The organism is Lacicoccus qingdaonensis (genome assembly GCF_900101075.1).
GTDB classification, from domain to species: domain Bacteria; phylum Bacillota; class Bacilli; order Staphylococcales; family Salinicoccaceae; genus Lacicoccus; species Lacicoccus qingdaonensis.
Genome location: NZ_FNFY01000006.1, coordinates 57672 through 110396 on the forward strand (window position 1 = coordinate 57672; position 52725 = coordinate 110396).

59 protein-coding genes and 1 riboswitch (1 of these 60 cut by a window edge) are annotated in these 52725 nt (G+C 43.6%); of the genes, 49 read left to right on the forward strand and 10 right to left on the reverse strand.

What is annotated here, in order from left to right; translation table 11 throughout:
* The 3 genes in view from BLR15_RS05330 to BLR15_RS05340 are tightly spaced (at most 46 nt apart) and all read left to right on the forward strand, a layout consistent with a single transcriptional unit that may run on beyond the window.
* Positions 1 to 29 carry the end of a hypothetical protein gene (locus tag BLR15_RS05330; RefSeq protein ID WP_092985426.1) on the forward strand. Its footprint begins 274 nt before the window's first position, so only the last 29 of its 303 coding nucleotides appear in the window; the start codon falls outside the window, past its left edge; the stop codon is at positions 27 to 29.
* Between the two features lie 46 nt (positions 30 to 75).
* Positions 76 to 417 carry a hypothetical protein gene (locus BLR15_RS05335; RefSeq protein ID WP_092985428.1) on the forward strand — a complete coding sequence of 114 codons (342 nt, stop codon included), beginning with the start codon at positions 76 to 78 and terminating at the stop codon, positions 415 to 417.
* Positions 418 to 447: 30 nt separating this feature from the next.
* Positions 448 to 1011, forward strand: coding sequence for a GNAT family N-acetyltransferase (locus tag BLR15_RS05340; RefSeq protein WP_092985430.1), 564 nt, complete (start codon positions 448 to 450; stop codon positions 1009 to 1011).
* Here BLR15_RS05340 and BLR15_RS05345 read toward each other — a convergent pair.
* Both BLR15_RS05345 and BLR15_RS05350 read right to left on the reverse strand, forming a co-directional pair.
* The gene (locus tag BLR15_RS05345; protein WP_092985432.1) at positions 1006 to 1608 is read right to left on the reverse strand and encodes an LOG family protein; all 603 of its coding nucleotides are present in this window, start codon (positions 1606 to 1608) and stop codon (positions 1006 to 1008) included. The two genes, BLR15_RS05340 and BLR15_RS05345, sit on opposite strands and share 6 nt — an antisense overlap.
* A gap of 25 nt (positions 1609 to 1633) precedes the next feature.
* On the reverse strand, positions 1634 to 2644 hold the full coding sequence (locus BLR15_RS05350) for a hypothetical protein (protein ID WP_092985434.1): 1011 nt from the start codon (positions 2642 to 2644) through the stop codon (positions 1634 to 1636).
* Between the two features lie 132 nt (positions 2645 to 2776).
* Between BLR15_RS05350 and BLR15_RS05355 the strand changes: the two genes are divergently transcribed.
* The gene (locus BLR15_RS05355; protein WP_092985436.1) at positions 2777 to 3487 is read left to right on the forward strand and encodes a DUF542 domain-containing protein; all 711 of its coding nucleotides are present in this window, start codon (positions 2777 to 2779) and stop codon (positions 3485 to 3487) included.
* Between the two features lie 50 nt (positions 3488 to 3537).
* Here BLR15_RS05355 and pnpS read toward each other — a convergent pair whose 3' ends face one another.
* Together pnpS and BLR15_RS05365 are read right to left on the reverse strand one after the other, a co-directional pair.
* Entirely contained in the window at positions 3538 to 5328 is a 1791-nt protein-coding gene (pnpS, locus tag BLR15_RS05360) for a two-component system histidine kinase PnpS (protein ID WP_245696618.1), read from the reverse strand.
* Positions 5325 to 6020 (reverse strand): response regulator transcription factor, encoded by a 696-nt coding sequence (locus BLR15_RS05365; RefSeq protein ID WP_092985438.1) that lies wholly within the window; start codon positions 6018 to 6020, stop codon positions 5325 to 5327. The genes pnpS and BLR15_RS05365 overlap by 4 nt, the downstream gene beginning before the upstream one ends.
* A gap of 194 nt (positions 6021 to 6214) precedes the next feature.
* Between BLR15_RS05365 and BLR15_RS05370 the strand changes: the two genes are divergently transcribed.
* The 11 genes from BLR15_RS05370 to BLR15_RS05420 all read left to right on the forward strand — a co-directional run bounded on the left by BLR15_RS05370 (position 6215) and on the right by BLR15_RS05420 (position 18188).
* On the forward strand, positions 6215 to 9886 hold the full coding sequence (locus BLR15_RS05370) for a nitrate reductase subunit alpha (RefSeq protein WP_092985440.1): 3672 nt from the start codon (positions 6215 to 6217) through the stop codon (positions 9884 to 9886).
* Complete coding sequence (narH, locus tag BLR15_RS05375) at positions 9876 to 11429, forward strand: nitrate reductase subunit beta (RefSeq protein ID WP_092985442.1); 1554 nt, start codon at positions 9876 to 9878, stop codon at positions 11427 to 11429. Before BLR15_RS05370 ends, narH begins: the two co-directional genes overlap by 11 nt.
* Positions 11422 to 12000: a nitrate reductase molybdenum cofactor assembly chaperone gene (narJ, locus tag BLR15_RS05380; protein WP_092985535.1), complete on the forward strand. Its 579-nt coding sequence runs from the start codon at positions 11422 to 11424 to the stop codon at positions 11998 to 12000. The genes narH and narJ overlap by 8 nt, the downstream gene beginning before the upstream one ends.
* Entirely contained in the window at positions 11993 to 12667 is a 675-nt protein-coding gene (gene narI / locus BLR15_RS05385) for a respiratory nitrate reductase subunit gamma (protein ID WP_092985444.1), read from the forward strand. The genes narJ and narI overlap by 8 nt, the downstream gene beginning before the upstream one ends.
* Positions 12668 to 12697: 30 nt before the next feature.
* Complete coding sequence (locus tag BLR15_RS05390) at positions 12698 to 13153, forward strand: GAF domain-containing protein (RefSeq protein WP_092985446.1); 456 nt, start codon at positions 12698 to 12700, stop codon at positions 13151 to 13153.
* Entirely contained in the window at positions 13150 to 14193 is a 1044-nt protein-coding gene (locus BLR15_RS05395; RefSeq protein WP_092985448.1) for a sensor histidine kinase, read from the forward strand. The genes BLR15_RS05390 and BLR15_RS05395 overlap by 4 nt, the downstream gene beginning before the upstream one ends.
* Positions 14190 to 14840 (forward strand): response regulator, encoded by a 651-nt coding sequence (locus tag BLR15_RS05400; RefSeq protein ID WP_092985450.1) that lies wholly within the window; start codon positions 14190 to 14192, stop codon positions 14838 to 14840. Before BLR15_RS05395 ends, BLR15_RS05400 begins: the two co-directional genes overlap by 4 nt.
* 19 nt (positions 14841 to 14859) lie before the next feature.
* Positions 14860 to 15390: a hemerythrin domain-containing protein gene (locus tag BLR15_RS05405; protein ID WP_092985452.1), complete on the forward strand. Its 531-nt coding sequence runs from the start codon at positions 14860 to 14862 to the stop codon at positions 15388 to 15390.
* Between the two features lie 106 nt (positions 15391 to 15496).
* Positions 15497 to 16654, forward strand: coding sequence for a nitrate/nitrite transporter (locus tag BLR15_RS05410; protein WP_092985537.1), 1158 nt, complete (start codon positions 15497 to 15499; stop codon positions 16652 to 16654).
* 12 nt (positions 16655 to 16666) lie between these two features.
* The gene (locus tag BLR15_RS05415; RefSeq protein ID WP_092985454.1) at positions 16667 to 17671 is read left to right on the forward strand and encodes a ThiF family adenylyltransferase; all 1005 of its coding nucleotides are present in this window, start codon (positions 16667 to 16669) and stop codon (positions 17669 to 17671) included.
* A 10-nt stretch (positions 17672 to 17681) separates the two neighbouring features.
* Positions 17682 to 18188, forward strand: coding sequence for a MogA/MoaB family molybdenum cofactor biosynthesis protein (locus BLR15_RS05420; RefSeq protein WP_092985456.1), 507 nt, complete (start codon positions 17682 to 17684; stop codon positions 18186 to 18188).
* A 227-nt stretch (positions 18189 to 18415) separates the two neighbouring features.
* Here BLR15_RS05420 and moaC read toward each other — a convergent pair whose 3' ends face one another.
* Positions 18416 to 18892 carry a cyclic pyranopterin monophosphate synthase MoaC gene (gene moaC, locus BLR15_RS05425; protein ID WP_092985458.1) on the reverse strand — a complete coding sequence of 159 codons (477 nt, stop codon included), beginning with the start codon at positions 18890 to 18892 and terminating at the stop codon, positions 18416 to 18418.
* A 63-nt stretch (positions 18893 to 18955) separates the two neighbouring features.
* Here moaC and BLR15_RS05430 point away from each other — a divergent pair, with 63 nt between their 5' ends.
* The 9 genes from BLR15_RS05430 to BLR15_RS05470 are packed head-to-tail and all read left to right on the forward strand — an operon-like array spanning position 18956 to position 27039.
* Positions 18956 to 20215 (forward strand): molybdopterin molybdotransferase MoeA, encoded by a 1260-nt coding sequence (locus tag BLR15_RS05430; RefSeq protein ID WP_092985460.1) that lies wholly within the window; start codon positions 18956 to 18958, stop codon positions 20213 to 20215.
* The gene (mobB, locus tag BLR15_RS05435; protein WP_092985462.1) at positions 20216 to 20671 is read left to right on the forward strand and encodes a molybdopterin-guanine dinucleotide biosynthesis protein B; all 456 of its coding nucleotides are present in this window, start codon (positions 20216 to 20218) and stop codon (positions 20669 to 20671) included.
* The gene (locus BLR15_RS05440; RefSeq protein ID WP_092985464.1) at positions 20668 to 21111 is read left to right on the forward strand and encodes a molybdenum cofactor biosynthesis protein MoaE; all 444 of its coding nucleotides are present in this window, start codon (positions 20668 to 20670) and stop codon (positions 21109 to 21111) included. The genes mobB and BLR15_RS05440 overlap by 4 nt, the downstream gene beginning before the upstream one ends.
* A gap of 2 nt (positions 21112 to 21113) precedes the next feature.
* Positions 21114 to 21347 (forward strand): MoaD/ThiS family protein, encoded by a 234-nt coding sequence (locus tag BLR15_RS05445; RefSeq protein WP_092985466.1) that lies wholly within the window; start codon positions 21114 to 21116, stop codon positions 21345 to 21347.
* Complete coding sequence (gene mobA / locus BLR15_RS05450; RefSeq protein ID WP_092985468.1) at positions 21347 to 21919, forward strand: molybdenum cofactor guanylyltransferase; 573 nt, start codon at positions 21347 to 21349, stop codon at positions 21917 to 21919. The genes BLR15_RS05445 and mobA overlap by 1 nt, the downstream gene beginning before the upstream one ends.
* Positions 21920 to 21930: 11 nt before the next feature.
* Complete coding sequence (gene moaA / locus BLR15_RS05455; RefSeq protein ID WP_092985470.1) at positions 21931 to 22956, forward strand: GTP 3',8-cyclase MoaA; 1026 nt, start codon at positions 21931 to 21933, stop codon at positions 22954 to 22956.
* Positions 22957 to 23009: 53 nt separating this feature from the next.
* Positions 23010 to 24578: an ATP-binding cassette domain-containing protein gene (locus BLR15_RS05460; protein WP_092985472.1), complete on the forward strand. Its 1569-nt coding sequence runs from the start codon at positions 23010 to 23012 to the stop codon at positions 24576 to 24578.
* Positions 24575 to 26134 carry an amino acid ABC transporter ATP-binding/permease protein gene (locus BLR15_RS05465; protein WP_092985474.1) on the forward strand — a complete coding sequence of 520 codons (1560 nt, stop codon included), beginning with the start codon at positions 24575 to 24577 and terminating at the stop codon, positions 26132 to 26134. The genes BLR15_RS05460 and BLR15_RS05465 overlap by 4 nt, the downstream gene beginning before the upstream one ends.
* Before the next feature lie 53 nt (positions 26135 to 26187).
* Complete coding sequence (locus BLR15_RS05470; RefSeq protein WP_092985476.1) at positions 26188 to 27039, forward strand: DegV family protein; 852 nt, start codon at positions 26188 to 26190, stop codon at positions 27037 to 27039.
* A 14-nt stretch (positions 27040 to 27053) separates the two neighbouring features.
* On the opposite strand, the gene BLR15_RS05475 is transcribed toward BLR15_RS05470, so the two are convergent.
* On the reverse strand, positions 27054 to 27500 hold the full coding sequence (locus BLR15_RS05475; protein WP_176754067.1) for a MarR family winged helix-turn-helix transcriptional regulator: 447 nt from the start codon (positions 27498 to 27500) through the stop codon (positions 27054 to 27056).
* A 309-nt stretch (positions 27501 to 27809) separates the two neighbouring features.
* Between BLR15_RS05475 and BLR15_RS05480 the strand changes: the two genes are divergently transcribed.
* The 3 genes from BLR15_RS05480 (at position 27810) to BLR15_RS05490 (ending at position 29997) form a co-directional block, all read left to right on the forward strand.
* Positions 27810 to 29153 carry a hemolysin family protein gene (locus tag BLR15_RS05480; protein ID WP_092985480.1) on the forward strand — a complete coding sequence of 448 codons (1344 nt, stop codon included), beginning with the start codon at positions 27810 to 27812 and terminating at the stop codon, positions 29151 to 29153.
* Between the two features lie 231 nt (positions 29154 to 29384).
* The gene (locus BLR15_RS05485) at positions 29385 to 29672 is read left to right on the forward strand and encodes a hypothetical protein (RefSeq protein WP_092985539.1); all 288 of its coding nucleotides are present in this window, start codon (positions 29385 to 29387) and stop codon (positions 29670 to 29672) included.
* A 10-nt stretch (positions 29673 to 29682) separates the two neighbouring features.
* Complete coding sequence (locus BLR15_RS05490) at positions 29683 to 29997, forward strand: hypothetical protein (protein WP_092985482.1); 315 nt, start codon at positions 29683 to 29685, stop codon at positions 29995 to 29997.
* A 31-nt stretch (positions 29998 to 30028) separates the two neighbouring features.
* On the opposite strand, the gene BLR15_RS05495 is transcribed toward BLR15_RS05490, so the two are convergent.
* The gene (locus tag BLR15_RS05495; RefSeq protein ID WP_092985484.1) at positions 30029 to 30286 is read right to left on the reverse strand and encodes a GlsB/YeaQ/YmgE family stress response membrane protein; all 258 of its coding nucleotides are present in this window, start codon (positions 30284 to 30286) and stop codon (positions 30029 to 30031) included.
* A 195-nt stretch (positions 30287 to 30481) separates the two neighbouring features.
* On the opposite strand from BLR15_RS05495, the gene BLR15_RS05500 reads away from it, so the two are divergent.
* The 6 genes from BLR15_RS05500 (at position 30482) to recQ (ending at position 36138) form a co-directional block, all read left to right on the forward strand.
* Positions 30482 to 31048, forward strand: coding sequence for an anthranilate synthase component II (locus BLR15_RS05500; RefSeq protein ID WP_176754068.1), 567 nt, complete (start codon positions 30482 to 30484; stop codon positions 31046 to 31048).
* Between the two features lie 2 nt (positions 31049 to 31050).
* Positions 31051 to 32751: an aminodeoxychorismate synthase component I gene (gene pabB, locus BLR15_RS05505; RefSeq protein WP_092985489.1), complete on the forward strand. Its 1701-nt coding sequence runs from the start codon at positions 31051 to 31053 to the stop codon at positions 32749 to 32751.
* Positions 32752 to 32755: 4 nt separating this feature from the next.
* Positions 32756 to 32965, forward strand: a complete 210-nt coding sequence (locus BLR15_RS05510) for a hypothetical protein (protein WP_092985491.1) — start codon at positions 32756 to 32758, stop codon at positions 32963 to 32965.
* A 17-nt stretch (positions 32966 to 32982) separates the two neighbouring features.
* On the forward strand, positions 32983 to 33240 hold the full coding sequence (locus BLR15_RS05515) for a hypothetical protein (RefSeq protein WP_092985493.1): 258 nt from the start codon (positions 32983 to 32985) through the stop codon (positions 33238 to 33240).
* Positions 33237 to 34178: a 5-oxoprolinase subunit C family protein gene (locus BLR15_RS05520; RefSeq protein ID WP_092985495.1), complete on the forward strand. Its 942-nt coding sequence runs from the start codon at positions 33237 to 33239 to the stop codon at positions 34176 to 34178. Before BLR15_RS05515 ends, BLR15_RS05520 begins: the two co-directional genes overlap by 4 nt.
* A 133-nt stretch (positions 34179 to 34311) precedes the next feature.
* Entirely contained in the window at positions 34312 to 36138 is a 1827-nt protein-coding gene (gene recQ, locus BLR15_RS05525) for a DNA helicase RecQ (RefSeq protein WP_245696620.1), read from the forward strand.
* Positions 36139 to 36188: 50 nt separating this feature from the next.
* Here recQ and BLR15_RS05530 read toward each other — a convergent pair whose 3' ends face one another.
* Positions 36189 to 37049, reverse strand: a complete 861-nt coding sequence (locus BLR15_RS05530) for a DMT family transporter (RefSeq protein ID WP_092985497.1) — start codon at positions 37047 to 37049, stop codon at positions 36189 to 36191.
* A gap of 381 nt (positions 37050 to 37430) precedes the next feature.
* Between BLR15_RS05530 and nrdI the strand changes: the two genes are divergently transcribed.
* From nrdI to BLR15_RS05595, 14 genes are all read left to right on the forward strand, one after another.
* Positions 37431 to 37838 carry a class Ib ribonucleoside-diphosphate reductase assembly flavoprotein NrdI gene (gene nrdI, locus BLR15_RS05535; protein ID WP_092985543.1) on the forward strand — a complete coding sequence of 136 codons (408 nt, stop codon included), beginning with the start codon at positions 37431 to 37433 and terminating at the stop codon, positions 37836 to 37838.
* Entirely contained in the window at positions 37801 to 39906 is a 2106-nt protein-coding gene (gene nrdE, locus BLR15_RS05540) for a class 1b ribonucleoside-diphosphate reductase subunit alpha (RefSeq protein WP_092985499.1), read from the forward strand. Before nrdI ends, nrdE begins: the two co-directional genes overlap by 38 nt.
* A 20-nt stretch (positions 39907 to 39926) precedes the next feature.
* On the forward strand, positions 39927 to 40895 hold the full coding sequence (gene nrdF, locus BLR15_RS05545) for a class 1b ribonucleoside-diphosphate reductase subunit beta (protein WP_092985501.1): 969 nt from the start codon (positions 39927 to 39929) through the stop codon (positions 40893 to 40895).
* Positions 40896 to 41053: 158 nt separating this feature from the next.
* Positions 41054 to 41182, forward strand: a riboswitch (FMN riboswitch).
* Between the two features lie 118 nt (positions 41183 to 41300).
* Positions 41301 to 42338, forward strand: a complete 1038-nt coding sequence (gene ribD, locus BLR15_RS05550; RefSeq protein WP_245696622.1) for a bifunctional diaminohydroxyphosphoribosylaminopyrimidine deaminase/5-amino-6-(5-phosphoribosylamino)uracil reductase RibD — start codon at positions 41301 to 41303, stop codon at positions 42336 to 42338.
* Positions 42339 to 42530: a hypothetical protein gene (locus BLR15_RS14235; RefSeq protein ID WP_245696624.1), complete on the forward strand. Its 192-nt coding sequence runs from the start codon at positions 42339 to 42341 to the stop codon at positions 42528 to 42530.
* A gap of 45 nt (positions 42531 to 42575) precedes the next feature.
* The gene (locus BLR15_RS14240) at positions 42576 to 42977 is read left to right on the forward strand and encodes a riboflavin synthase family protein (protein WP_245696625.1); all 402 of its coding nucleotides are present in this window, start codon (positions 42576 to 42578) and stop codon (positions 42975 to 42977) included.
* Positions 42970 to 44151: a 3,4-dihydroxy-2-butanone-4-phosphate synthase gene (gene ribB, locus BLR15_RS05560; RefSeq protein WP_092985503.1), complete on the forward strand. Its 1182-nt coding sequence runs from the start codon at positions 42970 to 42972 to the stop codon at positions 44149 to 44151. Before BLR15_RS14240 ends, ribB begins: the two co-directional genes overlap by 8 nt.
* A gap of 2 nt (positions 44152 to 44153) precedes the next feature.
* Positions 44154 to 44621: a 6,7-dimethyl-8-ribityllumazine synthase gene (gene ribH / locus BLR15_RS05565; protein WP_092985505.1), complete on the forward strand. Its 468-nt coding sequence runs from the start codon at positions 44154 to 44156 to the stop codon at positions 44619 to 44621.
* Between the two features lie 67 nt (positions 44622 to 44688).
* A complete protein-coding gene (locus tag BLR15_RS05570; RefSeq protein ID WP_092985507.1) occupies positions 44689 to 45093 on the forward strand; it encodes a FixH family protein in 405 nt (134 codons plus the stop codon).
* Between the two features lie 76 nt (positions 45094 to 45169).
* Positions 45170 to 45853, forward strand: a complete 684-nt coding sequence (locus BLR15_RS05575; RefSeq protein WP_092985509.1) for an SDR family NAD(P)-dependent oxidoreductase — start codon at positions 45170 to 45172, stop codon at positions 45851 to 45853.
* Positions 45854 to 45984: 131 nt separating this feature from the next.
* Positions 45985 to 46953 (forward strand): ABC transporter permease, encoded by a 969-nt coding sequence (locus BLR15_RS05580; RefSeq protein WP_092985511.1) that lies wholly within the window; start codon positions 45985 to 45987, stop codon positions 46951 to 46953.
* Complete coding sequence (locus BLR15_RS05585; protein WP_092985513.1) at positions 46946 to 47905, forward strand: iron chelate uptake ABC transporter family permease subunit; 960 nt, start codon at positions 46946 to 46948, stop codon at positions 47903 to 47905. The genes BLR15_RS05580 and BLR15_RS05585 overlap by 8 nt, the downstream gene beginning before the upstream one ends.
* Positions 47902 to 48711 carry an iron ABC transporter ATP-binding protein gene (locus BLR15_RS05590; RefSeq protein WP_092985515.1) on the forward strand — a complete coding sequence of 270 codons (810 nt, stop codon included), beginning with the start codon at positions 47902 to 47904 and terminating at the stop codon, positions 48709 to 48711. Before BLR15_RS05585 ends, BLR15_RS05590 begins: the two co-directional genes overlap by 4 nt.
* 107 nt (positions 48712 to 48818) lie before the next feature.
* Entirely contained in the window at positions 48819 to 49901 is a 1083-nt protein-coding gene (locus BLR15_RS05595; protein ID WP_092985517.1) for a siderophore ABC transporter substrate-binding protein, read from the forward strand.
* 58 nt (positions 49902 to 49959) lie between these two features.
* Here the strand turns inward: BLR15_RS05595 and murB are convergent, their stop codons facing one another.
* Positions 49960 to 50898 (reverse strand): UDP-N-acetylmuramate dehydrogenase, encoded by a 939-nt coding sequence (gene murB, locus BLR15_RS05600; RefSeq protein ID WP_407927584.1) that lies wholly within the window; start codon positions 50896 to 50898, stop codon positions 49960 to 49962.
* A gap of 164 nt (positions 50899 to 51062) precedes the next feature.
* On the opposite strand from murB, the gene BLR15_RS05605 reads away from it, so the two are divergent.
* Entirely contained in the window at positions 51063 to 51953 is an 891-nt protein-coding gene (locus BLR15_RS05605) for an EMYY motif lipoprotein (protein WP_245696629.1), read from the forward strand.
* Positions 51954 to 51962: 9 nt separating this feature from the next.
* Here the strand turns inward: BLR15_RS05605 and BLR15_RS05610 are convergent, their stop codons facing one another.
* Positions 51963 to 52202 (reverse strand): hypothetical protein, encoded by a 240-nt coding sequence (locus BLR15_RS05610; RefSeq protein WP_092985523.1) that lies wholly within the window; start codon positions 52200 to 52202, stop codon positions 51963 to 51965.
* A gap of 103 nt (positions 52203 to 52305) precedes the next feature.
* Here BLR15_RS05610 and ytxJ point away from each other — a divergent pair, with 103 nt between their 5' ends.
* Complete coding sequence (gene ytxJ / locus BLR15_RS05615) at positions 52306 to 52626, forward strand: bacillithiol system redox-active protein YtxJ (protein ID WP_092985525.1); 321 nt, start codon at positions 52306 to 52308, stop codon at positions 52624 to 52626.
* Positions 52627 to 52725 lie beyond the last annotated feature (99 nt).

Consider the following 52725-nt stretch of genomic DNA (forward strand, 5'->3'; position numbering starts at 1 on the left):
AAGAGGAACCATCAGAAGATGGGGAATGATGCATCCGTTGGATGAAATAATATATCAAGTAAGGAGATTGATAATATGCACGAGAAAAAATTTGCGTTAATAGAAGGAGAAACTTTTACGATAGATGAACTGGGCAGGGAAATAGAAGAAATTGTCGATTCCAAACTTGTTAATTTAACAGGTACGAAAGAAAGAGTCGTTGCTCAGAAGCCGAGCCCCGACCAGAATTTTGAAACATTTACCATCAAATTCAACCTGGATGATCTGCCTGATTTTGTAGACGTTGTTGCAACGACTGAGAAAAAAGAGAATTTCGAAGACTATGACTTTGACAAAGATAAACTGAAGGTCCGTCTGATCAGCTATATCAGACAGGAATCCCCTGAAAACAATGAAAGTGAACATGTGAGCGAATAGATGCAAAGTAATTAGTGATTGAGGGTCAATATGAAATATATTAAAACAAAGAGATTAATATTACGTGACTGGAAAGAAAGTGATATTCCCAAGTTCATCAGATTAAACGGTGATAAAGATGTCCGGCGCTACTTTCCCAATGTCGCCACGCCCGAAGAATCCAAAGAATTTGTATTGAGTGCCCAGAGCGACATCGACGCCAGAGGTTTTGGATTGTTTGCCGTCGAGCGCAGAGATACAAATGAATTCATCGGTTTTACCGGCATTCAGGTGTGGGAAGAGGAAGGGCCGTTGAAACTTCATTTTTTACCGACCATTGAAATAGGATGGCGCTTCGCCAAGCAGCACTGGAACCAGGGATTTGCAACGGAAGCGGCACTCGGAGTCGTGAAGTTTGTTGAGCGTAACACTGATATCAAAGAGATTTATGCCTATGCTTCAAGCATCAATTATCCCTCGATTAACATCATGTTGAAACTGGGGATGGAAAAAGTGCAGACTTTTGAACATCCTCTCATAATGGAGGGACATTCACTTAAAACCCAGGTGGTATATAAAACAGACGTTAAAAAAAGGCATCGCTTCAGATTATGAGCGATGCCCTTTTTGCAGGTCTTTATACGTTCTGACCTCTACAGGTTCAAAGTCTTTAAATTGATGTATGAGTGATGAAAAGTCCTCGCCCAGGAACAACTGCTTCATGTATTTATCATCCAGATATTCTTCGGAAATCATCTTATCGAACATGGCGAGCAGAGGATCAAAGTAATTTCTCGTATTGATAAGTCCGAGAGGCTTTTCATGGAGCCCGATCTGCCCCCATGTATACATTTCAAAAAATTCCTCGAGCGTGCCTGCACCGCCCGGCAGGGAAATGATTGCATCGCCCAATTCATTCATTATGGCTTTTCTTTCATGCATCGTTTCCACTATCTCCAGTTTATGAAGCCGCTGGTGGGCAAGTTCACGATCGACAAGGAACTGTGGTATGACACCAGTCACTTTGCCGCCGTAATCTACAGTGCCGTTTGCAACAGCACCCATCATACCGGCGGAACCGCCGCCGTATACCAGTTCATAACCGCCTTCTGCAATATTTCTGCCCAGCTGGTAGGCTGCTTCTTCAAATTCAGGCAGCCTTCCAGACGTGGCGCCGCAGAACACAGTAATACTTTTAAACTCCACTGACATTCACCCGCAATCTGCTCATTTCAACTTAAAACTGTTGGCGTTTTTTGTTGATTTTCTTTTCCAGCTTCTGTTGTTTCTTATTCTTCGTCATATTTTTTTCTATGCCTGATTTACGTCCGTGCTCGGCATAATACTGTTCAGCCTGTTCACGGTGCTTTTCAAACAAAGATTTTTCAGTATTGTCGTCACTTTCTTCAGGGGATCTCGTGTCCTCATTGTCATAATCGACAGTATAATCAAGCTTACTGTGGTGTTTTTTGAAAAGTTCCCCGGGTTCGAACCCTTCAATGTTTTCTTCGTGATTTTTGACTTTATCGAAATATAGCTGCTGTACATCCTGTGTCATGTTAATCTCCTCGTCATTTGATGGTATGGCATCCATTCTATCATTTTTTTCATCTTCAGTATATTCATCATCCTGAATATTCAGGCGGTCCTCGTCCTGTTCAGTCAATGAAACACGGCTCATTGACTGATCTTCTTCATAAAATCTTGCGACATCCTGGTTATCGACATTAGTATCGAGCGCCGCTTCTGTCTGAGGATCAATCCTGTTTACATCCATGATCAGACTGTCGCTCACGGTCATGCCCGCCATTTTTTCTTCGTTTGACATGCCTGGATTCGACTGCATGATTTTAGGTACTTTGGGTTTTGCCGTCTGTTCGCTCTCCAGTCTCTTCTCGCGGTGTTTCTCTTTGTCCTTTTCAAATTGCTCTAGCAGCTTGTCCTCTTTTTTTATGCTGCGTTTATAGGACTGCATATCTTTTTTATATGAGCGTTCCAGTCTTTTATCATTTATTTTACTGCCGACTGTATCGACGGCTGACTTGCTCGTCTGATAGACGTTCGAACTGGTCGCTTTTACAGACTGATAAGCCTCTTCGCCCTTATCTTTTACATTATGGTAAGTATTGCTTGAAAAACGGTTCAGTCTCTCAATATCCGGATGTTCTTTAATATGTTTTCTCTCTGTAAATAAAGGGATTAATATGATGGGCAGGACATTTAACAGTGTTTTAATATTTTTATTCATGAATAGACCTCCATGGCATTTATTAATAATTATATAATACCCTGAGTGAACTTTCATTAAACTGAGTGCATTACGTTTTAAAATTATAAATATGGTAATAATACTAATAACGAGACAAGGAGGCACCATTTTATGAAAACTATAACATCCGATATGACATTGAAGGACATTGTAAATGAAGCCCCGGGGGCAGGAAACATTTTCAGGGAGCTGAGAATAGATTTTATCCATAATGGCGACAGGACCCTGGACGAAGTCACTGCCGAGAAAAACTTGAGTCTTGAAAATCTTATTTATGAAATCAATGAACTGGAGCCTGTGAACGAAGACGGGATCGATTTGAAGTACATGGACGAAAAAAGTGTTCTGACTTATATACAGAGAAAATATCATGAAGATTTAAAGGATGAACTGCCGGTGCTTGAAGAATATCTGGAGCATGCGGTCAAACAGAATAAAAAACGTCAGCCGGAGCTGGAAGAAGTCGAAGAATTATTTAAAAATATAAAGACGACTTTCCTCGAGCATGTCAACAATGAGGATAATACAGTGTTTGATATGATCGACACTTATCTGGGTGCACCGAATTCCCATCATTTTGAGGCTGTGAAACCGCATATGACAAGTTTGAAATCTGAACATGAAAATCTGGCAAAAACCTTTTATGAATTAAGAGCGCTCACCGGCGATTACACATTAAACAGCGGTGCGACAGCTGAACTCAGACTGGTCTACCACAGGCTGGAAAAACTCGAAAAAGATGCATTCAACCATTTCTATCTGGAAAACAATAAGCTGTTCGACGGAATTTATGAAAAACAAAAAACAATATCCGATTTTTAATAAAAGAACCCCCGTCCGATGAAGATTGTCTTCATCGGACGGGGGTTTGTTCATGGCTGTCTGATAGGGAAAGTGACTGTGAATGTCGTCCCTTCGCCTTCGATGCTGTCGAGCTTGATATCACCCTGGTGAGAATCCACAAGGTGTTTGACTATCGCCAGGCCAAGACCTGTTCCGCCTGAGTTTCTGGAACGGGCTTTATCCACCCTGTAAAAACGTTCGAACACCCGCGGGACACTTTCTTCAGGGATGCCGATTCCGGTGTCTCTGATATATATATGCACATCAAATTCGGTCACTTCGACCGATATGTTGATACTTCCGCCCTCGCCTGTATAGTTAATCGAATTGGCGACAAGGTTCAACAGTATCTGGTTGAGCCTGTCGCTGTCCCCTTCGATGGTTACTTCATCGGTTGACGGCGGCAGGGTCACTGTCAATGATTTTTCCGAAATGGATTTGGAAAGTGTTTTTTCAATGCTGTGAATGAGAGAAATCAGGTCTACACTGCTTAAGTTGAGCGGCGTGACTTTATTTTCAATTCTTGAAAGGTGGAGCAGATCGCGTATCAGACGGTCAAGGCGCTCACTTTCATTATATATGATTTCAAGAAAAGTACGTGTCGTTGCTTCATCGTTCACTTCGCCGCCAAGCAGTGTTTCTGAAAAACCTTTGACGGATGTGACAGGCGTCTTCAGCTCATGAGATACGTTGGCGACGAAATCACTCCGCATTTTTTCCAGCCTTTTAAGATTGGTTATGTCATGAAGGACAATGATTACGCCACGCTGTTTCCAGCCATTGCCGTAAAATGGGCCGAAGTGGGCGTCGAATACATTTTGGGAAAGGCCTTCGGAAGTAATTTCATCATGTATTTTTTCATTATCTTCAAAAATGGCTGCAATGTATTTTCCAAGATTCAGGTTATCATCAAAATCTTTGTAATGCTGACCGACGATATGCTGGTTATGCTGTTCCAGAAACCGTTCCATTGCAGAGTTGATCATGATGATCTGGCCTTCCTGGTTGACGAGCATCACACCGCTCACCATATTGGATAATATCGTGGACAGCTGCTGTTCATTTTCATGAAGGGCACGCATCTGGTTCTGCAGATTCATCGCCAGTTCATTCACTGATTGGGAAAGTTCCCCGATTTCCCCGGTGACTTCCGTATGTACTCTGCTGCTGTAGTCTTTTTCACCTAGACGCCTGGTCACTTTGATGATGTCTGTGACAGGACGTGTAATACTGCGTGACAGAATACTCGCAGTAATGGCGGTAATTAAAAGAATGATGCCAAGAAAAACGGCAAGGCCGCGCCAGAATACGACCATCGTATCATTGATGCTGTTCAGCGGGAGCGAAGTTCTGATCACTCCGAGCAGCGACCCGTCGTCATCATAGATCGGGTTTGCGACGTACATCATGTCAATATCCTCAGTCACGCTGTATCTGACAGATTCACCGATGTCCTGGTCACGGTTCATGATATCCTGGACTTCAGGGCGGTCGATGTGGTTATCCATCGTTGCCGGATCAGATTCTGAATCGGCCAGTACCACACCTTCAGTATCGATGACGGTGAAGCGCATATTGACGGGCTCTCTGAAAAGTTCAATCCTCGACTGCAGGTCTTCCGTCCCGCTTTCCATATCACTCGCTTCGAGCAGCTGGGCAACCAGCTCCGCATTTTCATAAAGATGCTCGCTGGTCATCTCCTCAAATGCATTTTCACTGACATTGGCTACAAAGAACCATAGAAATATCAGCAGGGTCAATGTTAATAAAGAGAATGCCAGGGAGATCCTGAACCACAATCGATCGATCAGACGGGTCATTCAGCCGGTCCTTCAAATTTATAGCCGAATCCACGTATCGTCCGGATATATATCGGTTTCTTCGTATCCGATTCGATTTTTTCACGCAGATGGCTGATATGCACATCGACGATTCTTGTATCACCGTCATATTGGAAATCCCAGACACCGTTCAGCAGCTGATCCCTGCTCAGCACTTTGCCCCTGTGGTTGGCAAGATATAAAAGCAGTTCAAATTCTTTCGGAGTGAGAATGAGCTGCTCCCCTTTGAAATAGACATCATAACGCTCAAGGTGTATCTCCAGATCACCTATTTTTATCACTTGTTCGGACTGTTCCACATCTTCCACCTGGGAACGACGCAGTATCGCCTTCACGCGGGCCACGACTTCACGCGGGCTGAAAGGCTTGGTCAAATAATCATCGGCCCCGAGCTCGAGACCTAATATTTTATCGAATTCATCATCTTTGGCTGTCAGCATGAGGATGGGTGTATTCAATTTTTCCTGTCGTAAAGCTTTACATACATCCATACCGTCCATTCCCGGCAGCATCAAATCCAGAACGATCAGATCAGGTTTTTCTTTAAGAGCGGTATCAAGACCTTTACGGCCGTCTTCTGCTGTCAAGACATCATAACCTGCCTGCTCCAAATTGAATTTTAGTAAAGTTACAATAGATGGTTCATCATCGACTACAAGAACTGTGCGCATTCAAGCGCCTCCTTTCAATTTTGAACAGCTTATACCGACTATATTTTATCATATTGTAATGACTTAATTGACTTTCTTTACATATCCTTAACAATCTAGGTTTCAATGATTAGGACTTTCCCTAATATTATTCTGACAAATAAAAACAGATAATAAGAGTATCTTGAAAGAAATGTATTTGGAGGAGAACGCTAATGGACAAACTCTTTGGTCTTCATTTCTTTAAACCGACAGAGAAGTTTAACGGAAATTGGTCAATATTAGAAGAAAAAAGTCGTGAATGGGAAAAAATGTATCGGCAGAGATGGAGTCATGACAAAGTTGTCAGAACCACTCATGGTGTAAACTGTACCGGCTCATGTTCATGGAAGGTGTTCGTTAAAAACGGCATCATTACATGGGAAAACCAGCAGACGGATTACCCTTCATGCGGTCCGGACATGCCTGAATATGAACCGAGAGGATGTCCTCGAGGTGCATCATTCTCATGGTATGAGTACAGTCCGATGCGAATTAAGTTTCCATACATGCGCGGAAAGCTATGGCGCCTGTGGCAGGATGCACTTGAGGAACACGGAGATCCGATCAAAGCCTGGGGAAGCATCGTAGAAGATCCTGAAAAGTCAAAATCATATAAACAGGCCCGGGGCATGGGCGGCCATGTACGAGTAACATGGAGAGATGTCACCAAACTTATTGCGGCCCAGTTGATTTACACGATTAAAACACACGGTCCGGACAGAATCGCAGGTTTTACGCCAATTCCTGCAATGAGTATGCTCAGTTACGCGGCAGGTTCCAGATTCATCAGCCTGCTTGGCGGTGAGATGCTGAGTTTCTACGACTGGTATGCCGACCTTCCGAATGCCTCGCCGCAAATCTGGGGAGACCAGACGGACGTACCCGAATCAGGGGACTGGTACAACTCGAACTACTTGATGATGTGGGGTTCAAACGTACCACTCACAAGAACGCCGGACGCACACTTTATGACTGAAGTACGTTATAAAGGGACTAAAATAGTATCCGTTGCCCCTGACTATGCTGAGAACGTCAAGTTTGCGGATAACTGGCTGGCACCGAATCCAGGGACGGATGCGGCACTGGCACAGGCGATGGCTCATGTAATACTTGACGAATTCTACCATCAGCGCCAGGAGCCGATGTTCATCAATTATGCAAAGAAATTTACGGATCTGCCTTTTATGATTCTTCTGGATGATTTCAAAGATTCATTGAAAGCAGGGCGCTTCCTGAGAGAAAGCGATCTTGGCATCGACAGTGAAAATGCGGATTGGAAACCGGTTATTCTAGATGAAAACACCGGAGAAATGATTGCGCCGAACGGCACGATGGGACAGAGATGGGAAGAAGGCAAGAAGTGGAATCTGAATTTAAAGCGTGATGACGGTTCGGAAATAGATCCGGCGATGACCGTTGAAAAATTCGAAGGTGAACAGATCAACATCGAATTTCCTTTCTTTGACAACGGCGGCAACGGCACATTCACCCGCCCGATCATGGCCAAAAAAGTTACATTGGCTGATGGATCGACTAAATATGCGGCAACGATTTATGATTTGATGCTGTCACAGTATGGTGTAAACCGGTTCGGCTCAGAGTTCGAAGCTAAAGGGTATGACGATGAGGAGTCGGTCTACTCACCAGGATGGCAGGAAAAGATTACATCAGTCAAGCAGTCGGTCGTCGTACAGATTGCCCGTGAATTTGCGCAGAATGCGGTGGATACCGACGGCCGCTCGATGATCATCATGGGTGCGGGCATCAACCACTGGTTCAACTCAGACACTATTTACAGAGCGATTCTTAACCTGGTCATGCTGTGCGGCTGTGTCGGTAAAAACGGCGGCGGCTGGGCACATTACGTGGGACAGGAAAAAGTCCGCCCGTATGAAGGATGGGGCCATGTCGCCTTCGCCAAAGACTGGCAGGCTCCGCCGCGTCAGCAAAACGCGACGAGCTGGTTCTACTTTGCAACAGAACAGTGGAGATATGAGGAATCCGGAGCGGATACACTTCAGTCACCGACGTCAGAAGATATAGAATACAAACATCCAGCCGACTATAATGTACTGGCGGCAAGACTTGGATGGCTGCCTTCATATCCGCAGTTCAATAAGAACAGCCTTGACTTCTATGAAGAAGCGAAAGCAAATGGCGATGATTCGGACGAAGCGGTAATCGACCTCGCAGTCGAGCAGCTGAAAAACAAAGAAACCAAGTTTGCAGTTGAAGATCCGACGGCATCTGAAAACCATCCGAAGACATTATTCGTATGGCGCTCGAACTTGATATCCTCCTCGGCAAAAGGGCAGGAATACTTCATGAAGCATCTGCTGGGCACAAAGAGCGGTCTGCTCGCGTCCCCGAATGAGGACTTCAGACCTGAAGAGGTCGAATGGGGAGAAGATGTTGAAGGCAAACTGGATTTACTTATTTCAATAGATTTCCGAATGACGGCAACACCGATCTACTCGGACATAGTATTACCTGCTGCCACATGGTATGAGAAACATGATATTTCAAGTACGGATATGCACCCGTTCATCCATCCGTTCAACCCGGCAGTAGACCCGTTATGGGAATCCAAATCAGACTGGAACATATTCCGCGATCTGGCTAAAGGATTTACGAATATGGCCGAAGAACACCTGCCGGGCAAGTACAAAGACCTGGTCACATCTCCACTGGCACATGATACAGCTCAGGAGATTTCACAGCCTCTCGGACTGGTCAAAGACTGGTCCAAAGGTGAAATTGAAGCAATTCCGGGCAAGACGATGCCTGCGTTTAAAGTGGTCGAGAGGGACTTTACACAAGTGTACGATAAGTTTATTACAGCAGGACCGGGCTTCAGGGGTAAAATCGGGGCACACGGTGTTTCCTTCGATGTCACCGAGCAGCATGAACAACTTAAATCCATGAACGGTGTCTACACAGACGGATCGATCAAGGAAGGACTGCCGAAGATGGATACTGCAAGAAGGGCGGCGGATGTCGTTCTGCACGTGTCATCATGTGCGAACGGTGAAGTTTCCCAGAAGTCGTACCAGGACCTGGAAGAGCAGACCGGGCAGGAATTGAGGGATATTTCAAGCGCACGTGAAAATGAAAAGATTACTTTCAACAATATTACGGCGCAGCCGAGAGAAGTGATTCCGACGGCAGTATTCCCCGGTTCCAACAAGCAGGGCAGACGTTACAATCCATTTACGACAAACGTTGAACGTGATGTACCGTTCAGAACATTGACCGGCAGACAGTCATTCTATATCGACCACAACATGTTCCTGCAGTTCGGGGAAGCACTGCCGGTGTACAAACCGACTCTGCCGCCGATGGTATTCGGTTCTAAAGACAAGAAGATCAAAGGTGGAGTAGATTCATTAGTCTTAAGGTATTTAACACCGCACGGCAAGTGGAATATCCATTCGACCTACCAGGATAACCTGCACATGCTGACGCTGTTCAGAGGCGGACCGACAGTCTGGATTTCCAATGTCGATGCAGAAAGACACGACATAGATGACAACGAATGGCTGGAAGTCTACAACAGAAACGGTGTCGTCGCAGCAAGGGCGGTCGTATCACACAGAATGCCGGAAGGTACGATGTTCATGTACCACGCCCAGGATAAGCATATCGAAGTACCCGGCTCGGAAATTACAGATACACGCGGCGGAAGCCACAACGCTCCGACGAGGATTCATATGAAGCCCACCCAGATGGTAGGCGGTTATGCCCAGATAAGTTACGGTTTCAACTATTACGGTCCGATCGGTAACCAGAGAGATGTATACGTAGCTGTAAGAAAAATGAAGGAGGTCAATTGGCTTGAAGATTAAAGCGCAAATTGCAATGGTGATGAACTTGGACAAATGTATTGGATGTCATACGTGCAGTGTTACTTGTAAGAGCACCTGGACGAACAGACCTGGTGCAGAGTATATGTGGTTCAACAACGTGGAGACCAAACCGGGAATCGGTTATCCGAAGCGTTGGGAAGACCAGGAACACTATAAAGGCGGCTGGAAACTTAAGAACGGCCGTCTGGAACTGAAAAGCGGCACTAAATTATCCAAAATCGCTTTAGGTAAAATTTTCTACAACCCTGATATGCCTGAAATGAAAGAATACTACGAACCTTGGACTTATAACTATCAGGACCTGATTACAAAAGAAGAAAGTGAGCACAGCCCTGTGGCAACTGCACATTCAGTAGTATCAGGCGAAAAAATGGACTTGGAATGGGGCCCGAACTGGGAAGACGACCTTGCCGGTGGACACATTACAGGACCGCAGGATCCAAACATCCAGAAAATCGAAGAGGAAATCAAATTCAACTTTGAAAAGACGTTCATGATGTATCTGCCGAGACTGTGTGAACACTGTCTGAATCCGAGCTGTGTAGCCAGCTGTCCATCAGGTGCAATGTACAAACGTGACGAAGACGGCATTGTTCTTGTTGACCAGGAAGCATGCCGCGGCTGGAGATATTGTATGACCGGCTGTCCTTACAAGAAAGTATACTTCAACTGGAAAACGAACAAAGCTGAAAAATGTACATTCTGTTTCCCTCGTGTGGAAGCGGGTCTGCCGACTGTATGTTCTGAAACATGTACTGGCAGAATGCGCTATTTAGGTGTTCTTCTGTACGATGCCGACCGTGTACTTGAAGCTGCATCTGTAGAGGATGAGAAAGACCTTTATGAAGCTCAGCTGGATCTGTTCCTTGACCCTAATGACCCTGAAGTGATTGCACAGGCGGAAAAAGACGGCATTTCCGATGACTGGATTGAAGCGGCACAAAACTCGCCGGTTTACAAACTGGCAGTGGAATATAAGCTTGCGTTCCCGCTTCACCCTGAATACCGTACAATGCCGATGGTCTGGTACTGCCCGCCACTCAGCCCGATCATGAACTATTTTGAAGGTAAAGACTCAATCAAAAATCCGGATGCAATTTTCCCAGCGATTGATGAAATGAGAATCCCGGTACAGTATCTCGCGAATATGCTGACAGCAGGTGACACAGAAGCCATAAAAGGTGCACTTCAAAAAATGGCGATGATGCGCCAGTACATGAGAGCAATCTCAAGCGGCAAAGATTTTGATGAAAGCAGATTGGACCGTGTCGGCATGACAGCCAACGAGACAAAGATGATGTACCGTCTGTTGGCAATCGCGAAATATGAAGACCGTTTTGTAATACCGACTTCCCACCGTGAACAGTATACGGATCCTTACCGTGCACAAGGTTCAACAGGCTATGGTTTTGGCGGCGACGATTGTGACGGCTGTGGTCCGGTAATGGCTGCAACTACAAACAATAAGACCGGCAAAGAAATTTATGAAGAGAATTTCTATGGGGGAATTTGGCGTGATTAATCTTGATGAAGTGTATAAATACAAGAAATCATTTGGATTTTTCTCAAATCAATTAACTTTTCCAAGGAAAATAGATTTTCATCCAAGAGAATTTGAAGGGGCGTTCGATTCGTCCCATCCAGCTTTTCCTTATATAAAGCAATACTGGGAGGATATGCATGAAATCAGCCTGGATGATATCCAGCAGGTATATACCCAGACGTTTGATTTTGACAGAGATACAAATCTTTATATGACATACTTTAAATTTGAAGAACAAAAAGAACGAGGACAAATGCTGGCAAAACTGAAGGTATTGTATGAAATGTTCGGATTGAAAATGCCGGATAATGAACTGAGTGACTATCTGCCTCTGATGCTGGAGTTCCTTTATGCAGCAGAATGGCAGGGTGACGACCGGGCGGAGGAGAGTCTGACCCTGTTGATCATGGTGTTGGAAGACGGTACATATCATATGATCCAGGCCTTGGAAAGAAATAAAAGTCCGTATTTTAACTTGATTAAAGGATTACGGGAAACTTTTAAAGCATGTGTAGATGAGTCGACGAAAGAGGGCGAACAAAATGTTTGAACAATTTTTATGGGTTATATTTCCCTATCTATGTATCGCTATTTTTATCGTCGGCCATATTTGGCGCTATAGAATCGACCAATTTGGCTGGACGGCAAAATCAAGTGAATTTATTGAAAAGAAACAATTGATGATCGGCAGTATCATGTTTCATTTTGCAGTAATACCAGTGTTTTTCGGTCATATCGTCGGATTGTTCATACCGGCACACTGGTTGAATGCAATCGGTGTCACCAACCATATATATCATCTTGGTGCAGTATATGTCGGTGGTTTTTTCGGTATTGTCATGCTGATCGGTATGTTTTTACTTACATTCCGCAGAATTACAAACAAATCCATCCTTCGTTTAAGTTCCGTCTCAGATATGATTGTGAACTTCCTACTGTTATTTATAACATTTATAGGTGTATATGCTACACTGGTTACAAATAATATTGTGACAGATTTTGATTATCGTCAGACGATTTCAGTGTGGGTAAGGGGACTGGCAACATTTTCACCGGATGCAGCTGTGATGCAGGATGTCCCTCTCACATTTAAAATTCATGTACTTTCAGCATTTCTGATTTTTGCACTTTGGCCGGCAACGAGACTTGTACATGCATGGAGCTTACCATTCAACTATGTTGGCAGAAGTTATGTAGTCTATCGTAAGCATAAGTAGGCGATTGATTAAAATTGGTGGGAGATAGTTATGAATCAATCAATCAGAAACACGTTGCACAGTTTAAAAGAGAAGTACGAATTTGAAATCATTGCTCTGACGGATACGACCAACAGCCGCGGAAATTTCACTTTCAAATGGAAGTATGTTTTCGGCAGTGAAAATCAGCGCTGGAAGCGGATGGAGCTCAGAAAAGGGGCTGGGCTGCCAGGTCTGGTACTGAAAACGGGAAAATCACTGGTAATCCAGGATGTTCATAAAATATATGATGAGGAAGGGCTGCTCAGCTATCCCATCTTATATTTTGAGAAGGTGAAATCCTTTGTGGCAATGCCGATCTGGAGTGATGATGAAGTAGTTGTGGGAGTACTCGTTTTAGGCAACAGGCAACCTAGTCAGATCAGCGAACTGAAATACGAAGCATTAAAAACGGATGTGGAAGAAACATTACGCATAGAAATATTAAAAGAGATGATGGCTATATGAAAACACAGGACCTGACATCGCTCTTAAAAGCGATGTTTCATCAATCTAAAGAGATGATCATATTCGTAGACAGACATGGCGAAATTGTCTATATGAATGAAGAGGCACAAACTACATTGGACGAACGAGATTATGACCGCAATCAATTTGTTAATATTTGCGGTCATTGTTTAGGTGTGGGCAATAATGACAGTTACGACTGCAGCAACTGCTTTCTGCTGTCCAGGGAAAAGTTGACTTTCCAAGTTTATATGCGCACCCAAAGCGGTGAGAAAGCAGCCTATGTTGCAAACTTCCAGCAGATCGACCACGAAAACAACATCAGTGTATTCACTTTGAATCCTTTATCGGAACTTATGAAACAGCAGGAGTTTGAACATCAGAAACTGTTGACCCAGAGAATCATACAGGCACAGGAGAACGAAAGAAAAAGGATTTCCAGGGATCTGCATGACGGTGTTACCCAGGAACTTTTGAATCTGCTGATTGAAATGAGATTGTTCAAATATACTCTGGACCGCGAAGAATTAGATGAAAAAATAAAAAACTCCGAGGATACGCTCAGCTACCTGCTAGATTATGTTCGGAATATCTCAGTAGAACTGAGACCTGCCAGCCTTGACGATTTGGGTATTGAAGCTGCTCTCAAAACACACTTTAAATGGACTGAGAAACAGTACGGTATTCTGGTTGATTTCGACACCAACCTTAAAAGTCAAAGATACCAGCCGGAAATAGAAACTGTGGTCTACCGTGTGATACAGGAAGCTGTATTCAATGCGGCCAAATACTCAGAGAGTGATGAAGTATCAGTCAAACTTCAGGAAGTCTTATCCTTTAACGCCGTACACATTCATTTTGAAATCAAAGATGAAGGCAATGGCTTTATTATGGAAGATGACCCGAAAGGCTCAGGTCTCGGTCTATTTGGTATGCAGGAAAGGATCAGCAGTGTCAACGGCACTCTGAACATCAACAGTGAACCGGGTGTCGGCACCAAAGTGGAAGGTTTTATACCTGTGGAGGAGAGTATTGTATGAGATTAGTGATTGCAGATGATCATGCTGTTGTAAGAACCGGTTTTACGATGCTGCTCAATTATCAGGAAGATATGGAAGTGGTAGGTACTGCAGCAGATGGGACGCAGGCTTTTGAAAAAGTGAAAGAACTGTCGCCTGATGTACTTCTGCTCGATCTAAGCATGCCCCCTGGTGAATCCGGACTGTTCGCAGCAAGTAAGATTCACGAAGTGTTCCCCGATGTGAAAATTTTGATACTCACCATGTACGATGATGAAGAATATATTACACACACTTTTAAAAGTGGTGCATTGGGATATATATTGAAAAACTCACCGGATGATGAACTGATCCGTGCAATAAGAACGGTTGCCAAAGGGGAGCGTTATATCGATCCCGTATTGATGAACGATTCTTTTGAAAAATTCCTGACCAGTGATGAGACGCTGGAACACGACAAAGAACCGTTTAACATACTGACCCAGAGAGAGCTCGAGATTCTTCCTCTAGTGGCAAAAGGTTACGGCAATAAGGATATTGCTGAAATGCTCTATATCTCAGTTAAAACCGTAGAGGCGCACAAATCCAGAATTATGGATAAACTTGATTTATCATCAAGGCCGGAACTGGTGGAGTATGCTGTTAAAAAGAAGCTTTTCGATATTTAATGATAGGTGATGGATATCAATGAAGACTAATGAATTTAAATATAAAGTCAAGGCGCTGCGTGTTTTAGAAAATGAACACCATTATATCAGGCATCTGATGAATGAATGGTTCCAATTCGTGTTGAAATTTGAAAATGATGACGTATACAGCCGTCTTGAAGGTATGATGGCAATCAAGGAAATCAGGGAACAACTGAAAACTTTCCGTGTGCCGCTGAAAAAGCATCAGGAAAAAGAAGAAAAGTATTTCTTTCCCATGCTCGGGGTATATATCGGCTATGAACAAGGTCCGATATTATCTATAGAAGAGGAGCATGCAGAAATAGATGCTTATATCGATCACTTCCTGCATCATTCCGAACAGGTTTCGACTGAAATGGATATCAGTACGATGCATGACATGGTAAAAGATGTGATGGAAGCGTATGAAGTTTTGATGGTACATATGGTCAAAGAGGAAGCTGTACTTTTTGATATGGCGGAAAAGATGCTGAAGCAGATTGACGAAGAAGTTTTATTGGAGCAAGTGAATACATTAATTGTAGAATAACAAGGTTTATATAGGGATTTCCCTCTTTCAACGCTTTCTGATTCGTTTTATAATAAGATTGTAAATGAAATCACAAACTAGTGAGGTTGATCGTATGTCAGAGACTATGGAAAAAAAACAGTTATTTCTTCAAACATTCAGCTTATTGGTTGGATTCATGGTGTGGACACTGCTCGCACCATTATTTCCGGAAATCGTGCAGGATATTCCTGAAGCTGCATCGCAACAGGCATTAATCATCGCTTTGCCGACGATACTGGGTTCGATTTTAAGAATTCCATTCAGTATTATGACAAACAGAATCGGAGCACGGTTGGTATATTTGGCGAGTTTCATCTTTTTGCTGATTCCAGTCTTTTATTTGAGTATAGCGACGACAACGACAGATTTAATCATTGCGGCAGTATTTTTAGGTATCGGGGGAGCGACGTTCAGTATTGGTGTAACTGCCCTTCCTAAATACTATGAAAAGAACAAACACGGTTTCGTCAACGGTGTTTATGGTATGGGTAACATCGGTACGGCGGTCACAAGCTTTGGTGCACCGGTTCTTGCTGGTATGCTCGGCGGCTGGCAGGCAGCTGTACAGACTTATCTGATTATCCTTGCGCTGTTTGCACTTCTGCAGTTATTCCTCGGGGATAAAAACGAAAAGAAAGTCAGTCTGCCGCTCGGCAAACAGTTTAAAGAAGCGATGTCGGATTACAGGTTCTACTTCCTGAACTACTGGTATTTCATCACTTTCGGCGTATTCGTCGCATTCGGTATCTTCCTGCCGAACTATCTGGTGACGTTCTTTGAACTGTCCACAGCCGATGCCGGTTTCAGAACAGCAGGGTTCATAGTGATAGCGACACTGCTCAGACCTATCGGCGGCATGCTTGGTGATAAATATGACCCGATTACCATGGTGATCATATCATTTGTCGCCCTGACATTTTCAGGACTGCTGCTGTCATTTACTTATGAAAGTCTTATCATGTTCACCATCGGCTGTTTATTGACGTCGGTATTCGCAGGTATCGGAAATGGTCTTGTGTTTAAATTCGTGCCGATGTACTTCTCGCAGCAGTCGGGAATCGCAAACGGTTTTGTAGCCATGATGGGCGGACTCGGAGGATTCTTCCCGCCGCTTGTGATGCAGTCGACTTTCGAAGCGACAGGCACATATATGCTTGCATTCCACCTTTTGACGGGTGCCTGTGTGATCGCTTTGTTTACAATGTTCTATCTGCGTAGTAAAGTTAAGACAAATAGTATTTAGAGAGTGGATATAATGAATCGTTACTCAAGACAGACTTTATTCAATAAAATAGGCAGTGAAGGACAGCGCCTCATCGGATCTCGTACGGTACTCATCGTCGGGGTGGGGGCGCTTGGTTCGCTTTCAGGCGAAATGCTTGCCCGGGCGGGTGTCAAAAAGCTTATTCTGATCGACCGGGACTACGTTGAAATGTCCAATCTGCAAAGACAGACACTGTATACGGAAGTGGATGCCAACGACAAAATGCCAAAGGTCATCGCTGCAAAAGAACGGCTCGAAAATATCAGGAGCGATATGGAGATCGAGACACATATTGCCCATGCTGATGCCGTTTTGATGGAATCGCTGGCAAAAGAAGCGGATATCATTTTGGATGGTACGGACAATTTCGATACCCGGATGCTGATCAATGATGTGGCATTCAAGCTCAATAAGCCGTGGGTGAATGCGGCATGTGTGGAAGCTTCATATTCCAGCTGCGGATTTGTACCGGGTCAGACCCCGTGTTACAGATGCCTGGTGCCGGTGCTGCCGACCACGACTCTGACCTGCGATACGGTCGGAGTGATTTCTCCGGCAGTGCATATGGCGGTCTCAGAGCAGGTGACAACTGCCTTCAAAATCATGACCGGTCAGTTTGAAGCGCCGTATTATATGCGGATGGGCAACACATGGGATATGGATCATATGAAGTTCAAGATCGACGGTATGGCTGATTCTGAATGTCCGACATGCGGCACCCATGAGTTTCCTGAACTTAAAGCCGGGAGCGGCTCCCAGATGTCAATGCGTCTATGCGGCAGGGATACGGTACAGTATATAGATGAGCGTCTGACTAAGGACACTGTAGTGAAAGCTCTGGCCACCAGAAATATATCCATGAATGAAACGCCGTATTTTGTTGAGTTCAAATACGATGATTACCGTATCGTCAGTTTCAATAACGGGCGTTTATTGATACATGGAGCAGACCGGACGAATAAGGCCAGAACCATAGTGAACCAATTATTCGGATAGGAGAATATAAATGAGCATAGTTGAAAGAATTGACCGTGATATTAATGTTGCGGTGATTACTGTAAGTGATACGAGAACCGTAGAAACTGACAAAGGCGGCAGGCTGGTCCAGGAATATCTGGCAGAGATCAATACAGTGGTTGAAGAAGACAACTACAAAATTGTCAAAGACGATGCCGCATCGATTACAAAAGCCGTTTCCGCCATGCTGGATAAAGGTGTAGACGCGGTGATTACCACCGGCGGCACAGGCATAGCAAAAAGAGATGTGACAATTGAAGCGGTCAGACCGTTTTTCGATAAGGAAATTGAAGGTTTCGGAGAAATCTTCCGTATGCTGAGCTACACGGAAGACATCGGGTCAAGAAGTATTCTTTCAAGAGCCGTCGCAGGTACACATGCCGACCAGGTCATCATTTCGATGCCCGGCTCAAGCGGAGCTGTCAAGCTGGCTATGGAAAAACTTGTCGTTCCTGAACTGAACCACCTCATATTTGAAGTGACAAAAGAAGACTGATAGACATACGACGTCCGGCATATACATCTGTATATCGGGCGTTTTTTTATTTGAGGAAATGTCCCGCTGCTTACTTAGCTGTGGAAATGCCATCAGGTGAGCAGAAATAAAGAAAACCTGCTCACTTAGCTGTGGAAATGCCATCAGGTGAGCAGCGGAAATAAAAACCTGCTCACTCGGAGTCAAAAAGTACTCCAGGTGAGCAGGCATGCACACATATTCAGTTATTAGGCTGTATAATCTCCGGATTTGCCGCCGGATTTGGATACGAGCTTGGTTTCGTGGATGATCATGCCTTTATCGAGTGCCTTGCACATGTCGTACACAGTGAGTGCGGCGGCGCTTGCTGCGGTGAGAGCTTCCATTTCGACGCCGGTCTGACCTTTTGTTTTCACTTCCGTAACAATGTTCAGAACGTATCCGGACCCGGTATCCCAGCTGAATGAAATATCCACACCGGACAGTGACAGCGGGTGGCACATCGGTATGATCTGGTGTGTATTTTTTGCGGCCATGATGCCGGCAATCTGGGCAACTGAGAGTACGTCGCCTTTTTTGATTTTATCTTCGGCAATCGCTTCATATATATCTTCTGTGACTTCTACCGAGCTGGATGCTCTTGCGATTCTCACAGAAACCTCTTTATCTGAGACGTCGACCATTTTAGCGCGTCCTTCTTCATTAAAGTGAGTGAATTCGTTCATTCCAATCATCCTTTCTAGTACAATAGATTATAACAGAAAAAGTTTTAGAAAGTAGGAGACTTAATGACTTTAAATAGAAAACCGATTCAAGTAAGTGAAGCAGTGGGACGGGTTTTGGAAAATGTAACGGTGACGGCTACCGAAGTTGTATCCTACCTCGATGCCCACGGACGCATTTTGGCAAATGATCTTGTCGCAACGCATGACGTGCCTTTATTTACAAAGTCGGCAATGGACGGCTTTGCGATCAGGGCGGCTGACTCAAAAGGTGCAAGCGGCGATAACAGGGTGCCTTTCAAAGTGGCCGAAGAGGTGCCGGCCGGTTCGACGAGTGATTATGTTTTGCGTGAAAATGAAGCATTCAGAATCATGACGGGGGCAGAAATCCCTGAAAGTGCGGATACTGTCGTGATGTTTGAACAGGCGAAGGAAACGGATGAAGGTTTCACAGTGCGTAAAACTTTCAACCCGGGTGAAAACATTGCCATGCAGGGAGAAGAGAGTTCCGAAGGTGATATCATTTTAGAAAAAGGGTCGCTTATCAATCCGGGCACCGTCGCTGTACTTGCAACATTCGGCTACAGCGAAGTGGAAGTGTATAAAAAACCGGTCGTCGGTGTTTTATCTACGGGCAGTGAGCTTTTGGATGTGGACGAGGACCTTGTGCGCGGTAAAATCAGAAACTCGAATACTCCGATGATTCTTGCCCAGCTTAAAAGAGCCGGCATAGAAGGCAGGAGATATCACATGCAGAGTGATGATCTGGATACGCTGCATGACAATATGAAGCAGATGCTCGAAGAAGTGGACATGGTCATTACAACAGGCGGCGTGTCTGTCGGCGATTACGACCTTCTGCCGAAAATCTACGACAGACTCGGTGCAGAAGTGCTGTTCAATAAAGTGGCGATGAGACCGGGCAGTGTGACGACGGTCAGCAGAGTGGGCGATAAGTTCTTGTTCGGCTTAAGCGGCAACCCGTCCGCCTGTTATTCAGGGTTTGAACTGTTCGTGCGCCCTGCAGTCCAGGCTATGATGGCTTCCGAAAATGTGCATGCGCCGTTCATCGATGCAATTCTGGATGAGGATTTCACGAAACCGAACCCGTTCACGCGCTTCATCCGTGCCGAAGTGCAGTATGTGAAAGGCGAGGTCTACGCCAAACCTTCCGGCTTCAACAAATCGAATGCGGTGACTTCAATCGCGAAAAGTAACTGTGTCATCGTTATGCCGGGCGGTACTCGCGGATTTGAAAAAGGTGACGCGGTCAAAGTGATGATGACGGACGTGACTTCAAGTGCCGACCGTTTCGGAGTGGAATAGATGAAGATTCTGCAGATTACCGGCTTTAAAAACAGCGGCAAGACGACGACGGTCAACCGCATGGTTCAATATCTCAAGAGGCAGGGCCATAAGGTGGCGGTCATCAAGAATCATCATCGTGATGATGTTCATGACGCGACGACCGATACCGGGAAGTTCATAGAAAGCGGTTCGGATTTCACAATGCTGAATACGCCAGGCACCGTGATGACCGTTGAAAATAAAGAGCCGGATCTGAAGCAGCAGATAGAAGACTTTTCCGAGCGTGTAGATTTTATTTTGATAGAAGGTTATAAAGACGAGGGCTATCCTAAGATTTTTATGGAGTATTCTTTCAAAAGCGGTCACACAAATTTAAATAATATCGGTCTTCGGAATGTGTTAAAAACATTTGATATACGTTATGATGAAGAGACTATCATGACTTGGTTCAAAGAATGGAGTATGGATGAATGAAACAGTTTGAAGTAGTTGAAACACCGCTTGAACCCATGAAATATCATGAGTTTGTACTGAATGAAAAACAGGGTGCCATCTGTACATTTACCGGACATGTCCGTGAATGGACGAAAGGTACCCAGACGATATATCTGGAATATGAAGCATATGTTCCAATGGCCGAAAAAATGCTTGCGCAGATCGGCGAGGAGATTTCAGAACGCTGGCCGGGGGTGCTGACTTCAATCGGCCACCGTATCGGCAAACTGGATATATCCGATATTGCCGTGGTCATCGTTACAAGTTCTCCGCACAGGGCGGACAGCTATCGTGCAAATGAGTACGCGGTCGAACGTCTGAAAGAGATCGTCCCGATATGGAAAAAAGAAATATGGTCTGATGGTGAGGAATGGATTGGAGATTCCCGTCATTATCATTCCAGTATAGAGGAGAAATGATCATGAAAGTAATGCTTTTTGCCGGACTGAAGGAAAAGGTGGGCAATGATGTCATTGAACTGGATACAGATGGTTCAATGAAAGTGATAGATTTGAAAAACAGAATTTATACGGACTATCCGAGTCTGGATGGCGAGGTATTCCAGGTTGCGAGCAATGAATCGTTCGTCAAGGATGATCATACTTTATCAAGTGGAGATATGATTGCGCTTATACCGCCGGTGAGCGGCGGCTGATGAAAACGATCGGCGTAGTGCTGGCGGGCGGTAAGTCCACCCGCTTCGGCGAACAGAAAAGTCTGTATGAATTGGGTGGTAAAAAGATGTACCAGCATGTTTACGATGTTTTATCGGACACTGGAGTGTGTGATGAAATAGTCATCAATACAAATGAGACGCTTGCACCGTATTTTGACTATAAGACGGTCATCGATGATGAAGACTACCCGGATTACGGGCCGCTCGGCGGGCTGTATGCAGCAGCGAAGGCCTATCCGGGTGACAGGCTTCTGGTCGTGTCATGCGACACGCCTTTCATTACGGCGGAATGGCTGAAAAAGCTCCATGATTCGGCGCTCGCCAATCCAAATACTTTCATTGTCTCAACGGAAGATGATAAAATGCATCCAACAATCAGTGTCTTCCAGGGGACTGATTTAAAGGATGAACTAAAAGGGCAGCTCAAGACGGAACGACTGAGCTTCAAGGCGTTCTTCAACAACCGGAGTGTCAAAATGCTTGATGTATCCGATACGGAAGTGAGCCCGGAAGTCTTCAGGAATATAAATTATAAAAGTGATATAGAATAAGGAGGGATGCTATGACTGAACAGATTACAGATAAGTTTGGCAGACCGATCAGAGACCTTCGCATCTCTGTAACAGATAAATGTAATTTCAGATGTCGTTATTGCATGCCCAAGGAGATATTTGGCGATGACTTTCAATTTATGAAGCAGGATGAACTGTTATCCTTTGAAGAAATTGAACGGATCGCAAAAATATATGCAGGCATGGGCGTTAAGAAATTAAGGATTACCGGCGGTGAGCCGCTACTCCGTAAAGATTTACACGAGTTAATAGCAATGTTGAATGATATAGAAGGCATTGAAGATATCGGATTGACAACGAATGGTCTGTTGTTGAAGAAACACGGGCAGAAGTTATACGATGCAGGTCTTCGTAGATTGAACATCAGCCTGGATGCGCTGGATGACGAACTTTTCGGGCAGATCAACGACAGAGGCATCGGGACATCGAGAATACTGGAACAGATCAAATACGCACAGTCCATCGGATTTGAAATCAAGGTGAACATGGTGGTCCAAAGAGGCCTCAACGAACATGAAATCATACCGATGACACGTTACTTCAAAGAGCTGGACTGTGTGACACTGCGTTTCATCGAGTTTATGGACGTCGGTAACGATAACGGCTGGAACTTCGATAAAGTGGTCACCAAAAAAGAAATCATGGAGATGCTGGATAAAGAGTTCGACCTGGAACCGCGTTCTCCGAAATATTATGGTGAAGTGGCCAAAGTGTACCGTCATAAAGATGCACAATCTTACTTAGGGTTCATCACGAGTGTGTCTGAGAGCTTCTGTTCCACATGTACTCGTGCGAGACTGTCATCCGACGGTAAATTCTACGGCTGTCTGTTTGCTGTAGAAGGATTTGACATTAAAACATTGATGCGTGAAGGCATAGACGATTCAGAGCTCCAGGATATTCTGGTCGGAGTATGGAATAGGCGCGACGACCGCTATTCTGAAATCAGAACTGAAATCACTGAAGAAAGACGCCAGGCGCGCAAGAAAATCAATATGAGTTATATTGGAGGATAAAACGTGAAGATTACTTCACGTTTTTTTCAAATTAAAAATAGGAAGCGTTAAGAATGAAAATAGAATTTCCAAGGAAATGGTTAATAATCTATGCACTGATTTCTCTGCTGATGGTTATATTTTATGTCTTTTTTGGACATTATCTGTCGGTCATCCTGTCTGACTTCATCGTCGGAAATCAGTCGTTATCATATACTCTGCTCGCTTGGATGCTGATTTTCTTCACGGCATTCATACTTTTGCGTGCAATTTATCAATACAGTACCGCCCATGTCGCACATAAGCGCATGGAGAGCTACGGCAACAGGCTGTTATCCAAAGTGGATGATACGACGAATAAAAAATCCGAATCCTTCCTGAATGCGCTGTACGTGCACCTGGAAAAATACCGGCCGTTTGAGCAGGTGTTCATACCGACGATCGTCAACACGATGGTCAAGCTCGTCGTCATCATCTTCGTGCTGTTTTTCGTGCACAGAAATGCTGCCATCATCCTGCTTCTGACAGCACCGTTTGTCCCACTCTATTACGTGCTTGTTGGGCTGCAGACAAGGGATGAGTCATATAAGCAGGCCTCGCAATTCGATGGTATGGGCACTTTATTTTTAAACCTGGTGCGCGGTAAGGACACTGTCCGTTATACAGGTTCGAAAGAATCTGTAAAGGGGCGTCTGGAAGAGAATAATAAGGACTTCGTATCACAGACGATGAAGATCTTGAAATATGCATTCCAATCATCCCTGATGCTTGAGTTTATAACGATACTCGGTATCGGACTTGTGGCGCTCGAAATCGGGCTGCAGATCATCATATTTGAAAATATCACTTTTTATGCGGCCTTCTTCGCCCTGCTGCTCGCTCCGGAATTTTATAATGCGCTGAAAGTGCTCGGCGTCGAGTTCCATAACGGCCAGCTTGCAAGAGGTCATCTGGACAAGGTGAATGAATGGCTTGAGGCGCCGGCAAAGCATAAAGAGTACAGAGCAGTATCCCAGTCCGGCGATTATGCGGTCGAACTTGAAAATGTCGATATCGGCTATAATGAAAAGCGGCTCGTCGAAAATATAAATATCAAGTTTGAGCCCCGGACAATCAATTCGATTACCGGGCCGTCAGGAGAGGGCAAGACGACACTTCTGAAAACGATCGTGGGGCTGCTGCCGCCAAAAAGAGGAGATGTCAGGCTGTCCACGATGGATATCGGCTATATTTCAGATGAACTTTATTTCAATGACAGTACTTTGTTCGATTATCTTTCAGACGGCGGTTCCGGGGAGGAAGCGGTTCTCGGGATACTCGAAAAACTGAAGCTGATGGAGAGTGTGGACAAGCTGAAAGAAGGCATCCATACACCAATCGTAAATAATAATGTACCGTTTTCCGGCGGGGAGATCGTCCGTCTGAAAATCGCACGCGTACTGTTAAAACGGCCGGGCATCATCGTCATGGATGAACCGACCGAATTTCTGGATGCTGAAACGGAAAGCATTGTGCTCGATCAGCTGAATGAATTCAAAGAGTTTTCAACGATCATTGCAGTCGTTCACAGACGGAGATTACTGAATATCAGCGATACACATTATCACCTTGAAAATAAAAAGATTGAAAGAGGTGATATATGATGGAATATTTAAAGAATGAAAAGAAGCATGTGTTTTACAGCATACTGCTCGGCGTAATCGGCAGCCTGATCGGCATATCGATTTTCGGACTCAGCGGCTACATGATCAGTCTGAGCTATTTCGAGCCGCCGATATTTGTCATCCTGCTGATCATTTCAATGATCAAACTGTTCGGCATGACAAAAGGCGGACTGAAATATCTGGAACGTCTCCTGTCACACAACTCGACATTCAAACTGATTTCAAGGATGCGTACACGGTATTTCGAGTCGACGTTATTCGATGACAGGGACAGGCACAACGTCCGTTTCATCCAGACATTGAGCCGCCACTTCGAAGATATTGAAAATTATTATATTACCATCATCTACCCTTATGTTGTTGCACTATTGATGTCCATTGTCCTGATTTTATTATCTGCACTGCTCAATACGGCAATGGTGGTCATAACACTGTTTGTCACGCTGCTGATGCTCGGTGTTCTGCCTTTTGTCTTCAGCAGGTGGGACGATAAAATTGATGCGGAGTACGACAGGCTCGATACGAGTGCGTTTCTTAAGACGTACCAGTTCATACACGGTTATACAGACCTTTTCATCGACGGCAAAAACAAAGATGTTAAAGAAAGTATCGATAACAAGCTGAAATCAATCAGCCGAAATAAAAACAGAGGCAGCTTCAAGGATTCTATGATTGATTTTCTGAGCGGTATGGTCCAGCTCGCCATCATTACAGCAGTCATCATATTGATGCAGGATGACCATATTTTTCTAATACCGATGCTGATACTGCTGGTCATCAGTTTCTTTGAAGTACTGACTCCGGTTGTAGATCCGGCGAGCCAGTATTCCAATACTAAGCAGAAAGTTGGACATATAGAAAGTGAAGCATCGAATACCGGCAGTGAACCGGAGGAATCAGAACCGGACTTGACTTTGAAAAATGTTTCGTATAAATATCCTGCCGGTGCATACGAAGCACTGTCGGACGTCAGCATTACAGTGGCCGACGGACAGAAGCATGCGATTATCGGAAGCAGCGGTTCAGGCAAGACGACACTGCTCAACAGGCTCATTGAGAAGAAAGATATGGGCGTCATGCCGCAGTATCTGGACTTTTACAATGCGTCCATCCGGGATAATCTGACGATGTTCGGTCATTTCAAAATTTCAGATGAAGCGATAAAAAGCCTGCTTGCAGAGTTTGAACTGGAGCATTTCGCTCCTGATGATTTTGTTTATTATACGGGGCAGCTGTCAGGCGGCGAACAGAAGCGGCTGCACTTTATCCGGATGATCATAGAAGATGAAGACTGGTGGATACTCGATGAACCTTCGGCCAAGCTGAATAAAGAGCTGCAGGAAAAAGTATGGCAGTCGATTTTAGACAGGCAGACGGTCATAGTGAGTACGCATGATCTATCATATATTCATGAATTCGAACGTATCCACTTCATTGAGAACGGCCGTATTATAGAGAGCGGCGCATATGAAGACCTGATGGAGCGTCGGGGTGCGGTTCATGAAGCGGTTAAAAGATTCAGGGATTATTTGTAGATGAACGATTCATCATGCTACACTTAACCTGATATGCAGTGAGGAGGAAAATTGTGAAAAAATATGCGATTGTGACTGATTCCGCATCCGGCCTGGAACAATCCTTTATCGAGGAGCATGACATCAAAGTACTGCCGATGTCTGTCATCGTCGATGGGATTGCATACAAAGACGGTGTGGATAAATCTGTCACAGAGATTTATAACCTATTGAAAGAAAGTGGGGAAGGCGCTAAAACCTCACAGCCGACAATCGGTGAATTCATGGATATATACAAAGAGATAGAACAGGATGACCAGTATGATTCTGTAATTTCAATCCATGCATCCAGCGAACTGACAGGCACTTACCAGAGTGCACTCAGTGTTTCTAAAGAAATTTCCAAACCGGCTGTCGTCATCGACTCCAGAATTGGCAGTTATCCGATGAGGAAAATGATCATGCGCGTGGTTGAAGGCAGGAAAAATGGAGAAACACTGGAAGATGTTGAAGCGGAGATTGCAAATATGATTAAAAATACGCAGCTTTATCTACTGCCGCACAGTTTTTCCCAACTGAGAAAAAGCGGGCGGGTGTCTGCATCACAATCCGTGCTTGCAACATTATTGCAGGTACAGCTCAAGCTTGAGTTTGAAGAGGGCAAAGTGATTGTGGGACATAAAGTAAGAACGAAGAAAAAGATGATTTTACACGTTCTGCAGATTTTGGAAAACCATGTGAAGGATGACGCGATAAAAACATTGGCGATTGTCTATGCCGGACATGAATCGCTGGCGTCAGAGTGGAAAAAAACCATCCACGAACGACTGCCCAACCTGAATCTGGTATTTGAACCGCTTGTCCCTGTCGCCGGCGTTCACGTCGGTCACGGCACAGTAGGGTTCGGATTGGTCAAGGGACAATAAAAATAACTCAGCCGTCATGGCTGAGTTATTTTTAATTTATTTAAATCTGAACTTATCAGTTTAAGTGTTTCAAGAAGCTCATCATTCTGTTCCCGGCTCATTGAAAGATGCTCGGTGAATAATGAAAATCTATGTCCGATTTTCTTTTCTAGATTTTTGCCTGTCTCAGTTGCTGTTACATATACATGGCGTTGGTCGTAGATGTCTTTTTCACGCTTGACATACCCCAGATTTTCAATTCTTTTGATCAGTGGAGATATTGTCGCATTGTCGAGCTGAAGTAATTCTGCTATCGTTTTAAGGTTCAGCTTTTCATGTTTCCATAAAAGAGTCAAAACCAGATATTGTGTATATGTCAGATCAGTATCGTGCAGAACGTGATTGGAATAGAAGCGGTTCACTTGTCGCTGTATATTGTATAGATTGAAACAAAGGCGTTCATCTAAATTAGAATAACACATTACTACACCACCTTTAATTTTTACAAGTATCATTATAAGATAAAAGTATATGCGTTTTCAATACATATTTCAATGTGTAAAAATATTTACAAATTTAAGTGGTTGGATTTAATAGTAAATTTGCCATCATCTATGGTAAGATACTCTTAATAATTAACTTTTGGTGGAGGTGACTGCAATTGGGAAGGCGATTTTGAAAACTGAATTATTACTTACGCTGTTAAGTGGTGATCATATAAATATAATTCATTCAATATTGCACAATCGTGGTCAAAAATTACCGGAGGTGAATCCCTTTCAGGGAACATTTTGGATATATCAACCTTAATAAACTTAATTTTATTTATAATATTAATATTACTGACGATGCTCTTCGTAGGATCGGAATTCTCGTTGGTAAAAGCAAGGCAATCACGCCTGGACAATCTTATAGATGAAGGAAACAAAAAAGCGGTTTTAGTAAAATCGATGACACAGAAGCTGGATTATTACTTATCGGCCTGTCAGCTGGGTATTACAGTAACGGCATTAGGTCTTGGGTGGATTGGTGAATCGACGTTCGAAGTGATTCTTCATCCATTTTTTGCATTTATAGGCGTACCTGAAGACTTAACGACACCGCTTGTTGTGGCGTTCGCTTTTGCGATAGTCACTTTCATCCATGTTGTAGTGGGTGAGCTGGCACCGAAGACAGTCGCAATCCAATATGCCGAACAGATGGCGATGACGTTTTCAAGACCGATGTATTTTTTCGGAGTAATCATGAAGCCCCTGATCTGGTCGATGAACGGTACATCAAGATTTTTACTGAGACTTGTCGGTTTTAAAGATATGCCGACAGAACAGGCACACTCTGAAGAAGAATTGAAAGTCATCATGACAAATAGTTATCAGAGCGGTGAGATCAACCATACCGAACTCGCCTACATGCAAAATATCTTTTCATTCGATGAAAGACTGGCAAAAGACATCATGGTGCCGAGGACACAGATGATTACACTGACCGAGCCCATAGAGATTGATGATGTACTCGAGGCAGTCCAGGAACACAACTTTACACGTTACCCCGTCACGGATGACAGCGGCGATAAAGATCAGATCATCGGTTTTATCAACGTGCGTGAATTTTTAACCAACCACGTGTCCAACAGCAACGTCGGACCGGATAACTATATACATGAAATTCCTTTGATCACTGAAGTATCACGCATCAGTGATGCATTGATAAAAATGCAGCGTGAACGTGTGCATATCGCATTGATCATCGACGAGTACGGCGGAACCGCGGGCATGATCACCATGGAAGATATTCTTGAAGAAATCGTCGGTGAAATCAGAGATGAATTCGACGAGGATGAAGTGCCCGACATCGTAAAAGTGGAAGACAACATCTATCATATTAACGGGCGTGTATTGATTGATGACATCACTGACGACTTCGGTATAGAATTCAAGGACAGTGAAGACATCGATACCGTCGGCGGCTGGATGCAGAGCATCAATGCAGATATCGAAGTCGACGATTATATCAATACTGAAAAAGACAAGTGGATTGTTCTGGAGACAGATAACCATACGATCAAACAGGTGGCCCTCATGAAAGGCTACAACATCGTCCATGATGGTGAATCAGAAACTGACAAAAACAATTAAAAAGTAAATGACAGAGACCGCCGGATATTTGACGATGCCGGCGGTCTTTATTATGTGGATGAGACTGTGATGAATCCGATAATCTTGACTGATTTCCGTGACTCGATCGCCGCTGGAGTGTTCATTGTCAGTTATCGGTCGTTTTATTTGAAATTAACAGCGTGGGGACATGATTTCAGCCAATTTAATGATAAAATAAAAGTAATAATTAAATCCTATGAGGTGAGGGGTATGGGGATTTTTGAATTTCTGATTGCCACGGTACCGGTCGCATTGTTTTTCTCAGTACCGTTGTATGCGATAAAACGGCGTTCGGACCAGAAGGACGACCGGCTGAAGATTGATCACATCCGTGAGCAGAAGGAGCTGGAACAGGTCCGTCAGGAAAACTATCTGCTTGAGAATAAACAGATGCGTCTTGAATTGGATAAGATCAAGGAAGAAAGAGCATTGAAGGAACGTAACGGGCAAAAGAAGGACAGATGGCTGATAGAGGAAAGTAAAGAACGTGAATTGTAGGTGTTGAAAAATGGGATTTTTTGATGTCATCATGGGACTGGTCGGCCTGGGCGGTCTCGGTATTTTAAGTATTGCAGGTATAGCATTTTATGCGATAACAAGGGACTACAACCAGGAAAAAGAGAAGTTGCAGTTGAAAAAGATACGGGAAGAGCGGAAACTGGAACAGATCAAACAGGAAAATTATTTATTGGAAAATGAAGATATGCGTCTTGAACTGGATAAGATCAAAGAAGAACGGCTGCTGACACAAAAGAAAAATGATGAAAATAAGCGCTGGCTGATCCGGGAAACAAAATATGACAAAGAAAAGCCTGAGAATTGAATATTCTCAGGCTTTACACTGTATAGTGCCATTAGGCTTTGCTGCCGCCGATTGCTTTCATTATGAATGATACGACCAATATGAGAATAATTGCGCCGATCAGGCCGCCGATCAGACTCACACCGCCAATTTCAGGTCCTATGCCAAGGCCGAGTGCATTACCTATTGAAGCACCGACCAGGCCGGCAATGATATTACCGATGATACCGAATGGTACATCTTTACCAAGTATTCCTCCGGCAATCCAGCCAATCAGACCGCCGACGATAAGTGTTATAATCCAACCCATGATAATATCCTCCTTAACAATTTAAAATAATATAAAAAACATTTAATCAAATCACTTTCTAAAAGATAAGTACCCTTTTATAAACTTTTTTAATCATAAATGAGGATGGAAGCAAAAGAACAAATATTAACATTAAATGATATATGCTAAAATATAGGAAAACAAAAGGAATACGAAACGATTATGAGAATATTGATGATAGATAATTACGATTCATTTACATATAATCTTGTCCACTATATGGAAAGTAATCCATATGAAGTGGAAATTATGATAAAAACACCGCATGAACTGCATGAACTGTCGATTGATGAAGAAAATATCATCGGCATGGTCATCTCACCTGGCCCTTCCCATCCGAAAGACAGGCAGGATGTGATAAATTTTGTTGAAGAGAATTGGGGGACTGTGCCGATATTCGGAATCTGTCTCGGTCACCAGATGCTGTGGCATATGACCGGCGGTGACGTCATCCGGGGAGAAAGACCGGTTCATGGGCATACATATGATATAAGGCATTCGGGAAGCGGTATATTTGAAGACGTCCGACAGCCATTGACGGTGACAAGATATCATTCTCTTGTGTGTGCGGGGGAAAGCACGGAATTTAATGTGACTGCACAATCTGACGATGGTGTGAACATGGCCATTCAGCATAAAAATCTGCCGATCTACGGTGTCCAGTATCATCCTGAGGCGATTTTATCGTCGGACGGCAAAAAACAGTTATTCAATTTTATCAAAATAGCATTGGAGGCCTAGAAGTGCAGGTACATGCCAAATTTAAAAAACATTCACAGGTGGAGGATTTGTATTTTACGGATCCCATTCTTGTCATGACAGAAGAGACGCACAGCCTTCATGAAGCTTTGACGGCCGCGGAAAAATATATGAAAGACGGTTATTATGCGGTAAATGCCATCACATATGAGTCGTTCGACCGGGAAAACGAACAGTTCATCATCGGCATCTTTTCCGGCACCGTGGACTACGGAAAGTTCATATCCGAGAGGGTAACGACAACATATGAAATGACCGAGCCCGAGTTTACGGAAACACGCGATCAGATCATTAAAAATATCGAACAGGTCAGGGAGTATATACGTGACGGCCATACTTACCAGGTCAACTACACGACGAGACTCACGGGCAGATTTACCGGCGACGGCCATACTTTGTTTGAAACGCTGATGTCTTCGAATAATGGGGACTATGCGATGTATATAGAATATGGTGATGAGCAGCTCGTCAGCTGTTCTCCCGAACTGTTTTTCGAAGTGGATCAGTACAGGACGATTCGTACGCGGCCGATGAAGGGCACCGCGCCCCGCGGCAGAAACGAAAAAGAAGATGAGGACAACCGCCGTTTTCTGAAAGCGTCCAAAAAGGACCAGGCTGAAAATGTGATGATAGTGGATCTGCTCAGAAATGACATCTCCAAAGTGGCTGCGAAAAACAGTGTGAACGTACCGAAACTGTTCACGATAGAAAAATATGCCACGGTCTTTCAAATGACTTCGACGGTGGAGGCGGCGCTTGCCAGTGATATGAACATCACTGATATAATGGACGGCCTGTTCCCGTGCGGTTCCATAACCGGGGCACCGAAGCTTTCGACGATGAACATCATCAACGCCCTGGAATCGACACCGAGGGAGTATTACTGCGGCACACTCGGAATCATGTATCCGGGCGGGGAATGTGTTTTTAACGTCCCAATCAGAACGCTGTACATAAAAGGCGGGGAGTATGTGTATGGTGCCGGAGGCGGCATTACATACGACTCAAATCCCGCTTCAGAATATGATGAGATCGTCGATAAGACCGCATTCTTAAAAAAGGCGCAGTTCGAGCTGATAGAATCGATGCGACTTGAAAACGGCCATGTGCCGCGCCTTCAGTATCATGTGAACCGGCTGGCATCATCGGCCGGGGCTTTTGGTTATAAGACAGCCGATCTGCAAGGTGCCGTCCAAAACTATATAGAGACAAAAGCGGATTCTGCAGGCCTATTTAAACTGAGGGCGACATTGAACCGGTCCGGCAGCCTGAACTTATCCCATGCCCCGATTGACGATGCAGAAGAGGCACCGGCGATTTTAAGTGAAGCGCCGATCAGCGCACCGCCTGAATTTATTGAGAATAAAACGACGGTAAGGTATCATTACAAAATACCAAACAATGATTTCAACATCGTTTTATATTATAATGGACAACAACAGCTGACCGAGTTCAACATCGGCAACGTCGTAATTTCAGAGAATGATGAGTTATATACGCCATCAGAGCAGACAGGAATTTTAAAAGGTGTGATGAGACAATCTCTGCTGGATGACAAAATGATTCAGGAAAGAGATTATTCACTCGATGAGTTTATCGGGAAATATGAAGAGGGCCGGATTTCTGTCTTTTTGATCAACAGTGTCCGTGGCTGGCTTAAGATCAGACTTACAATACAGAGGTGAAAAAATGATAACTTTTTTACTGATAATACTGCTCGTCGGTATCGTCTTATTTACGCATTTTGTAGTGACATATTTAATAGATAATGAATTGAAGATAATTGGTGTATTGGTCGGTTTTGTCGGTCTGATCGTGGCCATTATCATCACATATTTTATCATTACGAATATTACCGAGTTTGTGACGGCTGAGTTAGACTTTTTCTATAATAACTAGTATTTAGGAGGACAAGGATGTTTTTTGCTAATGGTGATCATGCGGTTACATATCAACAGAACGAAGTCATCGACCCGTTAGTGCTTAAACGGCTGACTAATGCGTTCAACACTGACACACACCAATATCTGACAGAGATCATTACAACCGAGAATACTTTGACTTTCATGTATGAGCCGGTCAGAGTGATGGAAAGTCACGATACTATAGAGCCCTCGGGGCTGGTAGTCGAAGAAGCGGAAAGATTTTTAGTTGAAAAGGGGTTTTTAAAGTGAGTTTGATCATTCAGGACAGCGGTCTTTTTTCAATCGTCCAGTCACTGGATAAGCGGTCCTCACCGGACGGCCAGGAATTCAAAGGTGCCTGTGACAGGCTTGCCCATCAGCTGGCCAACCAGCTCGTCGGCAATAAAAAGGATGAGCTGACAATAGAAATGACCGTGAAACCGGCAGTCATTAAATTCACCGAGCCGACGATCATCGCTTTTTCGGGTGCGGAATTTACCGGACGGTGCAACAACCAGGAAGTCCTTCCGAACAGAATATACCTTTTCGACCGGGGGGATGTCTTAAAGTTTGTGGACACACCGAGGGGCAACAGAATATATCTTGCCGTTGCGGGCGGCATCGAAGTCGAAGGCTCCAATATTTTAAAGTCCGGTGACGAAGTGATCATGTGCCGTGATTATACTTTCCAGCATGATGAACTTTTCAATATGCTCCGCAATAGAAACATGGTGAGCTGGGGAGTGGATACATACTCCCTTGTTGAAATATATATATCCGATCTTTTTCATGTTGTCAGGAGGCCGGATATCAGCGATGAAGTATACGACCGGCTGGAAAGCGCGGAATTTACCGTATCAAAAGAAAAGAACAGAGTGTCCCTCTACCTGGAAGGAAAACATCTGGATACCGACCGGTCGAAAGTCACTCATCCGGGCATTAAAGGCGGCGTGTATATCGCTGCTGGAGAACCGGTGCTTGCGCTCAATGATTTTGACCAGCCGACGACAGCGGAGCATATAGGGACCATCCCTTCATATCATATGCACAAACTGTCACAGAAGCGGCGCGGTTCAAAAGTTAAATTCAAAGTGATCGACTGTGACGATGCACATGCGAATCTGTATGCACAGGACTTATGGGTGAAAAGCCTTTTCAAAGCGATTGATTACCGCTTATCCAAAGAGCTCGTCAAAGATAAAATGTAAAGTGAAACATCTGGAGTACTTCCAGATGTTTTTTTTATAGAAAATATCATTAATCCAACAAATCACCCTGAAAATCAGGTATAATATATATCATTAATTATTGAGACTTCAGTTTTAAACGGTGGGATAAAGTATGATAGAGACGACATTACAAAAGTATTTTGGCTTTAAAACATTCAGACCTAAACAACGTAATATTATCAACTCTGTTAAGAATGGAGAAAATACCCTTGGTGTTTTACCTACCGGTTCAGGTAAATCGCTTTGTTTTCAAGTACCCGGATTGGAACTGGTAGGCATCACCCTGGTAATATCTCCGCTGATTTCCCTGATGAAAGACCAGGTGGAAGACTTGAACCGGATCGGCATCCCTGCAGAGTATTTGAATTCCACTTTGAAAAAAAGCGAAATAGAAAGCCTTATGCAGGACGGGCTGAAAGGGCGTTATAAATTTTTATATGTCGCACCCGAGCGTTTTAACAATGAAGAGTTCTGCAAATTTGTCAGGAAACTTGATATACCTCTGGTCGCATTTGATGAAGCGCACTGTATCTCCAAATGGGGCCATGATTTCAGACCAAGCTATCAGGAAGTCATACCGGCCATCCAGTCACTGATTCCTGAAGCGACTTTCGTGGCTCTGACTGCCACTGCGACAGAAGAAGTCCAGGAGAATATCCAGGAATTATTAAATATCAAAGATGAACATGTAGTCCTCCAGAGCATAAAAAGGGACAACCTGCATCTGACTGTCAATAAGACATATCAGCGGGAACAGTTCATCCTCTCGTACATAGAAGAGCGTAGGCATATGTCAGGAATCGTCTATGCAGCAACAAGGGCCGAAGTCGAAAAGATTTCATCATACCTTAAAGATAAGAATATAGATAACGTAATTTATCATGGCGGTCTCAGCAAAAAAGAACGTGATGACAACCAGCATGCATTCGTCTCGGATCTTGTGAATATTGTTGTTGCCACAAATGCTTTCGGGATGGGAATCAACAAGCCGGATATCCGTTTCATCATCCACAACAATCTGCCGGGCGATGTTGAAAGCTACTATCAGGAAATCGGACGTGCAGGGCGTGACGGCAAGGTGAGTGAATGTATACTGCTGTCGAGTGAGAGGGATGTCAATCTTCACCAGTTCTTCATTGACCGATCGAACGGCACCGATCAGCATAAAGACCATATGCGCAGCAAACTGGACAAGATGATCCAGTATAACAGGACATCGAAGTGTCTGATGAGCTTCATGGTCAAATATTTCGATGCAGACGAATATGTCAGGTCATGCGGACACTGCGTGAACTGTCTGAGTGATGACCGTACTTATAATATGAAAGATGAAGCGAAGACCGTCCTGAATCTGATCCAGGATACCGATGAACCGCTGACAAAAGAGCATATCATCCAGGTTCTGAGGGGCGAGAGAAGTGAAAATGTGCTTTTCAACGGATTAGACAAATCGGCATATTTCGGACTCATGGGGAACTATCTGACCGGAGAATTGCACCACATACTGGATGAACTCATTTTAAACGGGCATGTGCATTATAAGGATGAGCACCTGCAGCTGGTGGATCTCAGTTTCTATATATTAAAAGAGAACAAGGATATATACACGGTCCCTTTCAGAAAACAGTTCAAGGAGAAAGTGAACATTTCCACGGCATCTTCACCAAATGAGATGCTGTTCCAGAAACTCATGGGCAAAAGAGCATCACTTGCTGAAAAGTACAGGGTGGATGAAGAGAGCATATTCAGTGACTCTACACTGAAGGAGTTTGCAAGGAAGCTGCCGGCGTCAAAGCAGGACATGGTACACCTTGCAGGTGTGGGGAACTATAAGCTGAAACATTACTGCCCGCACTTCCTGAAAGTGATCAGGCAGCACAAGGAACATCTTGCCGCCCACAATAAAAACACAAATCAAAAGTCACCGCAGAAAAATTAAAAATAACGATCAAATTCACTTTTGAATTGATCGTTATTTTAATGATTGAATCAGAATTCCTCTTTAGGTGCACGGTTTTTCATGAACATGTAGTAGCTGGCACCGAAGATGACGAAGTATCCGATGACAGAAAGTATATCCGGCACTTCATTCAGAATGAAGATACTCAGCAGTGCAGTGAAAAGGATCGTAGAATAGAAAAATATCGATATTTCCCTGGCCGGTGCAAAGCTGTATGCGATCGTCAGCCCAAACTGGCCGGAGGCTGCAAATACACCTGCAAGAATCAGCATGATCCACTGTTCGAAAGTCATCGACTCATATTGGAAGATGAAAAAGGGGAGCAGTGCCACTGTTGAAAAGCCTGAAAAATAAAATACGACTGTATAGAACTTTTCACGGCTGCCGAGTACGCGCAGTACCGTATAGGCGCCGGCGGCAAGAATCGCGCCGAGTATTCCGAGCAGGGCGTACACAGTATCGCTCGACATGGACGGCTTGATAATGAATACGGCACCGGCCAGAGCGACGATGATTGAAATCATCTGATATCTTCTTATGTATTCCTTTAAAAATATCGCACATAAAAGAATGGTGAAGAAAGGACTTAGTTTGTTCAAAATTTCCGCATCACTTAAAACCATGCGGTCGATGACGAAAAAGTTGAGCAGAACTCCAAGCAGTCCCAGACTTGATCTGAGCAGCAGCAGTCCCTGATTCTCCTTATGGCCGAAAAGCTTTTCCTTATGATAGATGACGAGTCCAAGGGCAATGACCATGGATATGAAATTTCTGAAGAAAGTTTTTTGGACAGTCGGCAAGTCTCCGCTGTATTTCACAAAAAAGGACATGAGGCTGAACCCCAGTGAGGAAATCAACAGGGCGATAATGCCTTTTGTAGTATTGCTCATAAAACATCATAGCTCCTTATTCTACTCTTGCATTAAATTTCATTAAAAATAATGTAAATAAAAACGCGAAAAAAATTATTAAATATTCACTGACTCAGTATATCATAGATATCCCAACGATTAGATGAATTATTTGACAGAAATAAGCGTTGAAACTTAATGAAATTCCAGTGTTTTACCATTGATAAATTATTTTTATTGTGGCAAGATAGAACTTAACAAAACAAGATATGGTGTACTGAAAATTTCGGGAACACCATATCTTGTGTTAAATTAAGATAAAGTACCGTTTGTTGAAAAGACGCAAATGGTTGGAATTATTTCGAACGTATGTTCGATTTCTTCATTTTATGGTATCATTTAAGGAGGGAGATGGATGGTATGCTGATTGCATTCTACTCCATGACCGGCAATGTCAGGCGATTTGTAAACGGGACTGATATTGGAGATCAATTTGAATTATACGAGATTAAAGCAGACAACCAAAATGAAAAGATTGCAGAACCTTATATACTTGTCACGAGCACTTATGGATTCGGCGGCGTACCGGCTCCGGTGGAACGTTTCCTGGACGTTAATCACGAGGGGATGCAGGCTGTGGCTTCCAGCGGGAACCGCAACTGGGGAAACAACTTTGCAAAAGCGGGAGAACACATCCGGCTGAAATACAATGTACCGCTGTTGATGAAGTTCGAACTGCACGGCACCGAAGGCGAAAGAGAATTATTTAAAGAGAAGGCAGGGAGTATTCATGAAAGTATTGGACGAGAAGAAGTACAATCATATTGAACTCAATAACGAAGTGACGAAGCGGGATGAAACAGGTTTCTATCAGCTCCATAAAGATCTGGAAGCACTGGAAGTATTTATGGAAGAAGTGAAGGACAAGACGATTCATTTCGATACAGAGCTTGAGCGTCTGCACTACCTTGTGGACAACGACTTCTACTATGACCTGTTCGAGGAATATACAGAAGAACAGGTGACTGAAATTGTAGACTATGCGGATTCACTTCCATTTAAATTCAAGAGCTACATGGCAGCAAGCAAGTTCTTCAAAGATTATACTCTGAAGACAAACGATAAGAAGCAGTATCTGGAAGATTACAAACAACATGTTGTGATTGTGAGCCTGTATTTGTCGAAAGGCAGTGTTGACCAGGCGAAACGTCTGATCAATTCCATGATTGAACAGCGCTATCAGCCTGCGACACCGACATTTTTAAATGCCGGACGCTCACGCCGCGGCGAGATGGTATCATGCTTCCTGCTTGAGGTGGATGACAGCCTGAACTCTATCAACTATATCGACTCGACTGCAAAACAGCTGTCGAAGATCGGCGGCGGTGTGGCAATCAACCTGTCCAAACTGCGTGCGCGCGGTGAAGCGATCAAAGGTATTGAAGGTGTGGCAAAAGGGGTGCTCCCTGTAGCAAAAGCACTGGAAGGCGGATTCGGCTATGCCGACCAGCTCGGCCAGCGTCCGGGTGCAGGTGCGGTTTACCTGAACATCTTCCACTACGATCTGCCTGAATTCCTGGACACTAAAAAAGTGAACGCAGATGAAGACCTGCGTCTGTCCACGATTTCAACAGGTCTTGTGATTCCGTCCAAGTTCTTTGATCTTGCTGCTGAAAACGAACCGTTCTACCTGTTTGCACCGCATACGGTGGAAAGAGAGTACGGAGAGACTCTGGACGATATGAATATTGACGAAATGTATGACCAGCTCGTCGCAAATGATAATGTCAAAAAGCGTAAATTTGATGCACGCGATATGCTGAACACGATTGCACAGACGCAGCTGCAGTCAGGCTATCCTTATATCATGTTCAAAGACAATGCGAATAAAGTGCACCCGTTGAAGGATGTCGGAGATGTGAAAATCAGTAACTTATGTACTGAAATCTTCCAGCTGCAGGAAACTTCGACAATCAACGACTATGGTGTCGAAGATGAAATCAGAAGAGATATTTCATGCAACCTCGGTTCACTGAACATCGCAAACGTCATGGATTCGAAGAAAGTCCGTGAATCCGTCCATGACGGCATAGAAGCACTGACAGTCGTAAGTGACGATACTGCGATTGCAAATGCGCCTGGCGTCAAGAAGGCAAACGATGAACTACACTCTGTCGGACTTGGTGCGATGAACCTTCACGGTTATCTGACGAAAAATAAAATTGCTTATGAATCAGAGGAAGCAAAAGATTTCGCGAACGTCTTCTTCATGCTCCTCAATTACTATTCACTGGAAAAATCTATGATGATTTCAATGGAACGCGGCCAGACGTTCAAAGATTTCGAGCGTTCCGATTATGCGACAGGCGAGTATTTCGACAAATACGTCAACAACTCGTATGAACCCGTTACAGATAAAGTGAAGCCTTTATTCGAAGACATTTATATTCCGACGAAGGAAGACTGGGCGGAACTGCGTGACCAGGTGAAGGAAAAGGGTCTTTACCATGCCTACCGTCTGGCCATTGCGCCAACTCAGAGCATTTCCTACGTACAAAACGCGACAAGCTCGGTAATGCCGATTGTGGATACGATTGAGCGCAGAACTTACGGCAACTCGGAAACATTCTACCCAATGCCGTTCCTGTCAAAAGAGAATATGTGGTTCTACAAGAGCGCGTTCAATGTCGACCAGATGAAATTGATTGATCTGATTGCAACCATCCAGGAGCATATCGACCAGGGAATCAGTACAATCCTTTACGTGAACTCGGAAATTTCAACGCGTGAATTATCAAGACTGTACATTTATGCGCACCATAAAGGTCTTAAATCACTGTATTACACAAGAAATAAATTGCTCAGCGTTGAAGAATGTACAAGTTGTTCAGTTTAAAAGATAAAGGAGTCTTATAAATGATAGCAGTTAACTGGAATAAAGAAGATGATATGACCAATGTATTCTGGCGTCAGAACATCTCCCAGATGTGGGTGGAGACAGAATTCAAAGTATCGAAAGACCTAAGTTCATGGTCAGGCATGTCTGATAACGAGAAAGACACTTTTAAAAAGGTATTGGCAGGACTTACTGGACTGGACACGCACCAGGCGGATGACGGTATGCCGCTCATCATGCTGCATACGGATGACCTGCGTAAAAAGGCCGTATATTCATTTATGGGGATGATGGAGCAGATTCATGCAAAATCATACTCCCATATCTTCTCGACACTGATTTCATCCAAAGAGACGGATGAACTGCTTGACGTGTGGGTGTTGAATAACGAACATCTGAAATACAAGGCAGATAAGATCGTGAGCCGTTACCATAAGCTGTTCGACAAAAATGCATCTTTATATGATCAGTACATGGCACGCGTTGCGTCCGTATTCCTGGAATCATTCCTGTTCTACTCAGGTTTCTACTACCCGTTGTATCTGGCGGGGCAGGGCCGTATGACGACAAGCGGGGAAATCATCCGTAAAATACTGCTGGATGAATCCATCCACGGCGTATTCACCGGACTTGATGCCCAGACGATCAAACCGCAGCTCACGCAGGAAGATCAGGAACGTGCGGATAAAGAAATGTATGAACTTCTCGAGGAGCTTTATGCGAACGAGCAGGAGTACACTAAAGAACTTTATGACAAAATCGGTCTGACTGAAGATGTGATGAACTATGTCACCTACAATGCGAATAAAGCACTTGCAAACCTCGGATTTGAACCTTATTACGAAGAAAAAGGATTCAACCCGATCATCGAAAATGCCCTTGATACGTCCACGAAGAACCATGACTTCTTCAGTGTCAAAGGTGACGGGTATGTGCTTGCACTCAATGTCGAGCCGTTACAGGACGAAGACTTTGTATTTGAAGATTAATTGAAGTGAATATAAAAATCACCCTGCCGGGAATTTTTTGCCGGCAGGGTGATTTTGTATGTCTGCAGCTGGTTTCTCTGAATTTGTCCGGTAAAAATCATTAGGTTGACAATTCCTACGATTGGTATATGATTAATATAGAGTTTTTCAACTGAATATAATTCTTTCGGGGCAGGGTGTAATTCCCAACCGGCGGTTAAAGCCCGCGACCTGTACGCGTCCTGCGTATGGCTGATCCAGTGGAAACCTGGAGCCGACAGTTAAAGTCTGGATGGGAGAGAGAATGTTGCAAGCGTATATGATACGTTTATTTTGTGCTGATTATATACAGCGCATTATTTAGCATACAAATTTTGAAGCGCCGATGATTTTTTCATCGGCGTTTTTTTGTTCAGGAGGGAAAACTTGAGTATTTATATGGACAAAGCGATTGCCGCGGCGGGTATCGCCGGCGGCCAGACAAAAAAGAATCCGACGGTGGGTGCAGTCATTGTAAAGGACGGTGTCGTCATCGGAATGGGGAGCCATCTTTTAATGGGAACTGACCATGCCGAAGTGCAGGCGATAAAGTCCTGCATCGAAGATCCGGCCGGGGCCGATATTTATGTGACACTGGAACCATGTTCGCATCATGGCAGAACACCGCCCTGTACAGAAGCGATCATCAATGCAGGGATTAAAAGGGTGTTTTATGCAGTGCAGGATGAAAACCCAAAAGTTTCCGGCCATACGGTTCTGGAAGATAAAGGTGTGACTGCAATTCACCAGCCTCATGAAAAGTCGGAAGCGATTTATGACGGATTTTTCAATCACCTGTCCAGAAAGCGGCCGAATGTCACTTTGAAAAGTGCGGTCAGCCTGGACGGTAAACTCGCTCTTGATAATGGCACGAGCAAGTGGGTCACGAATTCAGAATCACGTAAAGATGTCCAGTATCTCAGGCACAGCCATGACGCCATTCTGACAGGCGGCGGAACGCTCCTCGGCGATAATCCGCGTCTGACTGCAAGGATAGAGGGTGGCGGCAATCATCCGAGACCGGTTATTCTGCTTGGCGGCAGCCTGCTTGAGGACGGTCTTGAAATTGAGTCGCATCCAAACAAGCCTGTCGTCTTTACAGATAACATTGAAAATAAAAAGTTCAGCGGAAAATATCATATTGAATACGGTCAATTTTCCAATGGTGAAATATTGGATATACTTTACCGGGATTATGATATCAGCAGCATTTTAGTCGAAGGCGGTTCGAAAACACAGACTGCCTTCATCAAGGAAGAATTATACGATCAGATCATCATATATATTGCCCCGAAATTATTTGGTAGGTCAAAACATGAATTGTTTCAATCATCATTTACAGCGATGGAAGAAGTCATTCATTTAAAACTTACAGACGTCGAAAAACTCCAGTCAGATTTAAAATTGACATACAGGAGGAATTAGATGTTTACAGGACTGATAGAACAAAAAGGCACAGTGCTTAAAGTGGACAGCACTGTGGATGATACAGAATTTACAATAAACAACGACGGCTTTGAAGATTTAAAAGAGGGTGACTCGATCGCTGTAAACGGAGTATGCCTGACAGCTTACGAGATTACAGAGCATACGTTCAAAGTCACAATGATTAATTAGACGAAAAGAATCACGAGCCTCAAAGATGTAAATGACGGCGCAGCAGTGAACCTGGAGCGCGCATTGAAATTATCCGACCGCCTCGGCGGCCACCTTGTGAGCGGCCACGTGGATGACACTGGTACAATCACTAAAATTTCACATGACGGCAACGCCGTTGTCATGACGATAAAGTGCCCCCATCATCTGATGAAATATATGGCGGATAAAGGATCCGTGACGATTGACGGCATCAGCCTGACTTTATTTGAAGTGGACCATGAAGAAGGAACGTTTACACTGAATTTAATTCCTGAGACGATTGAACGTACAATTTTAGGAAACAGAAGTGTACAGGATACAGTGAATATAGAGGCAGACCAGATCATCAAACACATCGAGCATCTTCTGCAGCACGGCGATCTCGACATGACAAAATTAAGTAAAGCGGGTGGTCCCCATGTTTGATTCAATCACTGAAGCGATAGATGCGCTGAAGAAAGTCGAATTGATCATCGTTGTCGATGACGAAGACAGGGAAAACGAAGGTGATCTTGTCGGAATTGCCGAATATCTGAATCCGGAAGCCATCAACTTCATGGCCACATACGGCAGAGGGCTGATCTGCACACCGATGTCAGAAAACATTGCCCGAAAACTGGAATTGCCGCCAATGACCGATGACAACAGCGATCCGCACTCGACGGCATTCACAGTATCGGTCGACCATCATACCACGACTACAGGCATCAGTGCTTTTGAACGTTTTGACACGATAAAGGCTTTAATCGATGACGAATCCGAACCGGCGCACTTCAATATGCCGGGACATATATTCCCGCTTGTTGCGAAACCCGGCGGCGTAATAGAAAGGATGGGCCACACGGAAGCATCGGTGGATCTGAGTAAATTGGCCGGCGCGAAGCCTGTAGGTGTCATCTGTGAAATCATGAATGATGACGGCACCATGGCGAGAGTGGACGACCTGAAAAATTATAAAAGTGAACATCAGTTGAAAATGATCACGATAGAAGACTTGAAAAAATATATTTTAAAAGAACAGAGAGTGATGCTTGACAGTGAAGTCAAGCTGCCCACACCTTTCGGCACATTTAAAATGCACGGTTTCAAAGATAAATTGACCGGAGAAGAACATGTTGCACTTGTTCACGGCGATATCAGGCAGAACATGAATGTCAGAATCCATTCGGAATGCCTTACAGGCGATGTCTTTCACAGTTCGCGCTGTGACTGCGGTGAACAGCTGGAAAAAGCGATGAAGATCATCAGCGAAGAAGACGGCATCATTTTATATATGCGCCAGGAAGGCAGAGGCATCGGCCTATTGAATAAGTTGAAGGCGTATGAACTGATAGAACAGGGTTTTGATACGGTCACGGCAAATGAACATCTCGGTTTTAACGCGGATCTGAGGACTTATGATGCCGCAGCCGGCATGCTGAAAATACTGGGGCTGAATGAAGTGACCCTGCTCAGCAACAATCCTAAAAAGGCGGCGGGTCTCAGTGATGATGGTATTCGTGTAAACAGACGCAGTCATATAGTGGAAGCGAACATATACAATGATGATTATTTAAAAACTAAAAGAGAAAAACTGGGGCACCAGTTACAGGAGGACTAGAAATGAATACAATTCAAACGGCAATGACAGGTGAAGGATTGAAAATCGGCATAGTGGCGGGAAGATTCAATGATTTCATCACAAGCCAGCTTGTAAACGGGGCAGAAGGAGCACTGGTCAGCCACAAGGTCAAAAGTGATGACATCGACCTCGTATATGTACCGGGCGCTTTTGAAATACCGCTCGTTGCGAAAAAGATGGCAGAATCAGATAAATACGATGCAATCATCGCACTCGGCTGTGTCATCCGCGGCAGCACAACTCATTATGATTATGTATGTAATCAATCTGCTGGTGGAATACTGGAAGCGGGGCTGTCTACAGGCGTTCCGGTAATATTCGGAGTCGTCACAACAGAAAATATTGAGCAGGCGATTGAGCGTGCCGGAACAAAAATGGGTAACAAGGGAGTGGACTCCGCGAACTCAGCAATCGAGATGGCCAACCTGATGAGTGAATTAAAGTCATAAAATGTATAAAAATCAAAAATATCCTGCTCTGCAGTAATGTTATAGTATTGTGGAGAGGAGATATGATATGAATATTAAAACATTACTGCTGGCAGTGTTTGCCAGTGTATTTTTAGCAGCATGCAGTGACGGGGCAGACGATGAAATGAATCATGATGCACCTGAATCCGATGAAATGAGAACTCTGGATGTTGAATTATTCACACCTGACCATTTAATGTCCGGTGAGACTGTAGAAATGACGGCACATGTCACTTCCAATGATGAAGATGTGACAGAGGCAGATCACGTTATGTTCGAGATACAGGATGAAAATGAAGAGACGCTGGAGGAGATAACTGCCGAACATTCAGAGAACGGTGAATATACGGTGGAATATACATTTGACGAAACGGGCACTTATACTGTAATTTCTCATGTGGATGCATTCTCACTGCACACGATGCCAAGCTCTGAGGTTATTGTAGAGTAAAATCTGTGGACATTTATCTGTGTAATCGGATGTATATTTGGGTATACTAATGTTACAACAGTAACAGGAGGTTAACATGAGATTGGATGATAAGACTTATATAGTGGCGAATGCGACATCACCTCTTGGCTCTGATTTATCCAGACATCTTGCTGGTGCTGGAGCAAACTTGATACTGACAAGTTTGGATCATGTCGAACTGGATCAATTGCTGGAAGAAATAAAAAGCGAATCTACAGGACATCATAGTTCAGTTCTGCTGCAGCAGTCGAAAGAGATAGACTGGCTGAATGTGCTTTCGGAAATAGAGAAGGACTTTGACAGCCTTAACGGCATCATCCTCGTACACACTATTCATACGGAAAGTAAATCAATATATGACTTGGGTTTCGACGAATTCAGCGAAGTGGTGAACGAGCATATCTGGGGAACATACCTCGGCACAAGAGTGCTGCGTCCTTTATTGAAAGATGAGAGAGAAGCCAAAATCATCAACGTTATCGAACCGTCATTTGAAGAAATATACGAGCGCAATTTATATTACACGGTGACCGGCGCGATAGAGGCACTGACACATTCCACAGCAATTGAACTGAGCAAGGAAGATGTGGATGTGTACGCACTGAGTTACAGGCCATCATTTAAAGAGTCGATGGAAGAGTCGCTTGAAAGAGCGAATCCCGAGGCAATCGGCACTGTTATGGATATACTCTCCGGCAGTGATACACAGCCGACCGGGGAAACGATCATCATTAATTAATTAAAAGACTACCTTTGAACAGGTAGTTTTTTATTGGGAATATTAACCGTCACGCTTGAAAAACGGCTTATAGGGTGTATAATAATAATTACGCTCGTAATGATAATCATTATCAGTTAAGGATGGTGGAAATGGCAAAAAAATTATTTCGTCTTGATATTCTGATTATCATACTTATAGTTTTATCTATAATTTCTATGTTTGTAGGAGTAATTCCACTATCTATAAATGAGATATTTAGTTTATCAGAGCAGCAGAAAAACATATTGGCATCCAGTCGATTTCCAAGAACGATTTCGATTATTATTGCCGGAGCTTCGCTTGCAGTCAGCGGTCTGATCATGCAGCAGCTCACAAGAAACAAATTTGTTTCGCCGACAACTGCCGGCACGATGGACTGGGCACAGCTTGGTATTTTAATCGGTATCATATCATTCCCGGCCATTAATCTTTTCGGCAGACTTGCATTTGCATTAATACTGTCCATGTTCGGTACATTATTGTTTATGCAGATTATTACACGGATTAAACTTAAAGACGTGATTTTCGTTCCTCTTATAGGGCTGATGCTCGGCGGTGTGGTTTCAAGTATTGCAACATTCATCGCACTCAGAACGAATACACTGCAGATTATTACAGGCTGGATGCATGGCAGTTTCTCAACAGTTATATCAGGCAGATATGAGATTTTATACATAAGTATTCCACTGCTCATTGTCGCAATCCTTTTTGCAAACCAGTTTACGGTTGCCGGCATGGGCGAAGACTTCTCCAAAAACCTTGGTATGAACTATACAAGAATTTTATACACCGGATTATTTATCACCGCAGCAATTACAGCACTTGTTGTTGTAACAGTCGGTATGCTGCCATTTCTCGGGTTGATCATACCCAATATCGTTTCAATGTTCAGGGGAGACCATCTCCAGAAGACGATATATTTAACCGCAGTTTTAGGTGCGATTTTTGTGATGATCTGTGATATTTTAGGCAGAATCCTCATTTATCCATATGAAATCTCAGTCGGTTTGATGATTGCTATATTTGGCAGCTCTATCTTCTTGTGGATGATATTCAGGAGGGTCAGGGCGGATGCTTAAAGATAGAAAAAACAGACTTCTCTTAGTGCTGTCAATTGTAACGGCCATAGCCATCACTTTTTATATGTTCTTCCAGATTGATTTTGATATTCTTTTCTATCAACTGCCGTCAAGAGGAAGGCGTATAATCGCGATGGTCATTGTCGGGGTCGCAATTGCAGTGTCTACAGTGATTTTTCAGACTATCGTTAAAAACAGAATCTTAACACCTTCAATCATGGGTCTGGATTCTGTCTATGTTTTCATACAGACATCGATTGTATTTATCGCAGGCGTGAGTTCTCCATTTTTACTGAACTCACATTTCAACTACTTTCTCAGCCTGGGCCTGCTGACATTGTTTACACTTTTCGTTTTCAAGTATTTATTTAAACTGACGAAAAGCAATGTATTCATCCTGCTTTTGATCGGTATCATATTAGGTACCTTTTTCGGCAACCTGTCGACATTCATGCAGCAGCTGATCAGCCCGGATGACTTTCTGGTGCTCCAGAATACACTGTTTGCATCATTCAACGTGGTCAATGAAGACCTGATGCTTTTGACAGCGGTCATCCTTGTCATTATGCTGATCATCGTATTGAGAGATTTCCATTCCCTCGATGTGCTGGCACTCGGCCGGGACGGCGCGATAAATCTTGGTGTAAATTACGATAAGAAAGTTTCGCAGCTGCTCGTCATTGTGGCAATACTTGTGTCGGTTTCTACAGCACTGGTCGGTCCGATCATGTTTCTCGGTCTGCTGGTCGTAAATATCGCACATGAACTATTTAAAACATATAAGCATATATATTTGATCGTCGGAACATCTTTGATCAGCATCATTGCTTTGGTTATCGGTCAGATGATTGTACAGTTCGTTTTCCAGAACAGTGTAGAAATCAGTGTTATAATTAACTTGGTTGGTGGCGTTTACTTTATTTATTTAATGCTTAGGAGGGGACGCGAATGATTAGCGTCAAAGGAATCACAAAGTTGTATGGTGACAAAAAAGTGGTTGACGATGTGTCTTTATCAATAGCAAAAGGCAAAATCACTTCTTTGATCGGCCCGAACGGAGCAGGAAAAAGTACTGTGTTATCAATGATTACCCGATTGCTGGACAATGACAGCGGCGAAGTGCTGCTTGAGGGCGACAATATTTTCACCCAGCCCAACACGGAGCTCGCGAAAAAGATTTCAATTCTGAAACAGTCGAACCACCTTGAACTTAAAATTACAGTCCGTGAACTGATAGCATTCGGACGTTATCCATATTCCAAAGGCCGTCTGACAAAAGACGACCATGCACTGATCGATGAGGCAATCAATTATATGGAACTTGAACAATTCGAGGACCGGTATATAGATGAGCTTTCAGGCGGTCAGAGACAGCGTGCATACATCGCAATGACAATCGCACAGGATACGGAATATATTTTCCTGGACGAGCCGCTCAACAATCTGGATATGAAACATTCGGTACAGATTATGCAAATATTGAGAAGGCTCGTACGCGAAAGGAACAAGACGATCATCATCGTCATTCACGATATCAACTTTGCATCTTGTTATTCAGATAATATAGTTGCACTCAAAGACGGCGAAGTTGCAATCAGCGGTACAAAGAACGAAGTGATCAAAAAAGATATACTTGAAGATATTTATGAAATGGAAATAAACATCGAATGTATTATGGGCCATCAGATCTGTATTTATTTTGATGAGCATGCCGATGCTACAGTGGATGACTTTGTTAAAGAACAGGCACAGATATAAATGCTGCTTCAAACTTTAAGGAGGTGATGGACTAAAATCGGATGTAATCATAGTAGTATTTTTTAGTGGGGGCTAAAAATCACTATTATTTGGAAAGAGGTAAAGGAATGAAATTAAGAAATCTATACTTAATGTTAACATTTGCACTTGTTTTAGTATTGGCAGCGTGTGGTAATTCAGATGGCGGAGATGACAGTGATTCTTCTGCGGGCGCTGAAGAATCTGCGGAAGAAGGTTCAGAGGAAACTGTAAGTTTTGAAAACACATTTGAAGTATCACCAGGAGACGGCGAAGACCGTGGCGCAGAAGGCGAAGAGGTGTCTGAGACGATCGAAGTACCAAAAAATCCCGAAAAGGTTGCTATTTTTGACCTTGGTGTAGTGTCCACTTTCCAGGCACTTGGTCTGGAAGAAAACATAGCAGGTCTGCCTAAAGGTGAAGGAAACGGATCATTATCTGATACATTGTCAGAATTCGAATCCGATGAATATGCGAACCTTGGCGGACTGAAAGATCCGGACTTCGAAGAAATCGCAAGAATCCAGCCTGATGTCATTATGATCCATGGCCGCCAGGCAACAGAAAACAACTTGGCAGAATTTGAAAGAGTCGCACCTGATGCGGATATTGTGTATGTTGCTGCAGATAATGCATCATACTTTGAAGATATCCAGGAAATGACTCAGCTTATCGGTGAGTTATACGGCGAGGAAGAAGCGGCAGACACTTTGGTTGAAGATATGAATAACAGAATAGAAGAAGTAAGCAGTAAAGTAGATGAAGTTGAAGATAATTCTATGTTGTTCATCCAGACAAATGGCGAAAGCTCTGTTTCATTCCACGGTACAGGTGGCAGATTTGGTTACCTTTACGATACATTCGGTTTTAGTTCTGCCGATGAATTTGATGATGCAAGTGATTCTCACGGTTCACAGGTGAACTATGAGTTCATAGCGAATGCCGACCCAGCCCTGATGTTTGTAATGGACAGAGGTGCGGTAGCCGGCGGTGGGGAAGCGACACCGGTTGATACACTGATCAACTCGACTACTGAATCAGCAACCGCTGTACAGAACGAGAATATTTTCTCACTTGACCCGCAGGTATGGTACTTGAATGCGGGCGGTTACGAAACCGGCATGATTCAAATTGATGAAGTTGAAGAGGCAGTAGACAGCCTGACACAATAATAAATGAAAAAGGATCCGTAAATTACGGATCCTTTTTTGTATGCAGTTTTATTGATGTTTATTTATGTCTGTCTACTCTTTTGTAAACAGGTTCTCCGATGACTCTCACTTCTGTATCGAGTTCGATGCCGTAATTTTCCTGTACTGTGTTTTTGACGAAATTGATCAGTTCTTCGTAATCGCCTGCAGTGCCGTTATCCACATTGACCATGAATCCTGCGTGTTTCTTTGAAACTTCAACGCCGCCGATGCGATGGCCCTGAAGGCCGCTGTCCTGTATCAGTTTTCCAGCGAAATTGCCGGGCGGTCTTTGGAAAACACTGCCGCATGAAGGGTATTCGAGCGGTTGTTTGCTTTCTCTCCGTTCGGTCAAATCGTCCATTATGGCATTGATATCTTCAATTTTAGCAGGTGTCATCTTAAATCTCGCTTCTAAAATCACATAATTATTTTCCTGGATGATGCTTCGCCGGTAAGCAAGTTCCAGTTCTTCGTTCGACAACGTCAGCAGTTCTCCGTACTCGGTTGCGACTGTGGCTTCGAGCAGACAATCCTTCACTTCTCCGCCGTAGGCCCCGGCATTCATATAAATCGCGCCGCCGACACTCCCGGGGATGCCGCAGGCAAATTCCAGACCGCTGACAGAATGGTCACGTGCGAATCGTGACACGTCGATGATTGCTCTGCCGCTGCCGACAGTGATTATATCATCTTCGATGTTCAGGTGGGTCAGGTCAAGAAGGTTTAATACGACCCCTCTGATGCCGCCGTCCCTGATGATGATGTTGGAGCCGTTGCCGAGGTACGTAACAGGAACATGATTCTCGCTGCAGTACTTCAGAACTTTACATGCGTCTTCAAAATCGCCGACAGTAATATAAAAATCTGCCGGTCCTCCCGTTTCGGTATAAGTGTATTTTTGTAATGGTTCATCAATTTTTATAGTCGAGTTATTTAAATGCATTTTCAAGTCTTGCCCGATCAGCTTCTTATCCACGATTACAAATCCTTTCGAAATTATGCTATTAATCATTATAAATGAATATACCCGAATTTGGAACTGAGACTCATGAAGTTTGTATACAAACAGTGAATATGATATATTTTTACTATAATTTTGCTTTTTGGTTCTATATAAATAAGGATGTGACTCTTTTGAAAGTGAAGCAGACGGTCACCTTTAATTTATTGCTTATTTTTATATTATTATTAAGTGCATGTGGCAATCGTTTAGCTGAAGAAACTGAAGAATATCAGCAGCAGATGGATGACATTTATACTATTAATAACGAATTAACTAATCATCTGGATAATATAGATAGTGATAAAATACAAAATCATATTTCTGATTTGGACACTGACTTTGAAAGTGATGAATTGGAAGAGATGATTTCAAAACTTGAAGGGGAGATATTACCGCTTGCGGAATCACTGAATACAAAAGTGGATGAAATGGAAGTAACCAATGAAGATATAGAAGACCACCATAATACTTTTGTGGAAAGTGCCCAGGTAAAATATGATTTCGCAGAGCAGCTGAGTGATTATTTAAGCACTTATCAGAACTCGGTTCAGGCAAGTGAACGGCTGATTGACCTCAGCCAGTCTTTTATGGATAATCAGAAAGAAAGAGATGACATTATAGAAAATGCTTCGGATAGTAAGGCTGAAGAGGAGATCAACACATTGATCGATCAGTTGAATTCAAACAGTGAAGAGCTTGATGAAGCATCCAAGATTCTCGAAGGTGATGAATCCATAGAGAGCAAACAGGAACAGATTGATGATGTCCTGCTGCCGATGCTTGATGAACATGTGGATTCGCTGAACCAGATTAATCTGTCCACACAGCAGGCCAACAGAGTACGGTCGGTCAGCCTTGAGATGTATTACGGATATATTTCTTATTATGAGGAAAGAAAAAACACGATGTCATACAATGAGAAGCTGCAAAATGTCCAGCTGCAGAATATATTATCGCTGCAGGAAAGCTATCAGAGGCTGGATGAGGACTATACAAAAGAATTGGAAGAATTAAAGAGTGGTGAATAAACGACCACTCTATATTTTTTTCTTTCCCTTTATCTGTGTTTCATATAATGGATGATCCGGATTGTTCTCAATCTTATTGATGAAGACGTTGCGTAATATCAGCGTGATGATCCATAATGCAAATACACCAAGCAGCATGTAAGAGACCGTCGCATTATTGTTGAAGTCCAGGAAAAATAGTATGACTACGAGAAACAATGCCAGGTTAACTGTATCAAGCATGTTCCAGCGTTTGATCGGTTTGTTCATAAGGTTCCCTCCAATTTTGAAAAATGTAATATGCAAAATATTGGATTTGCTATATAATTGATTTAATGATAGATTATACTAAGTTTAATAAGAAGGTGATGACATGTTGACCAAAATAACAAATATTGATTCATTTGATAAACTGTTAGATTCAAAACAATTTTTCTTCTTTCTTAAACATTCAAATACCTGTCCAATTTCTGCAGGAGCTTTTGAAGAATTTCAAAAATTCCACTATGAAAGAGATATCGATGGATACTATTTAATTGTACAGGACCACAGAGAACTATCCAACTATATTAGTGAAAAATACGATATTAAACATGAATCCCCACAGGCTTTTTACTTTGATGACAGTGAAGTGAAGTGGCATGATTCTCATGACAGAATAACATTGACAAACCTGGCTTCAGTAGAAGATTAAAGATAAGGGGCTGGGACAAAAAGGCTCCTGAAAACTAAGAAAAATGGCGATTCATCGATTAATTGAGATGAATCGCCATTTTTTATGTGATTTTTCAGA

Excerpts from the sequence above, each read along its gene's own strand:
- nrdF (WP_092985501.1), top strand. The coding sequence starts at position 39,927 with ATGATAGCAGTTAACTGGAATAAAGAAGATGATATGACCAATGTATTC.
- BLR15_RS05475 (WP_176754067.1), bottom strand. The coding sequence starts at position 27,500 with ATGTGTTATTCTAATTTAGATGAACGCCTTTGTTTCAATCTATACAAT.
- BLR15_RS05445 (WP_092985466.1), top strand. The coding sequence starts at position 21,114 with ATGAAAGTAATGCTTTTTGCCGGACTGAAGGAAAAGGTGGGCAATGAT.
- BLR15_RS05585 (WP_092985513.1), top strand. The coding sequence starts at position 46,946 with ATGCTTAAAGATAGAAAAAACAGACTTCTCTTAGTGCTGTCAATTGTA.
- BLR15_RS05415 (WP_092985454.1), top strand. The coding sequence starts at position 16,667 with ATGAATCGTTACTCAAGACAGACTTTATTCAATAAAATAGGCAGTGAA.
- ytxJ (WP_092985525.1), top strand. The coding sequence starts at position 52,306 with ATGTTGACCAAAATAACAAATATTGATTCATTTGATAAACTGTTAGAT.
- BLR15_RS05340 (WP_092985430.1), top strand. The coding sequence starts at position 448 with ATGAAATATATTAAAACAAAGAGATTAATATTACGTGACTGGAAAGAA.
- BLR15_RS05530 (WP_092985497.1), bottom strand. The coding sequence starts at position 37,049 with ATGAGCAATACTACAAAAGGCATTATCGCCCTGTTGATTTCCTCACTG.
- BLR15_RS05420 (WP_092985456.1), top strand. The coding sequence starts at position 17,682 with ATGAGCATAGTTGAAAGAATTGACCGTGATATTAATGTTGCGGTGATT.
- BLR15_RS05405 (WP_092985452.1), top strand. The coding sequence starts at position 14,860 with ATGAAGACTAATGAATTTAAATATAAAGTCAAGGCGCTGCGTGTTTTA.
- mobB (WP_092985462.1), top strand. The coding sequence starts at position 20,216 with ATGAAGATTCTGCAGATTACCGGCTTTAAAAACAGCGGCAAGACGACG.
- BLR15_RS05355 (WP_092985436.1), top strand. The coding sequence starts at position 2,777 with ATGAAAACTATAACATCCGATATGACATTGAAGGACATTGTAAATGAA.
- BLR15_RS05460 (WP_092985472.1), top strand. The coding sequence starts at position 23,010 with ATGAAAATAGAATTTCCAAGGAAATGGTTAATAATCTATGCACTGATT.
- BLR15_RS05515 (WP_092985493.1), top strand. The coding sequence starts at position 32,983 with ATGTTTTTTGCTAATGGTGATCATGCGGTTACATATCAACAGAACGAA.
- BLR15_RS05490 (WP_092985482.1), top strand. The coding sequence starts at position 29,683 with ATGGGATTTTTTGATGTCATCATGGGACTGGTCGGCCTGGGCGGTCTC.
- nrdE (WP_092985499.1), top strand. The coding sequence starts at position 37,801 with ATGAAAGTATTGGACGAGAAGAAGTACAATCATATTGAACTCAATAAC.
- BLR15_RS05495 (WP_092985484.1), bottom strand. The coding sequence starts at position 30,286 with ATGGGTTGGATTATAACACTTATCGTCGGCGGTCTGATTGGCTGGATT.
- recQ (WP_245696620.1), top strand. The coding sequence starts at position 34,312 with ATGATAGAGACGACATTACAAAAGTATTTTGGCTTTAAAACATTCAGA.
- BLR15_RS05500 (WP_176754068.1), top strand. The coding sequence starts at position 30,482 with ATGATAGATAATTACGATTCATTTACATATAATCTTGTCCACTATATG.
- narI (WP_092985444.1), top strand. The coding sequence starts at position 11,993 with ATGTTTGAACAATTTTTATGGGTTATATTTCCCTATCTATGTATCGCT.
- BLR15_RS05570 (WP_092985507.1), top strand. The coding sequence starts at position 44,689 with ATGAATATTAAAACATTACTGCTGGCAGTGTTTGCCAGTGTATTTTTA.
- ribB (WP_092985503.1), top strand. The coding sequence starts at position 42,970 with ATGTTTGATTCAATCACTGAAGCGATAGATGCGCTGAAGAAAGTCGAA.
- BLR15_RS05345 (WP_092985432.1), bottom strand. The coding sequence starts at position 1,608 with ATGTCAGTGGAGTTTAAAAGTATTACTGTGTTCTGCGGCGCCACGTCT.
- mobA (WP_092985468.1), top strand. The coding sequence starts at position 21,347 with ATGAAAACGATCGGCGTAGTGCTGGCGGGCGGTAAGTCCACCCGCTTC.
- BLR15_RS05580 (WP_092985511.1), top strand. The coding sequence starts at position 45,985 with ATGGCAAAAAAATTATTTCGTCTTGATATTCTGATTATCATACTTATA.
- moaA (WP_092985470.1), top strand. The coding sequence starts at position 21,931 with ATGACTGAACAGATTACAGATAAGTTTGGCAGACCGATCAGAGACCTT.
- BLR15_RS05575 (WP_092985509.1), top strand. The coding sequence starts at position 45,170 with ATGAGATTGGATGATAAGACTTATATAGTGGCGAATGCGACATCACCT.
- BLR15_RS05590 (WP_092985515.1), top strand. The coding sequence starts at position 47,902 with ATGATTAGCGTCAAAGGAATCACAAAGTTGTATGGTGACAAAAAAGTG.
- BLR15_RS05365 (WP_092985438.1), bottom strand. The coding sequence starts at position 6,020 with ATGCGCACAGTTCTTGTAGTCGATGATGAACCATCTATTGTAACTTTA.
- ribH (WP_092985505.1), top strand. The coding sequence starts at position 44,154 with ATGAATACAATTCAAACGGCAATGACAGGTGAAGGATTGAAAATCGGC.
- BLR15_RS05390 (WP_092985446.1), top strand. The coding sequence starts at position 12,698 with ATGAATCAATCAATCAGAAACACGTTGCACAGTTTAAAAGAGAAGTAC.
- nrdI (WP_092985543.1), top strand. The coding sequence starts at position 37,431 with ATGCTGATTGCATTCTACTCCATGACCGGCAATGTCAGGCGATTTGTA.
- BLR15_RS05465 (WP_092985474.1), top strand. The coding sequence starts at position 24,575 with ATGATGGAATATTTAAAGAATGAAAAGAAGCATGTGTTTTACAGCATA.
- BLR15_RS05395 (WP_092985448.1), top strand. The coding sequence starts at position 13,150 with ATGAAAACACAGGACCTGACATCGCTCTTAAAAGCGATGTTTCATCAA.
- BLR15_RS05610 (WP_092985523.1), bottom strand. The coding sequence starts at position 52,202 with ATGAACAAACCGATCAAACGCTGGAACATGCTTGATACAGTTAACCTG.
- moaC (WP_092985458.1), bottom strand. The coding sequence starts at position 18,892 with ATGAACGAATTCACTCACTTTAATGAAGAAGGACGCGCTAAAATGGTC.
- BLR15_RS05485 (WP_092985539.1), top strand. The coding sequence starts at position 29,385 with ATGGGGATTTTTGAATTTCTGATTGCCACGGTACCGGTCGCATTGTTT.
- BLR15_RS05510 (WP_092985491.1), top strand. The coding sequence starts at position 32,756 with ATGATAACTTTTTTACTGATAATACTGCTCGTCGGTATCGTCTTATTT.
- BLR15_RS05335 (WP_092985428.1), top strand. The coding sequence starts at position 76 with ATGCACGAGAAAAAATTTGCGTTAATAGAAGGAGAAACTTTTACGATA.
- pnpS (WP_245696618.1), bottom strand. The coding sequence starts at position 5,328 with ATGACCCGTCTGATCGATCGATTGTGGTTCAGGATCTCCCTGGCATTC.
- BLR15_RS05410 (WP_092985537.1), top strand. The coding sequence starts at position 15,497 with ATGGAAAAAAAACAGTTATTTCTTCAAACATTCAGCTTATTGGTTGGA.
- BLR15_RS05400 (WP_092985450.1), top strand. The coding sequence starts at position 14,190 with ATGAGATTAGTGATTGCAGATGATCATGCTGTTGTAAGAACCGGTTTT.
- BLR15_RS05440 (WP_092985464.1), top strand. The coding sequence starts at position 20,668 with ATGAAACAGTTTGAAGTAGTTGAAACACCGCTTGAACCCATGAAATAT.
- BLR15_RS05430 (WP_092985460.1), top strand. The coding sequence starts at position 18,956 with ATGACTTTAAATAGAAAACCGATTCAAGTAAGTGAAGCAGTGGGACGG.
- BLR15_RS14235 (WP_245696624.1), top strand. The coding sequence starts at position 42,339 with ATGTTTACAGGACTGATAGAACAAAAAGGCACAGTGCTTAAAGTGGAC.
- BLR15_RS05370 (WP_092985440.1), top strand. The coding sequence starts at position 6,215 with ATGGACAAACTCTTTGGTCTTCATTTCTTTAAACCGACAGAGAAGTTT.
- BLR15_RS05350 (WP_092985434.1), bottom strand. The coding sequence starts at position 2,644 with ATGAATAAAAATATTAAAACACTGTTAAATGTCCTGCCCATCATATTA.
- BLR15_RS05595 (WP_092985517.1), top strand. The coding sequence starts at position 48,819 with ATGAAATTAAGAAATCTATACTTAATGTTAACATTTGCACTTGTTTTA.